This window comes from Ureibacillus manganicus DSM 26584, assembly GCF_000772945.1.
GTDB lineage: Bacteria > Bacillota > Bacilli > Bacillales_A > Planococcaceae > Ureibacillus > Ureibacillus manganicus.
Genome location: NZ_JPVN01000008.1, coordinates 57,672 through 115,342, shown reverse-complemented (window position 1 = coordinate 115,342; position 57,671 = coordinate 57,672). Strand labels below are relative to the sequence as shown.

Annotated in this window: 71 protein-coding genes (1 of these 71 only partly in view); 15 read left to right on the top strand and 56 right to left on the bottom strand. The window is 34.8% G+C overall.

Annotated elements, in window-relative coordinates:
* The 9 genes from CD29_RS08250 to CD29_RS08205 form a co-directional block, all read right to left on the bottom strand.
* Positions 1–811: the 5' portion of a serine hydrolase domain-containing protein gene (locus CD29_RS08250; protein ID WP_036185237.1), read on the bottom strand. 680 nt of this gene lie to the left of the window's left edge; only the first 811 of its 1,491 coding nucleotides appear in the window; its start codon is at positions 809–811; the stop codon falls past the left edge of the window.
* 172 nt (positions 812–983) lie between these two features.
* The gene (locus CD29_RS08245) at positions 984–1,601 is read right to left on the bottom strand and encodes an FMN-binding negative transcriptional regulator (RefSeq protein WP_036185236.1); all 618 of its coding nucleotides are present in this window, start codon (positions 1,599–1,601) and stop codon (positions 984–986) included.
* A gap of 28 nt (positions 1,602–1,629) precedes the next feature.
* A complete protein-coding gene (locus tag CD29_RS08240) occupies positions 1,630–2,094 on the bottom strand; it encodes a GNAT family N-acetyltransferase (protein WP_036185235.1) in 465 nt (154 codons plus the stop codon).
* A 67-nt stretch (positions 2,095–2,161) separates the two neighbouring features.
* Positions 2,162–2,476, bottom strand: a complete 315-nt coding sequence (locus CD29_RS08235) for a YrdB family protein (protein WP_036185233.1) — start codon at positions 2,474–2,476, stop codon at positions 2,162–2,164.
* Between the two features lie 183 nt (positions 2,477–2,659).
* On the bottom strand, positions 2,660–3,058 hold the full coding sequence (locus tag CD29_RS08230; protein WP_036185230.1) for a VOC family protein: 399 nt from the start codon (positions 3,056–3,058) through the stop codon (positions 2,660–2,662).
* A 50-nt stretch (positions 3,059–3,108) separates the two neighbouring features.
* Positions 3,109–3,606 carry an SRPBCC family protein gene (locus CD29_RS08225; protein WP_036185228.1) on the bottom strand — a complete coding sequence of 166 codons (498 nt, stop codon included), beginning with the start codon at positions 3,604–3,606 and terminating at the stop codon, positions 3,109–3,111.
* Between the two features lie 19 nt (positions 3,607–3,625).
* On the bottom strand, positions 3,626–4,003 hold the full coding sequence (locus tag CD29_RS08220) for an ArsR/SmtB family transcription factor (protein WP_235801798.1): 378 nt from the start codon (positions 4,001–4,003) through the stop codon (positions 3,626–3,628).
* 122 nt (positions 4,004–4,125) lie between these two features.
* Entirely contained in the window at positions 4,126–4,992 is an 867-nt protein-coding gene (locus CD29_RS08215) for an NAD(P)-dependent alcohol dehydrogenase (protein ID WP_268870979.1), read from the bottom strand.
* A gap of 1,062 nt (positions 4,993–6,054) precedes the next feature.
* Positions 6,055–7,011 (bottom strand): DNA/RNA non-specific endonuclease, encoded by a 957-nt coding sequence (locus CD29_RS08205; protein ID WP_036185217.1) that lies wholly within the window; start codon positions 7,009–7,011, stop codon positions 6,055–6,057.
* 186 nt (positions 7,012–7,197) lie between these two features.
* Here CD29_RS08205 and CD29_RS08200 point away from each other — a divergent pair, with 186 nt between their 5' ends.
* Both CD29_RS08200 and CD29_RS19960 read left to right on the top strand, forming a co-directional pair.
* Positions 7,198–7,626, top strand: coding sequence for a hypothetical protein (locus CD29_RS08200; RefSeq protein ID WP_036185214.1), 429 nt, complete (start codon positions 7,198–7,200; stop codon positions 7,624–7,626).
* Positions 7,627–8,124: 498 nt separating this feature from the next.
* On the top strand, positions 8,125–8,259 hold the full coding sequence (locus tag CD29_RS19960) for a YrzI family small protein (protein WP_081976194.1): 135 nt from the start codon (positions 8,125–8,127) through the stop codon (positions 8,257–8,259).
* A 400-nt stretch (positions 8,260–8,659) separates the two neighbouring features.
* Here the strand turns inward: CD29_RS19960 and CD29_RS08195 are convergent, their stop codons facing one another.
* The 8 genes from CD29_RS08195 to CD29_RS08165 form a co-directional block, all read right to left on the bottom strand.
* Positions 8,660–9,121 (bottom strand): hypothetical protein, encoded by a 462-nt coding sequence (locus CD29_RS08195; RefSeq protein WP_036185212.1) that lies wholly within the window; start codon positions 9,119–9,121, stop codon positions 8,660–8,662.
* A 509-nt stretch (positions 9,122–9,630) separates the two neighbouring features.
* The gene (locus CD29_RS08190; RefSeq protein ID WP_036185211.1) at positions 9,631–10,281 is read right to left on the bottom strand and encodes a hypothetical protein; all 651 of its coding nucleotides are present in this window, start codon (positions 10,279–10,281) and stop codon (positions 9,631–9,633) included.
* A 141-nt stretch (positions 10,282–10,422) separates the two neighbouring features.
* Positions 10,423–11,160 carry a metallophosphoesterase family protein gene (locus CD29_RS08185; protein WP_036185390.1) on the bottom strand — a complete coding sequence of 246 codons (738 nt, stop codon included), beginning with the start codon at positions 11,158–11,160 and terminating at the stop codon, positions 10,423–10,425.
* A gap of 217 nt (positions 11,161–11,377) precedes the next feature.
* Positions 11,378–12,058: an HAD family hydrolase gene (locus CD29_RS08180; RefSeq protein WP_036185210.1), complete on the bottom strand. Its 681-nt coding sequence runs from the start codon at positions 12,056–12,058 to the stop codon at positions 11,378–11,380.
* 52 nt (positions 12,059–12,110) lie between these two features.
* On the bottom strand, positions 12,111–12,302 hold the full coding sequence (locus CD29_RS08175) for a hypothetical protein (protein WP_036185207.1): 192 nt from the start codon (positions 12,300–12,302) through the stop codon (positions 12,111–12,113).
* A 158-nt stretch (positions 12,303–12,460) separates the two neighbouring features.
* Complete coding sequence (locus CD29_RS08170; protein WP_036185204.1) at positions 12,461–12,850, bottom strand: hypothetical protein; 390 nt, start codon at positions 12,848–12,850, stop codon at positions 12,461–12,463.
* A 215-nt stretch (positions 12,851–13,065) separates the two neighbouring features.
* Entirely contained in the window at positions 13,066–13,215 is a 150-nt protein-coding gene (locus CD29_RS20215) for a hypothetical protein (RefSeq protein ID WP_156111880.1), read from the bottom strand.
* Between the two features lie 19 nt (positions 13,216–13,234).
* Positions 13,235–13,762 carry a GrpB family protein gene (locus CD29_RS08165; protein WP_036185201.1) on the bottom strand — a complete coding sequence of 176 codons (528 nt, stop codon included), beginning with the start codon at positions 13,760–13,762 and terminating at the stop codon, positions 13,235–13,237.
* A gap of 185 nt (positions 13,763–13,947) precedes the next feature.
* On the opposite strand from CD29_RS08165, the gene CD29_RS08160 reads away from it, so the two are divergent.
* Together CD29_RS08160 and CD29_RS08155 are read left to right on the top strand one after the other, a co-directional pair.
* Complete coding sequence (locus CD29_RS08160; RefSeq protein WP_036185199.1) at positions 13,948–14,370, top strand: lipoprotein; 423 nt, start codon at positions 13,948–13,950, stop codon at positions 14,368–14,370.
* Positions 14,371–14,653: 283 nt separating this feature from the next.
* A complete protein-coding gene (locus CD29_RS08155) occupies positions 14,654–14,956 on the top strand; it encodes an EthD family reductase (RefSeq protein WP_036185197.1) in 303 nt (100 codons plus the stop codon).
* A gap of 338 nt (positions 14,957–15,294) precedes the next feature.
* Here CD29_RS08155 and CD29_RS08150 read toward each other — a convergent pair whose 3' ends face one another.
* The 19 genes from CD29_RS08150 to CD29_RS08050 form a co-directional block, all read right to left on the bottom strand.
* Positions 15,295–15,771, bottom strand: coding sequence for a DinB family protein (locus CD29_RS08150; RefSeq protein WP_036185195.1), 477 nt, complete (start codon positions 15,769–15,771; stop codon positions 15,295–15,297).
* A 152-nt stretch (positions 15,772–15,923) separates the two neighbouring features.
* A complete protein-coding gene (locus CD29_RS08145) occupies positions 15,924–16,397 on the bottom strand; it encodes a GNAT family N-acetyltransferase (RefSeq protein WP_036185194.1) in 474 nt (157 codons plus the stop codon).
* Between the two features lie 76 nt (positions 16,398–16,473).
* Positions 16,474–16,992 (bottom strand): hypothetical protein, encoded by a 519-nt coding sequence (locus CD29_RS08140; RefSeq protein ID WP_036185192.1) that lies wholly within the window; start codon positions 16,990–16,992, stop codon positions 16,474–16,476.
* Between the two features lie 200 nt (positions 16,993–17,192).
* A complete protein-coding gene (locus CD29_RS08135) occupies positions 17,193–17,393 on the bottom strand; it encodes a hypothetical protein (RefSeq protein WP_036185190.1) in 201 nt (66 codons plus the stop codon).
* A gap of 711 nt (positions 17,394–18,104) precedes the next feature.
* On the bottom strand, positions 18,105–18,296 hold the full coding sequence (locus tag CD29_RS08120; RefSeq protein ID WP_036185183.1) for a hypothetical protein: 192 nt from the start codon (positions 18,294–18,296) through the stop codon (positions 18,105–18,107).
* Between the two features lie 168 nt (positions 18,297–18,464).
* Positions 18,465–18,875 carry a hypothetical protein gene (locus CD29_RS08115; protein ID WP_036185181.1) on the bottom strand — a complete coding sequence of 137 codons (411 nt, stop codon included), beginning with the start codon at positions 18,873–18,875 and terminating at the stop codon, positions 18,465–18,467.
* Between the two features lie 141 nt (positions 18,876–19,016).
* A complete protein-coding gene (locus CD29_RS08110) occupies positions 19,017–19,421 on the bottom strand; it encodes a hypothetical protein (RefSeq protein ID WP_169716167.1) in 405 nt (134 codons plus the stop codon).
* 72 nt (positions 19,422–19,493) lie between these two features.
* The gene (locus CD29_RS20210) at positions 19,494–19,649 is read right to left on the bottom strand and encodes a hypothetical protein (RefSeq protein WP_156111879.1); all 156 of its coding nucleotides are present in this window, start codon (positions 19,647–19,649) and stop codon (positions 19,494–19,496) included.
* Between the two features lie 1,112 nt (positions 19,650–20,761).
* Positions 20,762–21,676 carry an aminopeptidase gene (locus CD29_RS08100; protein ID WP_036185168.1) on the bottom strand — a complete coding sequence of 305 codons (915 nt, stop codon included), beginning with the start codon at positions 21,674–21,676 and terminating at the stop codon, positions 20,762–20,764.
* Between the two features lie 16 nt (positions 21,677–21,692).
* Positions 21,693–22,352: an AroM family protein gene (locus tag CD29_RS08095; RefSeq protein WP_036185166.1), complete on the bottom strand. Its 660-nt coding sequence runs from the start codon at positions 22,350–22,352 to the stop codon at positions 21,693–21,695.
* Positions 22,339–23,286 (bottom strand): DUF1177 domain-containing protein, encoded by a 948-nt coding sequence (locus CD29_RS08090; protein WP_036185164.1) that lies wholly within the window; start codon positions 23,284–23,286, stop codon positions 22,339–22,341. Before CD29_RS08090 ends, CD29_RS08095 begins: the two co-directional genes overlap by 14 nt.
* Positions 23,287–23,300: 14 nt before the next feature.
* The gene (locus CD29_RS08085) at positions 23,301–24,392 is read right to left on the bottom strand and encodes an S-methyl thiohydantoin desulfurase domain-containing protein (RefSeq protein WP_036185162.1); all 1,092 of its coding nucleotides are present in this window, start codon (positions 24,390–24,392) and stop codon (positions 23,301–23,303) included.
* A complete protein-coding gene (locus CD29_RS08080) occupies positions 24,389–25,399 on the bottom strand; it encodes an ABC transporter ATP-binding protein (protein WP_036185160.1) in 1,011 nt (336 codons plus the stop codon). The genes CD29_RS08085 and CD29_RS08080 overlap by 4 nt, the downstream gene beginning before the upstream one ends.
* 1 nt (position 25,400) lies before the next feature.
* A complete protein-coding gene (locus tag CD29_RS08075) occupies positions 25,401–26,408 on the bottom strand; it encodes an ABC transporter ATP-binding protein (protein WP_052124073.1) in 1,008 nt (335 codons plus the stop codon).
* Positions 26,409–26,411: 3 nt separating this feature from the next.
* Positions 26,412–27,314 carry an ABC transporter permease gene (locus CD29_RS08070; RefSeq protein ID WP_036185157.1) on the bottom strand — a complete coding sequence of 301 codons (903 nt, stop codon included), beginning with the start codon at positions 27,312–27,314 and terminating at the stop codon, positions 26,412–26,414.
* Positions 27,315–27,325: 11 nt separating this feature from the next.
* Positions 27,326–28,327 (bottom strand): ABC transporter permease, encoded by a 1,002-nt coding sequence (locus CD29_RS08065; RefSeq protein WP_036185155.1) that lies wholly within the window; start codon positions 28,325–28,327, stop codon positions 27,326–27,328.
* A 64-nt stretch (positions 28,328–28,391) separates the two neighbouring features.
* Positions 28,392–30,008 (bottom strand): ABC transporter substrate-binding protein, encoded by a 1,617-nt coding sequence (locus CD29_RS08060; protein WP_036185154.1) that lies wholly within the window; start codon positions 30,006–30,008, stop codon positions 28,392–28,394.
* A gap of 1 nt (position 30,009) precedes the next feature.
* On the bottom strand, positions 30,010–30,798 hold the full coding sequence (locus CD29_RS08055) for an IclR family transcriptional regulator (RefSeq protein ID WP_052124072.1): 789 nt from the start codon (positions 30,796–30,798) through the stop codon (positions 30,010–30,012).
* 1,026 nt (positions 30,799–31,824) lie between these two features.
* Positions 31,825–32,019, bottom strand: a complete 195-nt coding sequence (locus CD29_RS08050; RefSeq protein WP_036185153.1) for a cysteine-rich CWC family protein — start codon at positions 32,017–32,019, stop codon at positions 31,825–31,827.
* Between the two features lie 238 nt (positions 32,020–32,257).
* On the opposite strand from CD29_RS08050, the gene CD29_RS08045 reads away from it, so the two are divergent.
* Positions 32,258–33,475: an MFS transporter gene (locus CD29_RS08045; RefSeq protein ID WP_235801797.1), complete on the top strand. Its 1,218-nt coding sequence runs from the start codon at positions 32,258–32,260 to the stop codon at positions 33,473–33,475.
* Positions 33,476–33,617: 142 nt separating this feature from the next.
* Here CD29_RS08045 and CD29_RS08040 read toward each other — a convergent pair whose 3' ends face one another.
* The 4 genes from CD29_RS08040 to CD29_RS08025 form a co-directional block, all read right to left on the bottom strand.
* Entirely contained in the window at positions 33,618–34,115 is a 498-nt protein-coding gene (locus CD29_RS08040) for a DinB family protein (protein WP_036185150.1), read from the bottom strand.
* Between the two features lie 171 nt (positions 34,116–34,286).
* Complete coding sequence (locus tag CD29_RS20930) at positions 34,287–34,589, bottom strand: TIGR04104 family putative zinc finger protein (RefSeq protein ID WP_036185147.1); 303 nt, start codon at positions 34,587–34,589, stop codon at positions 34,287–34,289.
* 224 nt (positions 34,590–34,813) lie between these two features.
* On the bottom strand, positions 34,814–35,299 hold the full coding sequence (locus tag CD29_RS08030; RefSeq protein ID WP_036185145.1) for a GyrI-like domain-containing protein: 486 nt from the start codon (positions 35,297–35,299) through the stop codon (positions 34,814–34,816).
* Positions 35,300–35,517: 218 nt separating this feature from the next.
* Complete coding sequence (locus CD29_RS08025) at positions 35,518–35,928, bottom strand: Lrp/AsnC family transcriptional regulator (protein ID WP_036185143.1); 411 nt, start codon at positions 35,926–35,928, stop codon at positions 35,518–35,520.
* Positions 35,929–36,060: 132 nt separating this feature from the next.
* On the opposite strand from CD29_RS08025, the gene CD29_RS08020 reads away from it, so the two are divergent.
* On the top strand, positions 36,061–36,840 hold the full coding sequence (locus CD29_RS08020; protein WP_036185141.1) for an MBL fold metallo-hydrolase: 780 nt from the start codon (positions 36,061–36,063) through the stop codon (positions 36,838–36,840).
* 196 nt (positions 36,841–37,036) lie between these two features.
* Here the strand turns inward: CD29_RS08020 and CD29_RS08015 are convergent, their stop codons facing one another.
* The 8 genes from CD29_RS08015 to CD29_RS07980 all read right to left on the bottom strand — a co-directional run bounded on the left by CD29_RS08015 (position 37,037) and on the right by CD29_RS07980 (position 43,343).
* Complete coding sequence (locus CD29_RS08015; protein WP_036185139.1) at positions 37,037–37,297, bottom strand: hypothetical protein; 261 nt, start codon at positions 37,295–37,297, stop codon at positions 37,037–37,039.
* Positions 37,298–37,464: 167 nt separating this feature from the next.
* Complete coding sequence (locus CD29_RS08010; protein ID WP_036185137.1) at positions 37,465–38,457, bottom strand: S66 family peptidase; 993 nt, start codon at positions 38,455–38,457, stop codon at positions 37,465–37,467.
* 229 nt (positions 38,458–38,686) lie between these two features.
* On the bottom strand, positions 38,687–39,427 hold the full coding sequence (locus CD29_RS08005) for a hypothetical protein (protein WP_036185135.1): 741 nt from the start codon (positions 39,425–39,427) through the stop codon (positions 38,687–38,689).
* Complete coding sequence (locus CD29_RS08000; RefSeq protein WP_036185131.1) at positions 39,417–39,917, bottom strand: RNA polymerase sigma factor; 501 nt, start codon at positions 39,915–39,917, stop codon at positions 39,417–39,419. The genes CD29_RS08005 and CD29_RS08000 overlap by 11 nt, the downstream gene beginning before the upstream one ends.
* A 289-nt stretch (positions 39,918–40,206) precedes the next feature.
* Entirely contained in the window at positions 40,207–40,632 is a 426-nt protein-coding gene (locus tag CD29_RS07995) for a MaoC family dehydratase (RefSeq protein WP_036185128.1), read from the bottom strand.
* A gap of 176 nt (positions 40,633–40,808) precedes the next feature.
* Positions 40,809–41,624 carry an undecaprenyl-diphosphate phosphatase gene (locus tag CD29_RS07990; protein ID WP_036185126.1) on the bottom strand — a complete coding sequence of 272 codons (816 nt, stop codon included), beginning with the start codon at positions 41,622–41,624 and terminating at the stop codon, positions 40,809–40,811.
* 88 nt (positions 41,625–41,712) lie between these two features.
* Positions 41,713–42,153: a DMT family transporter gene (locus tag CD29_RS07985; RefSeq protein WP_036185124.1), complete on the bottom strand. Its 441-nt coding sequence runs from the start codon at positions 42,151–42,153 to the stop codon at positions 41,713–41,715.
* A gap of 212 nt (positions 42,154–42,365) precedes the next feature.
* A complete protein-coding gene (locus CD29_RS07980; RefSeq protein ID WP_036185122.1) occupies positions 42,366–43,343 on the bottom strand; it encodes a hypothetical protein in 978 nt (325 codons plus the stop codon).
* A 179-nt stretch (positions 43,344–43,522) separates the two neighbouring features.
* On the opposite strand from CD29_RS07980, the gene CD29_RS07975 reads away from it, so the two are divergent.
* On the top strand, positions 43,523–44,209 hold the full coding sequence (locus CD29_RS07975) for a YjjG family noncanonical pyrimidine nucleotidase (protein WP_036185120.1): 687 nt from the start codon (positions 43,523–43,525) through the stop codon (positions 44,207–44,209).
* A gap of 70 nt (positions 44,210–44,279) precedes the next feature.
* Here CD29_RS07975 and CD29_RS07970 read toward each other — a convergent pair whose 3' ends face one another.
* Positions 44,280–45,563 (bottom strand): MFS transporter, encoded by a 1,284-nt coding sequence (locus tag CD29_RS07970; protein WP_036185117.1) that lies wholly within the window; start codon positions 45,561–45,563, stop codon positions 44,280–44,282.
* Between the two features lie 181 nt (positions 45,564–45,744).
* On the opposite strand from CD29_RS07970, the gene CD29_RS07965 reads away from it, so the two are divergent.
* Positions 45,745–45,933 carry a hypothetical protein gene (locus CD29_RS07965; protein ID WP_036185116.1) on the top strand — a complete coding sequence of 63 codons (189 nt, stop codon included), beginning with the start codon at positions 45,745–45,747 and terminating at the stop codon, positions 45,931–45,933.
* A gap of 325 nt (positions 45,934–46,258) precedes the next feature.
* A complete protein-coding gene (locus CD29_RS07960; RefSeq protein WP_036185114.1) occupies positions 46,259–47,101 on the top strand; it encodes an ATP-grasp domain-containing protein in 843 nt (280 codons plus the stop codon).
* A 1,029-nt stretch (positions 47,102–48,130) separates the two neighbouring features.
* Here CD29_RS07960 and CD29_RS07955 read toward each other — a convergent pair.
* From CD29_RS07955 to CD29_RS07940, 4 genes are all read right to left on the bottom strand, one after another.
* Entirely contained in the window at positions 48,131–48,580 is a 450-nt protein-coding gene (locus CD29_RS07955; protein ID WP_036185111.1) for a nucleoside deaminase, read from the bottom strand.
* Between the two features lie 41 nt (positions 48,581–48,621).
* Positions 48,622–49,137: a zinc ribbon domain-containing protein gene (locus CD29_RS07950; protein ID WP_036185109.1), complete on the bottom strand. Its 516-nt coding sequence runs from the start codon at positions 49,135–49,137 to the stop codon at positions 48,622–48,624.
* Positions 49,138–49,238: 101 nt separating this feature from the next.
* Positions 49,239–49,421, bottom strand: a complete 183-nt coding sequence (locus CD29_RS07945) for a DUF6366 family protein (protein WP_036185107.1) — start codon at positions 49,419–49,421, stop codon at positions 49,239–49,241.
* 82 nt (positions 49,422–49,503) lie between these two features.
* Entirely contained in the window at positions 49,504–50,382 is an 879-nt protein-coding gene (locus CD29_RS07940; RefSeq protein WP_036185105.1) for a LysR family transcriptional regulator, read from the bottom strand.
* 120 nt (positions 50,383–50,502) lie between these two features.
* On the opposite strand from CD29_RS07940, the gene hutG reads away from it, so the two are divergent.
* Together hutG and gltS are read left to right on the top strand one after the other, a co-directional pair.
* Positions 50,503–51,429 (top strand): formimidoylglutamase, encoded by a 927-nt coding sequence (gene hutG, locus CD29_RS07935; protein ID WP_036185103.1) that lies wholly within the window; start codon positions 50,503–50,505, stop codon positions 51,427–51,429.
* Between the two features lie 13 nt (positions 51,430–51,442).
* A complete protein-coding gene (gene gltS / locus CD29_RS07930) occupies positions 51,443–52,627 on the top strand; it encodes a sodium/glutamate symporter (RefSeq protein ID WP_036185101.1) in 1,185 nt (394 codons plus the stop codon).
* A 73-nt stretch (positions 52,628–52,700) separates the two neighbouring features.
* Here the strand turns inward: gltS and CD29_RS07925 are convergent, their stop codons facing one another.
* The gene (locus CD29_RS07925; protein ID WP_081976190.1) at positions 52,701–53,753 is read right to left on the bottom strand and encodes a YkvI family membrane protein; all 1,053 of its coding nucleotides are present in this window, start codon (positions 53,751–53,753) and stop codon (positions 52,701–52,703) included.
* A 288-nt stretch (positions 53,754–54,041) separates the two neighbouring features.
* Here CD29_RS07925 and CD29_RS07920 point away from each other — a divergent pair, with 288 nt between their 5' ends.
* The 4 genes from CD29_RS07920 to CD29_RS07900 all read left to right on the top strand — a co-directional run bounded on the left by CD29_RS07920 (position 54,042) and on the right by CD29_RS07900 (position 56,557).
* Positions 54,042–55,064: a serine hydrolase domain-containing protein gene (locus tag CD29_RS07920; protein WP_036185095.1), complete on the top strand. Its 1,023-nt coding sequence runs from the start codon at positions 54,042–54,044 to the stop codon at positions 55,062–55,064.
* A 431-nt stretch (positions 55,065–55,495) separates the two neighbouring features.
* A complete protein-coding gene (locus tag CD29_RS07910) occupies positions 55,496–55,861 on the top strand; it encodes a DUF2089 domain-containing protein (protein ID WP_036185089.1) in 366 nt (121 codons plus the stop codon).
* 11 nt (positions 55,862–55,872) lie between these two features.
* Positions 55,873–56,259, top strand: a complete 387-nt coding sequence (locus tag CD29_RS07905; protein ID WP_036185086.1) for an SHOCT-like domain-containing protein — start codon at positions 55,873–55,875, stop codon at positions 56,257–56,259.
* Positions 56,260–56,269: 10 nt separating this feature from the next.
* Positions 56,270–56,557, top strand: a complete 288-nt coding sequence (locus CD29_RS07900) for a hypothetical protein (protein WP_036185084.1) — start codon at positions 56,270–56,272, stop codon at positions 56,555–56,557.
* Between the two features lie 81 nt (positions 56,558–56,638).
* On the opposite strand, the gene CD29_RS07895 is transcribed toward CD29_RS07900, so the two are convergent.
* Both CD29_RS07895 and CD29_RS07890 read right to left on the bottom strand, forming a co-directional pair.
* Positions 56,639–57,154 carry a GNAT family N-acetyltransferase gene (locus CD29_RS07895; protein WP_408056612.1) on the bottom strand — a complete coding sequence of 172 codons (516 nt, stop codon included), beginning with the start codon at positions 57,152–57,154 and terminating at the stop codon, positions 56,639–56,641.
* 36 nt (positions 57,155–57,190) lie between these two features.
* Positions 57,191–57,634: a GyrI-like domain-containing protein gene (locus CD29_RS07890; RefSeq protein ID WP_088322128.1), complete on the bottom strand. Its 444-nt coding sequence runs from the start codon at positions 57,632–57,634 to the stop codon at positions 57,191–57,193.
* Between the last annotated feature and the right edge of the window lie 37 nt (positions 57,635–57,671).

Below are 57,671 nucleotides of genomic sequence, written 5' to 3'. Positions count from 1 at the left end.
GATTCAGCCATTTTGCAATATCATTTGAATTACTGATAATATAACCAGCTGGTGTATTTCCACGATACAACGGTGGCGTAAATTCTTGTTCTTTCTTAAATCCTATTTTATAACCAGTTGCCAACTCATTGGATCCCACTTGATGTAACCCAACATATGAATCTTTCATACCGATTTGGTCTAATAATTGTTTAATATAAACATCGTAAGGCTGATTAGACACCGTTTCAATGACAAGACCTAAAACATTGTAATTTAATGTTGCATATTCAAAAGAGCTCCCTGGTTTTCGATTTAATGGCTGATCAACTAAGGTTTTTACTGTTAATTCTAGTGCGTTCTCTGCATTACTTTTAGGAATTTGTACAATCGTATTCGAAGCGATTCCACTCGTATGAAAAAGCAATTGATCAATTGTAATTGTTTGCGGTTCGTTATTATATTCCAGCTCCAACCATGGGATATATTTTCTTACATCATCTGTGCGTTTTAATAACCCCTCTTTTTCTAATTGTAAAATGGCTAGACCTGTGAAGGCTTTGGATGTTGAAGCTAGTTCAAATAGAGTATTACTAGTAACAGGTTTTTTCTCCTTTACATCCGCGTACCCAAAACCTTTTTGATAAACGGTTTTCCCTTTCTCTACTACAACTAACGATATCCCTGGAATTTTGCTAATCTCCATTTGTTCCTCAACAAATCGTTCAATTTTAAGAATTTTATCATTTGAAATTGCATGAGCTTGCGGAATTAAAGCATTCATCCAAAAAAAGATTACTATCACTGACATTACTTTTCTCAACTTACTCATCCCCCTTTCTATAGGAAAAATATAGCAAGTTAGAGGGCCAAGCAACCATCGATTCATCTAACATTTGAGGATCTAACGTTACATTTTTGTCACTTAAAATTACTTCTATTGTTAAAATGTACTCACCGCAACTATTTACCAGACATTATTGGTGCTTTTTAGGTCCGGTATGTTATCGAATTATGTTCTTTTTCATCACTTCAGCCATTTGCACTGAATTTGGATGATCTTCTTCTTGTAATTTTTCAATGATATTGTGATAATCTTCTTCATTTCGATTTTGACTTAGTTTATATGCAGCTTGAATTTCTTCCACCTTTATTTTAAATCCTACAATTCCTTTTAGCTCTCGTTCTAATAATTCGGGAGATACTTTATCCCACAAGATTGGATTTTCACGATTGCTTTCGTACTTTTCCAACAACTTCGTTAGATCTCGTTTTAACTCTTCTTCACTTAAAATAGTTGCCTGTCCATATACATGTACTGCCTGATAATTCCATGTTGGTACATTTTCATGGCCATACCATGAAGAAGATATATACGCATGTGGTCCTTGATAAATAACAAGAACACTTTCATTCGCTTCAAATGTTCTCCATTGGGGATTCCCATAGGCTACATGTCCAGTAATGAAATAATCCTCTCCCTCTTTTTGAAGCTGTAATGGGAGATGTGTCGCAATCGGCTTCCCTTTTCTTGTTGTAACGATCGTTGCAAAGGAATTGTCTTTCATAAATTCTATGACTTCATCCATATTTTTCACTTGAAAATATTTTGGTATAAACATAATGGCATTCCCTCCACGTGTTGAATACTTAAAGCTTCAGTTTCATCCCTTCATGTGTTGCTTGAAATCCTAATCGCTCATAAAACCTTAAAGCATCTTGTCGTTGTTTATCCGTTGTTAGTTGAACCAAATGACAACCACGTTCTTTTGCACGCTGAATGGCAAATTTTATGAGTTCCGATCCTACACCTTTTCCTCTCACCGAATTGGATGTTCTCACTCCTTCGATTGTGGCTCTCCATCCACCTTGATGTGTGAGATAAGGTGTAAACGTAATTTGAAGGACACCAATTACTTCTTCATTGCCGTTATCAGCGACTACTAACTCATTATTAGGGTCGGCGGTAATCGCCTCAAATGCTTTTATGTAACTTGTAGGAAGTGGAATCTCATAACGCTCACGTTGACTTCCCAACAGATCATCTGCAAGCAATGAGACAATCTGCTCTAAATCTTTTTCAGTCGCTAGTCTAAACCTTAATTTTTCTTCCAATGAAATCCCTCCTGCTATTAATTAACAGTAAAAATTAAAGTTCCTTCATCAACGATTCACTTTTAAACTATATATCCATAAAATGAATAAGTATCGATATTCCAAAAGCTATAATGCAATAGATTAAGCTTAAGTACGTATGTCCCAGACTATATAGGATATAGCTTGCTACTAAAAATATGAATAACTCTAAAATTGAACCATAAAAACCTTGAAGTTTATAAGGTGCGTTTGGGGAACCAAACATGGCCCAAATAACAGCTACCACTAATGGCGCTCCAATGGCTCCAACAATTTTCCCTTGCAAAAAGCCCCACATTCCGAAAATGATTAGAGCTAATATTTCGCAAATAAATCTACTTGCCATTATGAATAGTATCATTACCAACCTCCTAATCTTGTTTTTTCTACAATAGACTCATCTCAATTTATACAAGTTTTAGTCTGCTAATCTTCCTCGTTCGTAAAATAAGTTCAATAAAAAAGGCCATTAATCCTTCTTCTGGATTAATGGTCTTGTTCTAAAAGAGATGTCTTAATTTAAACTGCTAATGGTATTTATTTATCACTTAGGTAAATCAAGTTGCCAAGATACGCCGAAACGGTCAACAAGCCAGCCAAACTTTTGACTAAAACCATAATCGCCAATTGGCATTAGTGCGCCTCCACCTTCGCTTAACTTTTCATAAAGATGGTCTATTTCCTTTTCTGTATCGCAAGTGATAAAGATTGAAAACGATGGTGTGAACGTAAATTCATGTTTTATATTACTATCGATACACATAAATTCCTGCCCTTTTAATGAAAAGACTGCTTTCATCACAGTCCCTTCTTCGCCACCCTGATTTGCTCCATAGCGAATGATACTTTTAATTTCTGAATCCTCTATTAATGAAGTATAAAAATTCATCGCTTCTTCTGCATTTCCTTCTTGGAACATTAAAAATGGTGTTACTTTTGACATTGTATGTCCACCTTTCATTAATTGATTTTAATAATGTCTTATTCAGGCAATTAACCTTTGTAGCTAATAGATCCAGTTTCGGCTAATTCCTTCAGTCCCATGAACATTAAGTTCCAACCATGTTCAGAACCATCGCGATATTCTCCGAGAGCTTTTTCAAGATCCGCTTCTGTCCAATTATCTTCTTCTGCAACGTGAATGAGCTGGGTAAAAGTCATTTCACAACCTGTAGAAGTTTCTTTTAATTCAACCGTGATGATATCTTGTAATTCACTAAATTGAGGCATTTTAAAAGTGAAAACTAATTTGTTTGGAGGGGCGATTTCAAGATACTCACCTACTGCTTGATAATCTGTTCCCCCTCGGTGGTCTACAATCTCCCAAGTGCCACCAACTCTAGGATCATTCTGTGCGACCTTGTTCGTACCTTCTAATGTGAAAAACCACTTTTTCATCATTAATGGGTTCAACCATGCATCAAAAACACGTTCAGGTTGTACACCAAATTCTCTTTTCATTGTTAAAGTTGTCGTTGAAATGTTAGTCATAAAATTCTCCTTGGGATATTTAATTTTCATTCTTCTTAGCTTTCATTAGCTCGCTTTCCAAAAGATCAAAACGATTGTTCCAAAATCGCTCATAAAATTGAAGCCACTTAGTAGCTTGAGATAACGATTCAGTATTTAGTCGACAGATGTGAGTTCTTCCATTGATACTCCTTTCCACTAAATTTGCTCTCTCAAGAACCTTAAGATGCTTTGAAATCCCAGCAAGGGACATATCAAAAGGCTCTGCTAATTCAGAAACCGTCCTTTCTCTTTCCGCCATCATCTGAACCATTTCTCTTCTTGTCGAATCAGCTAAAGCATGAAAAATATCATTTAAATTATCTTCATAATGGTTAACCATGTGGTTAAATATATCAGAATTAGTTTTTATATTCAACCATTTAGTTAAATATAAAAGATCAGCTTAATTTATAACTATTACTGCAACGAAAAAAGGCATTAATCCCTTTTTGGATCAATGCCCGCGCTAATTCAATATGCCATATGGAGGAGGTGCAATCACTCCATATTAATTTTCAAGACAATTTTCCCCTTTGTGCGTCCGCTTTCAATATGTCTGTGAGCCTGAATAATCTGATCAAATGGATAGCACTTCTCAATAACGGGTTTTATTTTTTCTTCCTCTATAAGCACTCGTAGGAAATCCAAATCCTTTTCATTAGGTATTGCAAGATGGTTCTTTGCTCTTTTGCTACCAAATAAAGGACTTATCATTAACTGCAATGGGTGGTATATGGGGGTAATTGGATTTTCTGTAATATACACACCTTTTTCAGTTAGTGAACGCCTACAATTAAAAAAGGTCCTCTTAGCTACTGCATCGAAAATGATATCATATTTATTTCCGTTATCCGTGAAATCTTCCTTTGTATAATCGATCACGTAGTGTGCTCCGAGGTCTTTAACCCACTGAAGATTCGATGTACTACAAACTGCTGTTACTTCAGCCCCAAAGTATTTTGCAAGCTGAACAGCAAAGTGACCAACACCACCTGAAGCACCATAGATTAACACTTTTTGGCCTTGTTTAATCTGTGCTACATTCCGTAGAGCTTGTAGCGCTGTTTGAGCAGCACATGGTATCGCAGCTGCTTCTTCAAAAGTTGCGTTCCTAGGCATTATACTTAAAACACTCTGCCGAGGACAGACAAATTCGGCATGTGACCCAACACAACTCCCAAAAACACGATCTCCAACCTTGAATTTGTTTACATTTTTGCCTACCGCTTCAACGGTACCTGCAACATCAATTCCCAGAATTAGCGATTTTGGTTTTGTAAGACCATTCCCTAACCTTGTAGGGAAATATCCCTTTCGATACAGATTGTCATATTGATTGACCGAAGCATTATGCACTCGAATCAATACTCTATCGTCATCTTTGATGGTTGGCCTTTCGACATCTGTTATCTCTAGGACTTCTGGGGGTCCATAGGATTTATAAATGGCTGCTTTTATCTTTCATACCTCCTCGGTTCAAAGTAAGAATGAAGAACCTTGTGTTACCACGACAGTTCTACTATAGCTAGAACAATGCAGAGTAGAGCTAAGAAAGAAAATATTCTAAGGTGTTTTCTGCTTCTTCTAAACTTATATCCATATGCACAAAAGAAAACGGCAGCAGCTAACTTTGCCAAGCTTTGTAAATATGGTTGGGTTTCGAAGATGAAGCTACTAAAGAAAATTGAAATTAATAAAGTGGTGGTGATTAATAACTTAAACCACCATGGTTCACTTAAAAAATGAATAAAAAAAGCTTTAATCGATTGCACGAGTTTCCTCAATTCTATTCCTTACTTTATTTACTCTATGTTTCGTATTACTAAAGTTTCTTTCGAACAGAAAATAAATTGCATACACTCCTATTATCCACAATTCTCCTAATCCTCTGAGCGTTTTTCTGTCAATAGCCCGAATCTGTACGGGTCAATAATGCATAATGCCATATTTGATTATAGGTATCTTTATTAATTCCATAAGAAAAGACTATTCTCCTTTTGAAGAATAGCCCTCGTTACTTTAGTACAATATTTCGCTAAATTTATTGGAGGTTTCATCGGTATGACGACCTTTTCTAGAAGGTTCTTTTGCTCAAAAAGTCTTCATCGGTTTTATGAGGACCTTTTCCAATCGATTTCCTTGCACAAATGGTCTTCATCTGCCTTATGAAGACCTTTTCTACTGGATTTCCTTGCACAAATGGTCTTCATCCGCCTTATGAAGACCTTTTCTACTGGATTTCTCCGCGCAAAAGGTCTTCATCCGCCTTATGAAGACCTTTTCTACTGGATTTCTCCGCGCAAAAGGTCTTCATCGGTCTTATGAGGACCTTTTGCAATTGATTTCTCCGCGCAAAAGGTCTTCATTAATTCACAACATCGCCAAAGCGGAAATCGTTCATTTATTATGCATCAAAATTCTAAAGCATTACTCTCCTACCATACCGTCCCCATCACGATCATCCATATAAGGGTATAACCAATGATCACTCGTTATTGGCATACTGTAACCAGCTTCTTTAGCTTCTTTAATCGTCACTTGACCATTTCCGTTTGTATCAACAGTAGAAATATCATGGTTTGTATTTGTATTTGTATTTTTGTTTGTATTAGTTGAATTGGATGGCTTACTGCCTGTTAAGCCGAGTGATTCGTTAACTTTATCAGGGTTCACATTGTCAAATGTATCAACGATTTTGTTACCTTTTATAGTATAGGTATATTTATAACTTGAAGGAATCTGTGTTTTCGTATTCGGATATGTGATAATTGCTTCAAAATTTGTGGCTCCACCAGCTTTACGAATCGCATCTTCCATATAAGCTTGATCACCATGGCGGTTTAGTGTACTTTCTTGTGGAGTAATATTATAAGCATTTGATACTCCCCCAAGAGAATCAGCTATGACGTGTCCTTCATCTAAATCGGGACTTTCAACACCAGGAACCTTTGCCTCATCAGAGTAGTATCTGCCAGTCGATAATACAGGTTCGTTACGGTCATCTTGTAGAATGATTTTGTCTGCAACAACACGCACTAGTTGCCCGTATTCATTCGTAAATGCCCAATATTCACGGTCCCCAAAACCAATATTAACAACAACGTTAGCTTCACGATATCCTGACAAATCACCACCATCAACTTCAATAAGCTTGTATCCTGCGAACAGTTCATTATTTGGTTGAGCTGGTGTTTCCTCTACTACTGGTTCATCATCAACTGTAGGAATCGTTTCTTCTACATCGCTAGTTTCATTTGTTTCAACTGCGTTTACTTCTTGTGGTTCAGTTTCTACATCTGTATTGGATACATCTTCTACGTCGGTGCAACCAACCATAAAGATGATCGTTAAAAGTAACATTAAATAATTTATTTTCTTTTTCATCTTAGGACTCTCCTATAATAGTTTCATGATGTTCAAATTGAAAATCTCGCATGTTATAATAGATTAACACTATTAACATATTGATAATAGTACATTTCAAGTTTAACTTCAAATTAGTAGGGAAAAAGATCTTTTCTTTGTAATTTCGAGAAGTTGTGCTAAATTCAAAATGTCAGGAGTGAGTCGATGAAAAAGTTCTTAACAATTACCGCAATAATTCTTGTTTTAGTTGGAGCAGCTGGCTATGCTGTGTGGCATTTCGGGACAAATATTGCTTCCGAAAAAATAATCGAAACAATGAAAACTTCTTTAGATAACGAAACTCTAGAAGAAATAAAATCCTATATAGAGAACGATCCGAAGGTTCAAGAAATAGTAAAAGAGGCAGCAACGACAAACCCAGATACGCTTCCCTTCCAAACGAAGGAAGATGCGACACGGGTGATAATATCAAAAGTGGGCGTTAATCGTATACTTGAAATTCAGGAACAAGCGCAAAACGGTTCAATTAGTGAGGAAGAAATACTATCCGAAATTGAAGGTAAACTTTCTGAAGATGAAATTTCTGCTTTGAAATATGTTTTATATAAAGAATTGAATGAAATGAGTAAATAAAGCTATCCATTAAAAGTTAATAGACTCGAGTCCTGTTAAGTGGATTCAAGGGCTTGTTTTCTTATGACAATAAAAAATATCTGGTTTCACAAATTTTGTTATCATAAAAGGCTCTTAGTAATAATATAATCAGGTATCTAATATTGTAAAACAGCAAAGAATTTTCCTAGCCATTAGCATAATTCAGAAAAGTTGGTAAAAAATGTTTACAAACAGCTTGAAAATGGATATAATTACAAAGTAAATAAAAAATTCTTAAGGAGGTCGAATGAAATGATCGTTATCGTTAAATTAGTAGATACAACTTCATCAAAAATGAAAATCACACATTCGACTAGATCGGAATGGATCGCTTAAGATTTTTTTGTAATTAATTAAGCATACCCATACCGCAGGGAGATGTGTGCCCCTGCGGTATTTTTGTGTCTTTTTTTACCGCAGGGGAGTCCCCCTGCGGTTTTTTCCATTTCTCAGGGTAATTTAAGGAGGTGATAAGACATGGTATTAAACATTTTTTCTCTCACGATTACTATTAAAAAACGTGAGGTTTCTCTTGAGAAAGCACTTCAAAATGAAAATGCGCAAAAAATCTTTGAAGATAGCCGAAGAAAAGTAGAAAATTATATGCGTTAAAATTAATTTTGTTAAAAAAATTTGAAAGGTGGGAATTGAGATGATTTATATGATTAGACGTTATGCAATTTTATTGGTGGAGAAAGACTCAACCTAGCTAGTCAAAAAATCCACCACAGCAGTTATCGGAAAAAATTAACAGATGGTCAAATGGCATATAAATATCTTTTTAGTCACTAAAATTTCTAAAAAGTAAATTATCCTCTATTATTTGAGAAGTTGACCATATTAAAGGACAGCCGAAACTATCTAATTCGCTCTCTTTTGAATCACAAAACACAAATAACTTTATCATTTCAACAAAAAAAGCATAACTATTCACTTATGGAATAGTTCATGCTTTTTTCTTTTTTCCCTACCTTGTTGCCTTTAATGTACACAACATATAAGCATTTGTGTGTTAATTCGTAAACTGCTCTTTAATACTTACTACAAAACCGTCTTTTACTTCAACCCAGAATACAACCTTATCCGAATACACGTTGTTCAGGAATTCCATGAATTCTTCCTTTTTTGTTGTACTGTAATTTCTATCTTCTCCTTCTTTATAAAATGAAAGAGATTGTAATACCACAAAATTGTATTCAGTATCTTCAGCTATTTTAAAAGATACTGTGTCTGTACTTGGATTATTTATATAATATCCATTAGGCATGTCAGATTGAGACAATCCTAACTCTGTTATTCGATCTTGGTTTTCATCTGTTATCCATTCAACCTCATCCAAAATAAGTGTATCTTCCACAATGTTTATGTGACCGATATACAAATCCTTATTGGGGTTAGCCACATCAGTCTGATTACAAGAGAACAATACGAAACTTACTAAACCTAAAATTAATAGAGTTAATAATTTTTTCATTTCTTATCCCCCATAATTTTTAATTTTGAAATCAATTGCCCCAGTTAGTTCAGTAAGAAACCCTTTATGGAAACTTGGAAAAGCAAAAAAGAGACAACAATGGTTATATACCCTAAGCCTTTTCTGCCTTTCTGAAATTCGGTGAATCTTGTAATCAATACAAATTCCCAGAAGAACAAAATAAAATACGACATTAACTTGTAATTTTGAGTAATCAGTTGATAGAGATATAAAGCAAAAATAATAATCACTATGATAATTCTAATGATTCCCAAGAATACATAGCACCTCTTATTAAGAAGGTATGTCTTTATTTTCACATTATTCTTTTACCAAAGGTTTTTGAACTAATGTGCCCCTTTAGTGCAATAACTTCTACAAAAAAGGACATTAATCCCTCTTGGATCAACGCCCTGTTAGTTAAGGAAAACATCTTTGATTGGAAAACCTACATTAATTGAATAAACAAACGAAGACTTGCCTGTTACAAGCACGTCTTTTCTATCACTCTAATCTTGCCTCAATTCTTCATAAAGTTCATCAAACCACGTCAAATCAATGGGTCCATTAAGTACATGATAATAATTTCCACGATTTACGGATAGTATACGATTTTCATAAATAGAAGCAATGATTGGTTTTCCTTTTGAATAAATCGTAATATAATACCCTTTTTCCTTTGAAACATCAGGATCCCATTCAGAATCCTTCATTTTTTTCACTCTGTATTGATTTAATAATTCCTTCAACTCTACTGCGTGCTTTTCTTGAACCGTCCTGTTTTCAAATTCATTACCAATAATGATGTAATCGACATTCTTGGTTTGGAACTGAATGACCTCATCCAGATCCTTCTCTCTATTTTCATTGAAAATCATCATAATAGGAATCATGACAATTATCGCTAAGAAGATTATGAAATTCCTTCGTTTTTCGAGTCCAAGTCTTAAGGAGATTTTGGTGACTTTTTCTGCTAAAAATCCGGTTAATGGAATAATTGCGACTATAAAAATGACTAAAGCAATGATTGTTTTTCCAGTCTTATTCAATGGTATCAAATGGTCAATAATATAAATGATAAGAACTGTGTTCATACCGCCGAGAATGATGAAGAAAATCCAGAATAATGTTTTTGCTTTTGCTTGGCTAACGCCTATCACACTTTCCCCCCTTTCCACCCAATAAAAAGTAAATGTATTTATTCCTCAAACCTAACCTTTTCCACCAACCTGACCCCTTACTTCAATAAGAAAAGGCATTTTTCCTTCTTGAAGAAACGCCTTCGTTCGTTTAATAAGGATTTAGATATATTGTAAATGCTGTTCACCATGAAATACCTTCAATATAAAATCCCTAGCTGGAACACTTTGTTTTTCATATGATAGTAAAAAATCCTTATTATCATAAGGTACTTCAAAAAAAGTAACTTCTATTTGACGAGCCATTCCAATACGCAGTTTTAAATATGGTGCAAATGGTTTAGTGTTACATCCTAACGAACTTGGATTGAGATAAAGTCTCTTACTAGATTTAAAGTGATGAATAATATGATGGTGTCCAAAACAGATAACGTCTGCATTAGAGTTTTTATAAATCTCGTCGAGTTTGTTGGTATTAGGTTCATAATCAATTGATAAAAATTTATCTTTTTCCCTTAAATGATAATGAACAAATAAAAAGTTTACTCCGTTTAATACTTTTTCTAGTTTATTTGGAACACTAGATAATCTAGGAATAAATTTCTCATCTAATCTAGATGCAATCCATTGATGGTGTTCCCTTTCCTCACCAACACTGCTTGGTTCTTTCCCTTGGATTATTCTTAATATTGCTTCATCATGATTTCCCTTTACAAATGATATATTTTCACGTGAAAACAAAATTTCAAGAACTTCATTAGTTTCATGACCAATTCCTATTAAATCACCAAGACAATAAATATGCTCTATTTGCTTATCTTTATCAATGTTTTCTAGAACAGCTTTTAATGCAGCGCTATTCCCATGAATATCAGTGATAATTGCAATATTAGTTTCCATTCTCATCACACCATCTCCATAAAAATTTGCCTGTCAACTTCAATTCTTTTGCCCTGTTAGTTTAATAAATTCAACAAAAAAAGCATCAATCCTTGAATCAATGCTTCCGTTAGTTGAAGAAGAAAAGGAGATGCTTATTAAACAATACTTCCCCATTAGCTTTATTCCCTCGAAAAAAAGTGCCAATACTTTTTAGATCAACGCTCCCATTAGTTTACTAAGAGTTAGTCAATTCTTTATTTACCTTTTCAATAATTGAAGGCAATTCCATTAAATCATCCACAATATAATCAGCATCAACATGATCACATTGAAAGTCTTTCTTCCAAATCCCTTTCATTCCTACATTCTTAGCAGCTTTCACGTCGTTTTCTGGATGATCCCCTATAAATATACTTTCATTTGCAGAAACATTAAGTTTCTCTAATGCTTTATTAAATAATTTTGGGTCCGGCTTTTTCATACCTTCCCATTCAGATACTAAGATCACATCAAAGTATTTATCTATATCTAAAGCCAAAATATTATCCATCTGAAATTGACCATATCCATTTGTAATCATTCCTAAAAGAAGATTGTTACTCTTTAATTCCTCCAGCATTCTAATAAGATTGGGAAAAGGAATACAGTTATTCTTAAATTCACAAATATAATCTTGAAGTAAATCTTCCCAAGTTATATCAACAATATTAAACTCATTGGCTAATTGTTGATATACTTTATCTTTCCAAACATAACCACGGTTATCCAATTCTATAAATCTTGTTACATACGTTTCTTTTGGTATATGCCCTATTAGTTTATGCAATCTATCGTATTGTCTATCTATAAACATTTTTACAGACTCATCTCTATTTAATAAAGTTCCATCCAAATCAAATATGGCTGCTTTAATCATTTTTAATTTTGCACTCCCCTTTAGTACAATAACTTACCGTTTATTCAAATAACTATTTCCCCTGGTCCTCTTCATTCTTTTTTATAGTTATCAGTTTCGACATAACAAAGTGAACGACTGCAATAGTTAATAGCAAATCCCTATATGGTTCCATTGTTCCTGCAAACCATGATGTAATAACATAAAAAAATCCAAATGAAATTAAGAGTAGGATTGTAACATAATGTTCAATGTATAACTTCATTTATTTCTCTCCCCCTCTGTATTAGTATGCTGTTCTCCATTTCTACAAGAAATATTCAATCCTCGACAATCCTTTGTCTCTTTAGTTCAATAAGAAAATAGCATTTACTTTTTGAAGAAGAGTGGATGTGTTTTATTTATCGGTAATTACTATCTTTTTCATCTTAATTTAGAGGAGAATTGATACATTAATGAAATAACAAATGCGATAATGCATGGATAACCTACTAACACAACTGGATTCATATGTTCTACTAAACTAAACTCTCCCCATTCAAGCCATAAACGCCATTCCATCCCTAAAGTACTAAATACCAAACTGACTATAAAAACCAATAACAGCCGATCTTTAAATAACCCTACAAATATATTCGCAATTACAAAATAAAATATAAGTGCAATAAATAAGAAGAACCATCCAAAACCTTTTAAACCTGGTATTACAAAAGTGAATGTGATACCAGTTATAAAAACAATTGCAATAATACTTATAATCAAAGAAAATAATCGTTTCATTTGTACCTGTTCATAAAAATTTCCACCTAACATTACTTAAGCCTCCTTCGGCTCACACAATTCCAAACCTGCCAAGGACTGTCTTAAACTAACCATCCCCCGTTAGGTGACATCAATTGAGTAAAAAATCCATTTTAAGTGTAACATTTAATCTTTATTAATTGGGATACATTTACCAATTTCCATCAAACGTCCTTGTCCTGTTAATGAAAAAAGGCATTAATCCCTCCATTGGATTAACGCCCTTGTTAGCTGAATTTCTTTTTTTTAATTAATATTCGACTGATTCCATAGCCAATAAATATAATTGAAATTAGTAGCGTCATCGAATTACTAACAGGAGTAAATAAACCGAGAATAAGTACGATAATACCTATGATAATTAACCCAAACCCCATGCAAATCCCCCTGAATACTTTAATAAAAATTCTTGTTTCCCGCCCATTCTCTTGCCCTTAATACTAATTTATCAGCATATTTTTGCTTTTCATCTTGATACTCATAATGATTTTCTGGATACTTTTTTGCCAATTTCATTTTAAGTTCTCCATACTTTTTAGCATCTTCTGGATGGTTAAATAAATAGTCTTTAAAGTCCAAATGTATTTTTATATTTTCATTACCAACTTGATAGATATGTAGGTGATGAGTTCTATTTTCATTCCCTTTCTGAAAGTATCTTCTTCCTGTAATCCCATTCTCCCCTCTTGGTTCATATCTAACTCTCGATAATTCTTTATTAAATAAATCAATTCTTTCAATATCTTTCACAACAGCTAAAATATCAATGATCGGTTTTGCGTAACCGATTGTTGGTACAGAGGTGCTTCCAATATGAAAAATATGAACTAATTCATCTTTCAAAATTTCTTTTAATAATTTTTCTTCCTGACTATATGCCTTACCCCAATCTTCAGTCCAAGGGCAAATTTTAGTTTTTCTCAAAGATCTCCCCTCCTATTCTATTTTATTTTATTTATCTTCTTATTATATATTTAATACATATTACAAATATAAAAAGCTATTCAACTTTGTCTTATATTAATAGAACATCAACTTTGAATCCAATCAAGGAGGTCATTCGTATATAGGGTGATTGAAAATTCGAAATACTTAGCAGAGGGGATTAAATGAAAAAAATAATCTTGTTTATTTTAACAACTTTGCTCTTGACAGCTTGTATAAAAAATGACGTTGCACTAGAGGCAAAAGTATCAGACTTTGAGGGTTCAGGATTTAAAAATAAATATGGACAACTTATCATTTTAGTTGAAGATGGAATATTGGTTGCTAGCAGTAGAATGATACTATCACATGAAAAGACTAAAAAGAGCAGTATAGATGAAGTTGTTGAGAAAGAAAATGCTGAATCTGGAACTAGTAATCTTTTTAAAATTTATAACAAAGGAAAGATTGAAACAAAGGGTTCAAAATACTATGTAACTCTTGATGATAATATTTCTTTAGAGTTTGAAAAAACAGGACAACGAATAATTAAAGATTCAAACGGTGTAGTATACTTCACTCAAGAATTTCCAAATAGCAATAATTGAATTATTGACCCCCTGAAAATAGATTATTCGAATTCGAATACGCTATTTTTTGCGAGCGAATGGCCTAGCTAAGTTGCATGTTTATTTCCTCTTTATTAGATGTTCTCTATCAAGTAAGCTGCCTCGATCGTTCAATAATTTCAAAAAAGGACATTAATTTTTCTTAGATTAACTTTTGATGCTTAAAATTTTTGATTTATAACGGTTAACCTTTTTCACATAATAAATTTGCATTTTAAATATAATGATTGTGTAACTCTAAACTTTTAAGGGAGATGGCAATTTGGCAAAGTTAATGGTGATGTATGAAAGACCTACGAACATTGATGATTTCGAAAAATATTATCAAGAAGTACATTTACCTATGGTACAGGAAGTGCCGAATCTTAAAAACGCGTGTATTAATAGAGTCATACAAACTCAAAATTCCTCTGAACCTATCTATTTAATCGCAGAATTAGAATTTGAAAACATGGAAGTTCTGCAAAACGCATTATCTTCAACTGGAGGACAAAAACTCCAAAATGATGTTGTTAATTTAGTCAAACTTTTACCAAAACCACCGATTGTTTGTATCACTGAGTGAGTTAAACTGAATAGTAGAAACAAAGGTTTGTTGAAAATGATGGGTGTTGCACAAAAATTTTTATAAAACTTTACCTGAATACTACCTTTGCCACTTCCTATTGTAAATATAACATCTTCGCCAACTGTCGAGATATTTCCAATAAGTTCCTTCCGTGTTTCAATGAAAGCATCTATTATAGATTCTACTGAATAGTCTACTAAATATGATATTTCTTCCTCATTTGTTGTCGTTGTTTGGAAACTGTGGAAAGTTTGCTCCATTAGCCATAGCTGGAACCTTCTTCAAAGGGGTTTTAATCCCTTGTTGGATTAAAGCCCCCGTTAGTTTAATAAAAATTAGTCCCATATTTTTGGACGTTCAATCCCCATTGTCCTCATATAGTCTAATAACTGACCTGTGTGAACAGATTCGTGATAAGCAATACGGAGTAACATATCCCCAAGTTTTCTAACATAACCCACATCAGAACGGTCTATTTCAACACTCTCTAAATCACTTACACTTAACTTTTTGATATAGTCAAAGAAATCTTCACGATAAGGTTTGGCAAATATAATCTCATTATCCACTGTTGTAAATCCCTTACCATCAAATGGATTAGTTATATTGGATAATGCTTTGCTTCCGCCTCCTATTAGAACTTGATGGTAAAGAAATTCACCTTGTAATATATGTCTAATCATTTCGGCACAAGTCATTGCATCTTCATCAGGTTTCCAATCTAACATATTATTGGGTATTGCTTTCCATACCTTTATACTTCTACGTCTAATTTCTTCAAAGTTTAAAATTATTAAATCATTCACATTCACTTTGTTTCTCCTCCTTTTATCTTATATTTATCTAATTCAACAATTTAGGACCATCTTCCTTGTTCAACTAAACTGCCCCGTTAGCACAATAACTTCAACAAAATAGGCATTAACCCTTCTTGAATCAACGCCCTCGTTCAATATGATAAATACTAAATGTTATTTATAGTTTTCAACATATTTAATCCCGCTATTTCAAATCCCAGTTCCTTATATAGCCTTCTAGCCCCTTCATTGCTGCCGAAAACATGTAGCTTAAAGTAAGAAATTCCTTCATGTTCTAACCACTCCTCAACATATTTCATCACTCTAGTTCCAAAACCTTTTCCTCTATATTTTTCAAAAATAAAAATTTCATAAAGAAAAGCACTTTTCTTTTCTTTTTCAACTTTTATCCAAACAAATCCAATTAACTGGTCGGCTTCGTGTATATTAAATAGATGATGATTAGTTGTATCTAAACCTTTAGGAAGTAAATTATTTAGCTGAACACGTGCTTTAGATAATGGTTCTTCGCTGCTTACTTCATGCACATTCTCCGATAGAATACCGCTATATCTCTCAACCTTAGCTTCGAAATAAATCGAGAATTCCTCTTTTGACATTTTCTTTAAAACAATATTCATTTTAATCTCCCCAATAATAAATGACATATCCTGCCCCGTTAGTTCAAGAAAAATACACTAGTCATGGTGGTTTTTACTAATCCCTTGTTTTCGGTTCAGAACTAAACTCTACAAAATCAGAAACTATGTATTCTCTTTCGATTTGTTCATTTTTGGTATTAATCCATGAAACCGTAACTTTGACACCACTTAATGCACGTTTAAGGTCATCTTCACTTAAAGCTTTTGTATAAATTACTGCTTCTTGATGATACATGGCAAAGTTTTCACTTTGATTGTCTTGAGTAAAACCTCCGCCACCGATATATCGACTAATACCATCTATCTCATTTAATACTCGAAACAAATTGAAAAAGTCAGATTCAGATATTATTATTTTCCTATCTTTAACAGAATCATCATGTTCCATATAAAAATCAAACTCAAGCATCTTGAAGTCATTAATTGAACCTTTCGTCTGGTCTATTTTCCTGTATTCATGTTCACTTATTGGGGAGATTATTACTTCGATTTCGATATTGGGTTCTGGTTCGTTACATGCAACTAGTATTACTACACAAAATAATACTGTGATGATTAAAATGAATTTTTTCATTCTCACACCCCCTAACTTTTTATAATGGAATCCAAAGGCTTATTAAAGTATTCTGCCCCTTTACTTCAATAAGAAAATGGCATTGTCCTTCTTGAAGAATAGCCTTCCGTTTAATATAAGTAGAATTACTCACAAAAGGGAATCCAAATTAGGAGGAAAAAAGTTAAAGAACAGGAATCTAATAAAAGTTATGTAAATATTTAATTTTTGTTTTTCTTTTCTTTATTTGATATTGACTTCAATACAACCCCTATAAAGAAACAAGCCATATACGATATTTCAACATAAGTACCATATTCTACTCGAAGCTCATTCAAGTAACCCATTGAAAATACTATTTTTAATAAAAGCAAAATACTGCCTATAAACAAAAAAATATTTGATATAGAATTTTTATTCATACTAAAACCCTCGTTAATTGAACAAACACGTTACAAATCGCCACTGTCATCCGCATTGTTCTTCTTTCTATCGCCAAAATACCTCCACATATGGTATATCGACCAAAATAAAGCTATAAAAATAATTATTAAAATTAGTGTAATATAAGGTCTTTCAAGAATAAAATCAGAGGCAAAAACAGAGAATAAGACCAAAAAAATTATGGCTGGGATTAAAAGAATCCAATAACGTTTGTCTTTAAAAGTGCTAAAACTCCACATACAATCCCCCCTAGAACCAATATTTTCCTTTTTAAGTAGAGATACCCATTTATTATACGACATTGTTCAACTAACCTGCCCCGTTAGTTAAAGTATTCAACAAAAAAGGACGGTAATCCTTTAATGGTTCAACGTCCTGATAAGTAAAGAGGAAATCACATCGTTATCAATATCATAACCCCAATAAAGATTACTCCTATACTGATAAGAATTAGTATTGTCTTTGTAAACCACCAGGGTAACAAAGATAAAATCAAGCTAAAGACAAATCCACTAAAAGTGCTACCACTATCAAAATTATCTCCATGTTCAGTTTTTGTATATTTAAATATCGTTATAAACAAAGCTAAAAAACCAAATAATATCAATCCAACTGCAATCAAATAATCCATATAATCACCAAGACAATTTTATCAAATATTCAACTAACCTGCCCTTTTAGTTCAATAACTATTTCTCTTGTTTATCTTCATTCTTTTTTATAGTTATCAGTTTTGACATAACAAAGTGAACGACTGCAATAGTTAATAGCAAATCTCTATAAGGTTCAATTGTTCCTGCAAACCATGATGTAATTACAATAAAAAAGCCAAATGAAATTAAGAGTAGGATCGTAACATAATGTTCAATGTATAACTCCATTCAAATCTCCCCTCTGAATTTTTATACCGTTCTATATTTCTACAACAAAAATCCTATCTTCTTACTCTACTATCCCTTTAGTTAAACAAGTTTAGTTCAATAAAAAGGGCGTTGAATCCTTCTTGGATCAACGCCTCCGTTAGTTCAATAATATTCCCTCAAAATGACTTAATTACTTTCACTTTTTATATTATTAAAAATGCTTAGCATAAATGTTAAACCTGCTACAATTTCAATCACACCAGAAGGAATAACATTTAAAAACCATACACCGAATGGGAAGTGCATTGATGTAATAGCGGATATTGGTAAAATGAGCGAAAAGAGAACACAAGGCAAGAATACGCAAATAAGTAAAGGTAGGTTAATTTGAAAAGTCCATTTCTTTATAAGAATTAAAGATAAGTAGATACCCCAAATAAAATGAATTATAAAAAAACCCCATATATTAGGTGCTATATTAAAAGTGGATGCTGAGTACGATTGTATTTGTTTTTCAATATCAAAACCGATGATTATTAATAAAAATAAACCTACAACCCAGGCTAACTTCCATAAATATGGTAACAATTTCTTCACGAACAGTCGCCCCTTTATATTCCTATTTATATATAACTATTCTTTTTACTTTATTCCATTCCTACTTCCTTACTTTAATAAGAAGAGGCAGTTCACCTTCTTATTAAATGCCCCCTATAATTGAATAATTATCAAGGTATTTCACTTATTATAAATCGGTAACTTTGATGTCCTTATGACATCTCCATTCTCAAGCGTGATTTCTGTATAAATGATGAAATAAGGTTCAAACGTAGAATTTCCAGATAATATCTTGTGTTTATTTATAACCATGTTAATATTTTCATTTGTATAGAACCAACCATCCGAAAAGTCAGTATCAGAAAATACTAAATTGATGCCTTCGTCTGACTCTGTTCTTAAAATATAAAAGTCTACCTTCTTAGCATTTTCAAATTCTAATAATTCGATTTGAAAATAATCATCATTAATCACATACCAATCATCATTAATTTCGTGGTCGGAATGGATCTTATAAATATCTTTTAATTCATAAAATGAGTGATCATAATCACCCAGTCTCGCAATGGCTGACCATCTCACCATCTCTATAGTTTTAGTCGCTACAGCCAACTCATTGATTTTCTTTGAATAAACTTCTTCTAAATAACTGATTTCCTAATCTTTATCAGTGATAAGCTCTTTCAAATAAGAAATCTCATTTGTTAAGTGTTCTTTTTCTGCATGAATCGTATCTAATTCTTTATTAGAGCACCCTAAAATTAATAGTAACGTGAATAAAAGCATTCCGATAATTAATTTTTTTTCATTCATCTACCACTCCTAAAAAGCGTCTATAAAAGAATCATTCATCAATACCAAAAGAAAATCCTTCTTAACCTGCTCCTTTAATTCTTCGAAAAATGAATCCAGCGTTACTTCAGTTTTACCGTAACAATCTCAGCTTCGGGCTTTTGCATTTTATAAATATCCGTTATTTTAGAATACATCAAGCCACCACCAAACAACATACAGTTTTGTTATATTATAACATTTTGGAATATTAAGGATATATAGCACATGCTCAACCCTTCGGTACCAATCCGTTAATCCTTTGATTCTATCTGATACCACTTTTCGGCATACGCTTATAACAAACAAGAACAAAGGAGTGTATAAAAAGATGTTTAAGTACAAAATTCTGCTAAAAATTACGTCGCCTACGAATCAAGTGCCTTCAGATTTTAGCGAAAGAAAAAGTGAAATTGAGGATGCAATTGATAAATTTAATCGCAAAAACTTGGGCCGGAAGCAACTCTCTGTCATTGAATTGTCGGACATAATAATCATAGGCTTAGAAACTAACGAATTAGTGAAAAACCCTACACGAGAATTAATACATTTTCCTCTGACCTGAAAAAAGAACATCTCTGGAATCAATTCACTAAGGAAAAATACACGCTATTTATGCAACATTACTAGAAGAACCAAAAGTGATACCAAAAGAAAGGGAACAAACTACCCACGAAAGGATCTTCTCAATCAAATCTATAAAGAACTAAAAACGTTAAAAAGGGATCACCAAAATATTTTGAAAGTAATAGACATTCAAATTGAGGACATTGAAAGAGGCAGGTTTATAGATTAATTTTATGAAAAGGTTAACTATCTTAACTAGGTTAACCATTGGTCATAGAACAGCTTCTGGTTAACTATAGTCCAGATAAAATTAAAAAGGAGTTCATGCTATTTATTAGCTAGAACTCCTTTTTCCATTAATTAAGCCTCACATGCCCATCGATCCTTGTCTCGATCAGTTTGATTCCTATATTTTATATTTCTATAGATTTTTAAATTCCTTCTATCTTACAATCAATAATAAAAAAGAACTAACATGGTAGGGTTTCCCACCTTTGTTAGTTCTACTATATTAAAAGTAATTAGTACTAATACCAGATAAGTTTTGGTTCTCTTGTTACGCAATCGATATGGACATTTGTAGAGATTGTACCACCAAATGTATGGTTTGAACCAAATGCAACATGGATGCTATCATAAGCTTTTTCATCTTCTAAAATTAGACCTGTGATACGCGCAGCGTGGTTTGTTCCTATACCTAGCTCACATAGAATTCTCCCGTCACCATCACCTAATATTGATAATAATTTATCGCCTTGTTCTCCACTAGCTTCTACTAACCGTCCATCAACAATAGTTAATAAGACAGGATTTCTTACAAGACCAATGCCAGCAATAGAGCCAGTAATTAATATCTTTCCTTGAGCTTGATATTCTATAGGTGCTATATATGCTTCACCTGAAGGCAAGTTACCAGAAGCACTACTTGATTTAAAAATACCTGTACTCGGAACACCCACTCTATCTTGTAATGGCACATCCAAACTATATTTTCCATCACCTGTTAAAATAGTTACACGTGTAGCTTTTGTTAATTTGTCTGCCATTTCTAACGTTTCTACCTCTACACGGATATAATCGGCCTTCATTGCTCCATTCAAAAACATATCTTCAGTAATTCCAGGCATAGTTATCACTTGAATACCCGCTTTATTAGCTGCTTTTCTAGCATTGGTGTGCGTTAATGAATGTTTTGTAATGCAAAATATAATTGAATGCTTCATCCAAAGTTCAACAATCTCCGGTGGCGGTTCTTCACCAGAACGTTCACGGTCAGCCATTTCAACATAAAATGCTTGTTTATTTAGCTCCAGTAACGCCTCATAAAAATCTTTTGCTAATTCACTTTTAGATGTATCTCCAAGCACTAACATTTTTGCATCTGGTGCAAGGTCGAAATTATTTTTTAATATCATTCGGACAATCTCAGTTAATTTACTCATATGTTTCTCCAATTTCTTAACAGATTTCCATTGCCACACGAGCAACTAGCGTACGTGGTAAAAAGACAGGAACGCCCAAGGCAGAAATTGCTTGTTGTTTATGTTGTTCGTTATATCCCATGCAGTCTAATACAATACATTGAATATTTTCGCTTTTCAAAGTGGCTACCGTATCCTCGATATCATTTTCTGTATAGGGATTCGCTGCAATTGCACAAACATTACACCCATCCCACTTTTCTAGTATTGAATGTTTCTGATCTTCTATTGGAATAACAATTCCTATTTTTTCATTTTTAAAGAGGCTTCGCACAACACCATCCAAAATTTTGTCTGGGTAAATGATTGGTTTTTCAGAAACCAACGTTTCAAAGGTTCCTGTACATAGAACTATAATTACTTCTACCTTAGAAGATAGTTGATTTATTTTTTCTTGTAATAAAGGCACTACTTTTGATTTCCCCATTGTTGCATAACTACCGTTTCGCAATCTGGAAACATAGGTTGTTTCACCTTCGTCTGGAAATAATTTAAGTATTTCACTAGACGTTAAATCATCTAAAGCTCCAGCTTCTATAAGAGAATAGTGAGTACCAAGAACCTTCTCCATTTCTGGCACTAAATCAATTCGAGGAGATTGACCTATTGTAATAACACCAATATTACTTTTCTTCATACTTGTTACCTAGAGTTTGTAGATGCTTCATAGAACCGTACAAATTAACTAAGTGTTCAAATTCTGGAGCATCGTAAAACTCAGCTGTTCCACCTGTAAATTCTTTAGCCACTTCAATCACATATCTTGCAGCCTGGGCAATGTCTACTTCATGACTTGCTCCAGTACCACATCCAGGTACCGCTGACTCAGTAGTAATTGCCACTCCTACCACTGGAACATCTGTTGCTACAGCTGGTTGCAGAATACTATTTACGTGGTATACATCATTACCATATGGTGTGATATCTTGAGTTGTAATTGCAAATGTTACTGGATTTATACCTGTAGTCATACTTAAAATACGAACTAAATCTGGGCTAAACTTTAGTATATAACCTTCTTTTACTGTTGGAGATATAGCAATGCCCTTATGATTGAAAATAACATTTCCTTTTGTTGTATCGATTGATAGAATAGCGTCTACATCACTAGTAATCTCATGTCTATTCATTGTTAAAATATCTACAGGTGAACCCATAAAATCCACTGGGTAATGTGGTTCTGTAGGGGCATCTGGACAAATATGCGTTGTAATGACTACATCACCTTTTAAACGATCTCCTTTGGTAGACATCTCTGCTAATTTTAAAGCAGCACTAACTGCTGCCACAGCGCCATCTGCATCCGAAACCATACCAATACGCGATGGTCTAGCACCAATTCCTCCAAGACGTCCAACGATACCCATTGTGCGGGAATTACCACCTACTAACTTACCTTCTGTCCCTCTAATTATAATTTTAATAAAATCCGTAGAACCTTTTTCTCCGTTTACCGTTTGTACATTAGTTTCAACAAATTCAAAACCTTCAAAAATCTTTGCCACATCTGCCCCTGTTACAAAGCCATTATCAATAATATCTATTACCTCTAAAGTTTGTTTAAGTGTCATAGTAATCTCCTTTTCTACTCAAAAATTTCTGTGATATATTTTTTCACTTCAATACCAAGTACTTCTTCAACAATTGTATAATTATCTTCCACAAACATTCCTCGGCCAAGTTTAAGGTTTTGATATGGTGCAGAGATAATATAAACAGGATGATTTTCTTCTAATTCTGCAGTAGTAATAGGTAATCCTGTTTCTTTTGAAAAAGTCATAATCAAATTTGGGAAAGTAGAAATTCGTTTGCCATTATGGTCAATCGACATATATTCATTCCAAAATGTTAAATCATACGCATCATCAGATGCTTTAACAGTGAAAGATCCTAAATCAAAGCCATCTTTTGTAATAAGTTCAAAGCTTTCTACATTACCTTCAACAATGATTTCTCCACCTAAAACTGTTGCAACATTCTGAACCTTCTCTTGTGGATTCGCTCCTTTAAGTAGCTCTTGACCTACCTCGTATGCATGAGAGATAGCTCCGACAGCTCCGAACCTTTCAATATAGCTAGCTGTAACTGGATTACGCGCAACGGTTACTAATCCTCCAGCCTGTACAGCTCCTTGGCGAATCATTTTAGAACAAGTTTCTAAACTGCCTTTCACAAACAATTCAACACGTGCTGGTGTTCCTTTTTTCCCACCAATACCTACTTGTATTGATGTATAATCGTTCAGTTCATTTAAACCCATAGAACCCATAATACCTGTAGGATGTGCACGTCCATTACAAGCTGCATCTAAAAGGGGTATATTTAATACAGCTGACTGAATAAGACCATTTACAGTTGCAAATCCTCCATTTTCATTTGTCATAATAGCAACTGGTGGTTTTTCTAAACTATCTATTAACATATCAATAGCTTGTAGGTAATCTGATGGTTTTACATACTGATCTTTTGCTGCTGGGGCACCTACACCTGAAACAGTTAAAATCACATCATCACTATTCAAGCTATCAAGTTGAATAAATTTCGGTTCGCCCATCTGAAACGCAAGTTTACCAAATTCCTCACCTTCTATTCTTGAGCCACCACCACCACCGCCTAAGATACAACCACCTAAAACTATAGCTTCTACTATTTCTACTGTTAACTCATCTATTTTCATCTAATTCCCGCCTTTACTTTTCCTTCTGAAATATCTTCTGCAAAATGACAACTCACTCTTGAACCATACTTTGTAATCTCTAATTCAGGCCTTTGTTTACATTTTTCTGTAGCATAAGGACAGCGTGTGTGGAATTTACATCCTTCTGGCATCTTTGTTGGACTTGGAATCTCACCTTCTAATGGGATCTTATTAGGCAGCATTTTGGATTCATTTTCATTTACCACAGGAATTGATGATAATAGCGACTGTGTATACGGATTTAATGGGTGATTATAAAGCGTTTCAACGTCACTGTACTCAACCACACTCCCCAAATACATAACCGCTACTTGATCTGCAAAATTTCGTACTAAACTTAAATCATGTGTGATGAATATGTACGTTAAATTTAACTTTTTTTGTAGATCCCGTAATAGTGTAATAATTTTTGCCTGTACAGATACATCCAGTGCAGATGTAGGTTCATCAAGCACAACTAATTTAGGATTTAGCGCAAGTGCACGAGCAATTCCAATCCTTTGCTTCTGTCCACCACTCAAAGAGTGTGGATTTCGATTTAAGAACTCTTCCGGTAATTCTACTAAGTTAATTAACTCACGAATTCGAGCTTCTCGTTGTTGTTTATTTCCAACCTTATGAATTAATAGTGGCGCTTCTAGGATATCGCGAATTTTTTTCCTTGGATTTAATGATGTTGAAGGATCCTGATGCACCATTTGCATCTGTTGTCTTAAAAGTTTTAATTCTTTTTGATCAATGTTCGTTATATCCCTATCATCAAAATTAATTGTTCCCTCAGTTGGATCATAAAAACGCATTATCGTTTTAGCTAATGTTGTTTTACCGGAACCAGATTCACCAACAATCGCTAACGTTGTACCTCGTTCTAACGTAAATGAAATATCATCAACTGCCTTTACATCACCTACTTTTTTCTTAAAAAAGCCTTTATTAATAGGGAAATATTTTTTCAATCCATTAATTTCTAACATATTATTGGACATTCTAATTTCTCCCTTCCGAATATAGATGACAAGCTACTTTACGTTTATTCAATAAGTTTATTAAATCTGGTCTTGTGTCTTTACATACGCTCTTTCTTTCTGTACAACGGTCATAGAATCGACAACCAACTGGAGGATTCAAGAAATTAGGAATCCTACCATCAATACCATCGCCCATACTACCATCTAATTTTGGTATCGATGCTAATAAACCATTTGTATAAGGATGATAAGATTCTTCAAAAATTGTCTTAGCATCGCCTTCTTCTACAACTTCTCCAGCGTACATAACATAAACTCGATCGCTAATAATTCTTGCTACACCTAAGTTATGCGTGATGAAAATCATCGAGATTCCTTCTTCTTTAACTAGGCGTTTTAACTCTATTAATATTTGATCTTGTACAGATACATCAAGTGCTGTTCCTGGTTCATCTGCTATTAATAACTTCGGAGTATGCATTAAAGCCATTGCAATGACAATACGTTGACGCATACCCCCACTTAACTCAACTGGATAACGTTTCATAATAGCAGTAGGATCAGGAATACGCATTTTTTCTAATACTTCTATCGCTCTGCTATACGCTTCTTGCTTTAGTTTTTTATTTACTCTAGACAGGATATTTCGCTTTTTACCTTTCCACATATATACATCCATTAATTGCTCACCTATTGTAAAAACAGGGTTTAAAGCAGTCATTGGATCTTGGAAAATCATCGAGATATCTTGTCCTCGCATTTTTTGCATTTCATCTTTAGTAAACTTTAGTATATTGCGATTTTCAAAGAGAATTTCGCCACCTACATATTTAGCTGGTGGTGTCGGTACGAGTCCTAATATTGAACGCACTGTAACAGATTTACCACAACCCGATTCACCAACGATAGAAATTACTTCCCCTTCGTTTAGATGAATATTTACACCATTAATAATTTTTGCCGTTCCCTCGTAGGAAGTGAAGTGAACTTTCAAATCTTCAATACTAAGTAAAACTTTACTCATCATTCATCACTCTCCATCTAGACGTACGTCGAATACATCTCGTAGCCCGTCCCCTAATAAATTAAAACCTAATACTGTAACTAAAATTGCAAATCCAGGGAATGTTGCTTGCCACCACATTTCAGGTAAATATACCCGTCCTTCTGCAATCATAGTTCCCCATTCTGGTGTTGGTGGTTGTGCTCCTAAGCCAAGGAAACCTAAACTTGCTCCAGTTAAGATAACAAATCCCATATCCAACGTAGCTTTTACTATAATAGTAGAAGTACAGTTAGGTAATACTTCTATAAATGCAATACGCCACTTGCTTGCACCTAGACCCTCTGACGCTAGTACAAATTGCTCATCCTTTAAGCTTAACACTTCACCATAGACTAATCGGGTAAACCATGGCCACCAGCCGAATGAAATAGCGATCATAATATTAATCAATGTAGGTTCTAAAATTGCTGCAACAGCTAAAGCTAATACAAGAGAAGGAATTGCTAAGAAAATATCAGTAATACGCATTATTAAAGCACCAATTTTGCCCCCCCAAATACCTGCTATCAATCCAAGTGGGACACCAATGCCAATTGCAATAGCCAATACCAATATACCTAACATTAAAGAAATTCTTGCACCGTACACAACGCGACTAAAAATATCGCGACCTATTTCATCTGTACCAAAAAAGTGTTCTAAACTCGGCGGTTGATTCATTTTATCAAAGGCAATTGTTGCACCTGTAGCATCTGCAGGATAAGGTACAATCCATGGTGCAAAAATCGCCATAAATATTACGCCAACTACAATAAACAAACCAACTAAACTTAACTTACTTTTCTTTAACTTATACCATGCACGTTTATAGTCAAATCTTGAATTGCTTCCTTTAGCAACTTCATTTGTTACCGTTTCTGCACTCATCAGAACCCCCCCTATTTATCATACTTAATACGCGGATCTATAAATCCATATAATATGTCTACAATTAGATTCGTTACAGCAAAAACAATACCGATAACCAATGTGACACCAACTATAGCGTTATAATCTTTATAAATAACAGCTTGTACTCCATATTGAGCCATTCCTGGCCAACCAAATACAGCTTCTACTAAAAATGCATTACCAAGTAGCGCACCAAATGAAAGACCAATAATTGTTAATGTAGATGCAAAAGCGTTTTTCAACATGTACTTATACACAATCATAAATTTAGGTAATCCATATGATGTAGATGCAACAATATAATCTTTATGTAACTCATCCAACATATTTGAACGTGTTAAACGCATAATTTGAGCCATTGTAGCTATAGACAACGCGATAGAAGGTAGAATTATATGTTTTAAATTGTTTATAAAAGCCTCAAAATTTAACGTTAGTAGGCTATCCAGTAAACGTAATCCCGTAATTTCAGTAGGCACTATATTCCCACGACCTACAACTGGTAATAATGAGAACCAATATGCAAAAATAATTTGTAGGATAATAGCAATCCAGAATTTTGGGAGAGCAATACCAGAAAGTGAAACTACACGAGTTAAATGGTCTTGCCATTTATCTTTTTTAACTCCACTAATAACCCCTAATGGGACACCAATAAGAATTGCTAAAAACATTGCAACAAGCATTAATTCAAAAGTTGCCGGAAATGTTTCTACAATATCAGTCGCAACATTACGATCTGTTTGCAATGACAATCCCATATCCCCTGTAAATACACCTTTGATATAATTTACATATTGGATTACAATTGGGTCATTTAATCCCATAGAATCTTCAAACGCTTCAATTTGCTCTGCCGTTGCTTCTGGACCGAGTTTTAACCGGATAGAGTCACCAGGCATAATTCGAGATAAGCCAAAGATTAAAATCGAAAGACCAAGTAAAACTGGTATCATTTGCAAAGTCCTTTTAATTAAAAACTCTTTCATTCCTTCACATCCTTTTACATTATTAAGAAAATAGAGGCAGTAACGCCTCTATTTCTTAACCAAATTATTTGATTGATAAATAATAGAAACCTAAATCATAACCAAGAATACCAACATACGTATAACCTTCCACATAATCTCGGTAAGCAATTCGATGATTTGGATTCGCTACATAAATTGAAGGTGCATTTTCGTTAATTAATGCTTGTGCTTGAATATAATTTGCTAATTGTTCTTCAGGATCTACTGCACTACGAGCACTTTCTAAAAGTTTAGTAGTTTCTGCATCTTCATACCAACTTGAAGAACGGTAGCTACCATGAGCACTTGGATGATAAATGCCATATGTATGGCTATCTAAGTGTGGGTATTTTAATGTGTCTGAAATAACAACCATATGCGGAGTTGTTTCAGGTTTAGTAGTAGTCTCTGTAACAGTAGTCCATGGAACCCCATTTAGTTTTACTTTAAATCCTACTTCTTCTAAATTATTTTGAACTAATTGTGCTAATTGACGTTGTGACGGTGTGTCTGCCAAATACATAAATTCTACAGTCAATTCATCACCAGAGTATTTTGATTTAGCTAAGTATTCTTTCGCCTTTTCAACATCACGCTTATACGGTTGAAGATCGCTGTTATGACCTGTTACATTAATTGGAACTGGACCAATCGCTTGTGTTGCACCATTTAAAATTTGAGCATTCGCAACATCATAGTCAAATGCGTATAGAATCGCTTTACGCACATTAATATCATCAGTTGGAGCCTTAGCCATATTAATCGGAATATGTTGTAACTGTACGCTAGATTCTTCTTCTACAACAATTCCACTAGCTTTTTTAAACTCTTCATATGCTTCTACAGTTAACCATTGGTGAACCATATCTGCATCTCCTGAATTTAACATTGTTTTAACTGTAGCTTGTTCTGTTACAATTTTCATTTGTACTTCCTCTAACTGGCCCTCTTTCCAACCCTTCCAGTAAGAGTCATTTTTTGAGAAGTTTAAGTGAGAACCTCGGTTCCATTCTGTAAGTTTATATGGACCTGACCCAGCTACATTGTTTTCTAAATATGCTTGACCATAATCACCGAACTCACCGAAACTACCATCTACTGAATTTTCCTTTAATAACTCACTGTCTACGATAAATAATTGTGTCAAAGTTGATACGAATGGCGCGTAGGCATTATTTAATGTAAATTCAACCTGAGTGTCTGAAATAGCCTTTACATTTTCTGGATTTAAAACACCTTTCCATAACCAAGAAAATCCTTGTTGGATTCCAATTATACGTTGGATAGAATAAACAACATCATTTGCTGTGAATTTATTACCACTTTGGAAAGTTACATCATCACGAAGATTAAAAGTATATGTTTTTCCGTCTTCAGAAACAGTCCAATCTGTTGCTAAATGCGGACCTGGATCCATAACCCCCTCTTCAATTTTCGGATAAACTAGTGGATCATATGTGTTAAGAATAGAGATTAACTCTGTTTCATCCGTATGTTTTGCCGGATCAATTGAGCCAACTACTTGTTGCGCTACATAAACAAATGGTCCATCCTTTTTAGTAGTACTTGATGATGTTTCAGTGGATCCATCATTTGAACAAGCAGCTACTAAAAGTGCAGCCATAATTACTGATAAAAATAATATCCAAGACTTTTTCATATTACTCCTCCTCTATTAGTTCTCTTATTTGTGCTTTTTTTATGTTGTATTTATGGATATACAATTGTATGTTTTTTACCGCGTCTAGCAAGTAAGTAAAATATAATTGCTCTTGTTCAGATGAAATACGAAAAGATGGTCCTGCAATAGCTAAGGATCCAACAACTTCGACATTTGCATCAAATATAGGAACAGCTATTCCTGTCACATTGTCAGTTGCTTCTCCATGTGTTATTAGCCCGCCTTGTTCTTTCACTATCTTTCTCCTATTTTTAAGTGCTTCGCAGGAAATTATAGTTTTATCTGTACGCATTGGTAGTTTTCTAGAAATATACTTTTCAAATTCATCATCTGAAAGATTAGCTAAAATCACTTGATTCGAGGCTCCTGCATGTAATGGACGGCTTTCTCCTACATCGAAAACTAAACGTATACTATTAGAACTTTCCTCTATCAAAACGGATTCCCCTACATCACCCTCTCGCATTGTGAAAAATATTGTTTCGTTACTAATAGACACCAACTTTTTCATATGGGATTTTATAACCTTAGAAAAAGATTCTTTATGCCTAATTTCCGAGCTGAACTTTTCTAATTGTGGCCCAATCTCATATAATTTGGTTACTTCATTAAAGATTAAATATTCCTTCTTTTCAAAAGTACTCATAATGCGATGGGTTACTGTAACACTCATACCTAGTTGACGAGCAACTTCTCGAACTCCCCAATTTTTTTTCACTGTAAACAATTCAAGAACCGCCAAAGAATTCAATAAAGTTTTGAGTTCCATATCGCCCTCACTTAACCTGTTCCGTTTTTAGGAACATTTTTTATAATTGTTCCTATATTCGGATTATATTTTGTTTTCTGAATATTTTCAACACTTTTTTTTTATTTTGTAACCAAAATTGAACCATTTTTATTATTTTTTCGCTAAAACGCAAAGTGTATTAAGTATCACTTAATTTCTCTCTAATAACTGAAAAAAGTTGATCACGATGAAATCAACATCGAATCAACTCCTCCAAATCCTTATGTTTTATTAATATTAGGGCATCATGAAATTTCCTTTCAACTCTGCCACAAAGTCTACTAAATGCTTTCAGTGAATTTGGCCGAATTGCGAGAAAACACAACTCGTTATAGATGCTATGCTTGATTTAACTACTATAAAAAATTGTTATTTCATCATGCCCCTTCTTAAATGCTCTGAACATAGATATAAAAAGAGAAATAGGGCTAGCCCATCATGCGTAATACTCCCTTCAAACAAATAAAAAGCCATCCTGCTATAGATCCTCATCGGACAATGGCAAGTGCTAGCCTTTCGCTATGATTGTGCATGTCTTGATTGAAATGAAGGAAGACATGCACAACTTTTCCCCGCCCCCACCAGAAAAGGAAACGGATTGAACATGGGGGATGCTCTTAGGGAGGAATGGGGAAAATTTCAGCCAAAAACATTTTAATCACTGGTTTTCCTTTAGTATTTAAAGGTTCATTTCTAACAATGGCCCCTGTTTTTATCTGAAATTCATAGCAAAAGGCTAGCACTTGTTTCTATTAAAGAATTGCATTGGGTTAACCATCTAGATATGTACAATTTCTAATAAGAAGCGTGAGCATCACAGAATTTCCTCACAACTCGGTCATATTCATTTTAAAACTAAAAACAGACAGAACTATTCATTCTGTCTGTTTTTTTATTATTTCAATTAATTACTCTCCCCTTCTTAAACTAACCGACCCTATTAGTTCATTAACTACAACATAAGTTTGCTAATCCCCCTTGGTTCAACTCCCCGAATCGTTGGATCTATATTTTTTGCTCTTCCCTATATTTATTTAAGCATTTTTTACATATACAACGTTTTCTTCTACTTTCTTCAGGAACTAATTCAAAGATTTCATTAGGAAATTGTTCTGTGAAGCACCAGCAGATTCCCTGCTCACGAGCACCCGTCATACATTCGTTTTCCCATTCACATATAGGGCAATATTTTTTATCCAATAAAAGTCACTCCTCCACCCTCAAACGCTGATATCCATCTAATGTAATCTTCCCTTTTAAGCAGTCAAATTACTAGTCTTTCTTTTTCCTTTTAGTAGTTGGAATTATTCAAGAAACACCTTCAGTCTATTTTACGAGGAAATGTTCGGCCTTCTGACTGAGCTCTTTCTATATTGAGGTGGGATACAATTTGAGTTAGTAGTTGGATTGTTGCTTTTAACTTGTGGAGAGGGTTGAGATGATGAAAGGAATTATTACTGATGCGCGTTTCCGATTAATCCTTATGGCAAATATTGCATCATCGATCGGTACCGGAATTACGATGATTGCTGTTCCTTGGCTTTTAGTAACAAGTGAGGACGGAAATGTTTTATTTGGTTTTATCACCTTAGGTATGACCTTAATAAATTTTATGATTACACCTTATGTAGGAACGTTAGTTGATCGAATTTCTCGAAAAAATCTTTTGTTAATTAGTGAAATTTTATGTCTATTAGCAATCTTAATGTTTGCTATATTAGGATTTGCTGGGCAAACATATTCTATTTGGCACTACACCGCGATTTTTATGATTGGGAGTCTTTATTACACAATTTTTTATCCAACAATGTTTGCTATGAACCAGGAAATCTTTGATAAGAGTCAATACAAGGCATTGAATGGGACGATTGAAGTACAAGGGCAGCTTTCAAGTATGATTGCCGGTGCGGTTGCTAGCTACTTGCTCATCCATTGGGAGTTGCAGTTTATTTTATTGCTAAATGTGGCGTCTTACGCAGCTGCAGTCTATTTTTATGTACGTTTGCCTTATGAAAGAACGAAAAATATGAAGAAAGTGAATAGCCGTAAAGGTGATTGGGATGGCTTACTATACTTAAAGGAAAGACCCGCATTGTTCATTTTCCTTTTCTTCTCTACAATGCCCTTCCTAGGGGTAATGATTACAAACTACTTGTTTCCCGTGTACTTATCAGATGTATTGAAAGTGTCAGGCGACATTTATGCGTTAGAGAATATGATCTATGCAATAGGAGCAATCACTGCTGGAATGGCAATACCGATCATAGCCAAAAAATTTGGTAATGAATCTACTATATTAGTAGGCGTCGCTTTATATTCTGTTGCTATTTCGCTAATTGTATTTGTTTCACTACCCATCTATTTATCACTCATGTTCTTTCTTGCACTTGGGAATAGTGGGACGCGTGTTGCCAGGAATTCTTTCATGATGGACCAGATTCCTAACGAGATCATCGGAAGAGTAGATAGTCTATTCAGAACTGCCGGGTTATTATTTCGATTACTTGCCATTGCCCTTTTTACGAAAATGATTTCTTCAGATTTGATAATTATCTGTTTTCTTATTCTGAGTGGGATGATGATTATAGCAGCGTTTGCAGTATTTGTATCTTCGCGAAACGGTATGAACAAGGGAACGGAAGAAAAATTAGTATAATCTAGTGCACCCAAAAGTTAATGTGAAATCTAATCTTTTGGGTGCCTGTTTTCTATTTTTGAAGATGATGTTCATTAATTTTGCACTTCTAAAAATTCTTCTAAATTTGGAGATTGATAATATTTCGTAACCACTTGCTAAATCACAACATCTTCTTTTCCAACTCAGCTTTTTGACGCAGGTGATGACGAAAATGCATTCCTACCAAACTATACCACTCCCTTGCGTTTAGCCAACCAAACCCTCCATGCTCGACTTTGTTTTTTGGGTTAATAAAATCCACTTTCGATTCCCATTGGCTGTATCTTTGAATTAACAGATCCATCCTGCTAATTAGGTCTTCTTTGCTGTCCGAATTATTAGGTGGGGAATTTAGTTCATCTGGTAATCTTATTTTAATAGGCGGAAATCCTCCATTCCTAAATAAATCCTCACCAAACTGGGTTTTCTGAAGGGATTGTCCCTCATTTAATGCAGCACACGTTTCCATATTATCAAGATACTCATGGGCAACAATAATTAAATGGTCATACATCTGCCCAATAGACCAAACCCCTTCTTCAGAGATATATTTTAATTGTTCCAATGAATAATCATTAAGCGAATGTTTAAAATTAATAAGCAGTTTACTATCACTCATATAAATGCTCCTTTGAAAGGGTAAAATGAAATCTGAAATTTTCACCATTTAATATATTCTTCCATATATTCATATGATCACTTCGCCCCGCATGCCTTATTGCACTAACCTGCCTTTTTTACTTCAATAAGAAAAGGCATTTCTCCTTCTTGAAGAAATGCCCTCGTTACTTTAAGTATATTTCCTCACAATTTCTCTTTGTAACGAACAATATGGCGAGAGTAAAAAACCGACTATTGCTATAAGAAGTCCTACACCAAGGGTTATAAAGATGTTATCGAAAGGAGAAAGAAAAGAGTAAAATAACTGCATTGGTAAAATCGTCAGGGCTACAACCGTACATCTACCAAAAAAGGTTATCTCATGTTTAGTATCACATTTGTCACATTCAATTGGTTTGTATGCCCACCACTTATACGATTTAAAGATTTTACTCCAGCTAAATGATGAGTTACATTCTCCGCATTTTTGCAAGTTACCCCTCCTTAAAATGTATTTCGCTAATCAATAAGAACCTTAATATATAGTTTCATTTTATCATTTATACTTCATTTAATATTTTACTATTTTATTATTAACCTGCCTCGTTAGTAGTAAAAAAGCGTTCCTGTTTTGTACCAGAAACGCCCTCGTTCGTACTATAAGGTCAGCCACAGAAATCTGGTTGACTCGGGATAATTACGCCAATCTGCTTACCTTTACTTTTTTACAATCGGTATATAAATATCAAAATGTGGATCATTCGGATCTTGATTAGTTGGATAATATTCGTGTTTAATCGGCATATAAGGATCAAAGTAATCTACACCAGCTTCTCTAAATGCTGTATATTCACTATCAAATAACCATTGATGTAAATCCGTATAGGTCTTTTGTACATCTTCTCCTTTGTTATGTGTCGTCATCACATAAGTCCATTCTGGAACCCTTATTTCAATCATCCCTTCAGGTATTCCCTGCTCCTCACTCACTTCATATACCGCGTAATGTGCAAATCCATTCTCAATTACATGATATGATAAACCCAATTGAACATTGGGATTCACCTTATTCTCTAATTCATCTGCACGGTTTTTAGCTTGTTGAATTACGTTTTTTAAATTTGGTACAATTTCAGAGAAAGTTCCCTCCCATTTCAATCCTACTGCCCGATAGGCTGGTAAAGTTATAATTTTGTAGCTCAATTTATTTCCTCCCCTTTTTTCAATGTGTAAAAAGCTAATTATTTTCTTTTAGCTCCTCAATCTGGACAGATTGTTGAACAAAAAATACAACACTCTTAAACTAACCTGCCCCGTTATTCAATAAGATTCAACAAAAAAGACGGTAATCCCTCCCTCCTTGGATCAACGCCCCCTTTAGTTGAAGTACATTTATTCACAAACTTTGTATGCATCAATTACTATTTATCAATAACAATGGATAATTTATAATTTGCATACTCGTTTAATTCTTCCAGAAACTTATTCATTATCTCCGTGGATGGAAATTGACATTCGAGAATGTAACAACCATCTCCACTGATTTTATAGTTATTTATTATATATTTATCTTTCGTTTTGATGAATGACAAATAGGGTTGGTGAAAAATACTTTCAGTAATAATCGTAATAAAAGCATGTATATTGTAACCTAATTTTCCTCGGTTCACTTTAATGGTATAACCTTCAATAACCCCATTTTCCTCCAATTTAACCACTCTAGCCGATGTGGCTGGACCTGTTAAATGAACTAGCTCTCCCAATTCTTTCATTTTTATTCGACTGTTCTTGGAGAGTTCTTCAATAATTTTCATATCTGTATGGTCTAACATTTATTGAACTCCTTTCATTAATAAAGTCAAAGGGACAAAAGACTTTATTGAATCTATGTATTCGCCAATGGCTCATATTATAGACTATACATTGTTCAATAAAATTCTCAAAAAAAAAGGAGTTAATATAGGATGAATATAAACCACATTCGTAATGCAACAATCGTTGTTGAATACGCAGGGAAAAAGTTTTTGATTGACCCAATGTTAGCAGAAAAAGGAACTATGCCGCCATTTGGAACTGGTGTTGGTTTACCCCCTGCACCAAGAGAAGACCAAAATAATCCTTTAGTGAGTTTACCAACTAGCATTGACAATATTATATCTAATATTGATGCTGTTATTGTTACTCATTTGCATCCTGACCACTGGGATGAAGCAGCAATTAAAGCATTGTCAAAAGACCTCAAACTATTTTCACAAAATGAAGAAGATGCAACAGTAATCAGAAACACTGGTTTTCGAAATGTAGAAGTATTACAAGAGGATACAATTTTTGAAGGGATCCAATTAATTAAAACAAAAGCTGAGCATGGAAGAGGTGAAATCTTAGAGCATGCTGGTCATACATGCGGTGTTGTCTTTAAGAATGCTGATGAAAAAACATTATACGTTGCTGGCGATACAGTTTGGTATGATGCGGTACAAGAAGTTATCGATACACATAAACCAGAAATCATTGTTGTTAATGCTGGTGATAATCAATTCTTAGTTGGTGGTTCTCTTGTAATGGGGAAAGATGATGTCTTTGAGGTAGTTAAGGCTGCACCAGAGGCAAAAGTTATTACTGTACACATGGAAGCAGTAAATCATTGGACATTATCGAGAGAAGAATTAAAGAACTTTATCAATGAAAAAGAAATTGCCTATAATGTGTTAGTTCCAAATGATGGCGAATCATATACATTTTAACACTAAGAACAGACAGAACTAGTACTATTTCATTCTGTCTGTTTTTTTTATTTATTATTTCAAGTAATTACTCTATCCTTCTTAACTTACCTGCCCCTATAGTTGAATAAGAAAAAAGAGCTGCATCAGCAACCCTATGTTCTTGAACTAAAGCTCCCGTTAGTTTAACAAACTGGCAAAAAATAACAGATTGAGGTTATTCTATTGAACTTGAAAAAGATTCTTGTTTTTTCCACTCAGAATCAGAACCCCATTTCAACCAATACTCCCCTTTTTGTTTATCAAAGATGACATAGACATCACTTGTTAATGCGATAAAATCATATCTAATTTGTTCATTTTCAGTCTCTTTATTGTCTTCCTGATTGATTGTAAAAGATTGGGAGATGAACCATGAACCTAAAAGGATGCATATTCCCAAAAATACAATCGATAACGGTAATAAACTTTTACTCATTGACTTTCCACCCCTTAAAATTGAGTTCTACAATCCTATGGTCATTTCCTTCTTAAGCTAACCTGCCCCGTTAGTACAATAAGTTCAACAGAAAGGGCTTTAATCCTTCTTGGATTAAAGCCTCCGTTAGTTGAATAAGAGCTATTACTTTATTTGGTAATCCAACCTTATATCCAGTTTTCTATACATACTACCTTTTTAGCATCTGCATCTAACTTCACTTTTTTACCAATAGCTAATGGATGCATCGGATGGGTATGACATGTATCGAATTCAGCTAAAATTGGAATGTCTATTCCATCTAATTGTTCAATCAATAAATCTAATGGTCTTTTTCCTGTTCCTAAATCGTCGTATTGTTCATGTTTTCCTAAAATAATGCCTGCAACTTTTTCAAATACACCATGTAACTTGAGCATAGCAAAGTTTTTCTCAACAACAGAGGCATTTTTTGTACAGTCCTCAATTAGTAATATGTCGCCATCCTCAATTATTGGAAAATAAGGCGAACCAATAAATCCGTACATTGCATTTACATTACCACCTATTAATCTACCTTCTGCTACTCCGCCTTGCCCAGTTATCCACTCATTACTATAAATTTTTTTCTCAGTCGTTTTTTCAAGCCAATTGACTGCCTCGTCAGACCAAAATGGTGGCATTGGTACTTCGTATGGAAGCCTATTATCTTCCAGGAAATATTGTTCAAAATAACGATATGTATCTGCTACAAGAGGTTCAAATTCACCAAAAGAGGGGATAAGAGCAGGACCATAATATGTTGTAATACCTGTTTTTGCAAAAAGTGCAAGTAAAACAGCGGTTGCATCCGAATATCCAATGATTAACTTGGGATTTTCCTTAAATGCTTCATAATCAATATATGGCAACAAACTATTTGAATTTGTACCACCTATAGTAGACATAATCATCTTAATCTCTGGGTTTCGTAATAATTTATTTAGTTCCTCTGCACGTGCTTTGGGTGTGCCTGATCGATACACATCTGATTGCCCAGTCAATTCTCCTTCTACAATAGCAAAACCTTTTTCTTCTATAAAAGCTTTAGCACGTTGATAACGTTGATATGCCGTAACTGTTCCAGGAGTAGATGGGCTAAATATCCCAATCTTATCTCCTTTTTTTAAGCGTAAAACCATATTAATAACCTACCTTCTAAACCTTATTGGATATAGATATTTTATTACAAATATCAATGCAAGTGTATATGGGCTAATTGGATTAACCTGCCCCTTTAGTTGAATAACTTCAACAAAAAAGGACATTAATCCTTCTTGGATCAACGCCCCCGTTATTTGAATATTGGTTTCTTGATTCATCATGTAGCTTTTTCTACTAAGAACTTGTGGTACCATCATGTTAATTACGTTAATTAAGCTTTAGTGAAATAGAATTTGATTCTTGAGTTACAACAATATTTTGTTGTTCAGAGTGTCCATCTATATATTTTACATTTACGTTGATGATGATATCCTCAACGATTACATAATTCCCATCATGAGGAATAGCAAGTGTATATTTATGTTGATCCTGTTCATTGTAATTAACTGTGTAGGAATTTCCAATTTCCTTTATACCCTTATATACAGCCGATCCAGGCTCATTAGAAATGAAATTTATCTTTTCCGATCTTACCCATTCACTGTCTTTATACTCTTTTAATGAAAATGTAACATCCTCAATAAACTTTCCTTCGCTTATGGTATACGTGATTAAGTCGATCTGTTCTCCTATTATATTGAATCTAACATCTGTAAAAATTAAATTAGCTCCATCCCCACTCATACTTACAACACCTAGTCTATCTTCTGTTGATAATTCAATAGTAGCTTTTTCTGATGTAATCGTTGTATCAATCTGTTTCCCATCATCACTCAATGCATAAGCTGTGATCGCAAAATTTGCAACTTGGAACTCTCCATTGTTATTAATATATGGCATGCCTATCGTAATAGATAAAAGGATTCCAAATGCACATGCTACCGAAATCCATCTTTTATAATTTACTTGAACCGATTTTTTCTTTCCTATATTCTCTTTCACACGATCTTCCATAGCTTTAGACATTTCAATAGAAGTAACAGCATCTTTGATCTTCTCAAAGTCCATATTCATTCTCCTTTCGATATCTTTCTCGAAGAAGCTCTCTTCCCCGTTGTAACCGCTTTTTCACCGCTGACGTAGTAATGGTAAGGATTTTCGCTATTTCATCGACTTTATAGCCCTCCACATAATGAAGTAACAATACAACTTTAGGTTTAGTTGGCAATCTCATTAGATGGTCGAGTAAACCATGATTTTTATCATTCTTAGAATATAGCTGTAAATCATTGATATCTATATGTTTACGGATAATATTGTATCTTCTCATATTCTTGCAGCGATTCGTTGCAATCGTGATTAACCATGCTTTTTCATGTTCTGAATCGTTAAAGGTTGGAGATTTCGTTAGATAAGTAATAAAAGTGTCTTGTACGACATCCTCTGCATCTTTCTCATTGCATAAAATAACAAGACAAATTCTAAATAGCATATTGCCATATGTATCAACAATTCGCTCTACATCTAGTTCTGCCGACCAAACTACTTGTTGCAACATTCCTCCACTCCTTTCACTACTAACACACTTGAAGATACCGAATGGTGACTTTTTGTTTTAGAAAAAACACAACCTAATCAATATGTACCTCGTTCAGTACATTGATTGAACAACAAATATTCGAAAACGTACTCTAATTAGGAAAACACTAACACAACAACTGACATCATTAACAATAATTACCACCCAAAGAAGTGCTTAGTTCATTGAAAAACTAAGCACTTCTTTATTATTTTGGTATTCAAATATTTAACTAAAGACCCCGTTAAGAATGATATTTACATAACGATCATTGCTTTACCAATGCAGATAATTCACCTTCAAAAACTTTTTCTTCATTATCATTGAAAGTAGATAATAACACTGTGAGGATACCCGTTTCATTTTTTATAACTTTCTTATCAATAACCTCAACAATGACATGTAATTCATTATTTGGATACACTGGCTTTATAAATCTGATATTATTCAGTTTTGTTCCTGCAATAACATCCTCGCCATATTTACCTTCTTCGACCCAAAGCTTAAATGAAATTGCTAGTGTATGTATGCCCGAAGCGATGATTCCGTTAAATCTTCCCTGATTTGCTTTTTCCTCATCTAAATGCATATATTGGGGGTCAAATTCACCAGCAAACCTCATAATATCCTCTTTTGTTAATTTGTATGGTTTAGTTTTGAATACATCTCCAATTGTAAATTCCTCTAACCTCATATAAACACCTCTTATTATTAGTAACAAAACTACTAAACAATTTTAACACCTACTAATAATAGTTAGTAACAATTCCACTTTAAACTAACCTGCTCCCTTTAGTTAAAGAGCATCAATAGAAAAGGCATTAATCCTTCTTGGATCAACGCCCTCGTAGCACAACACTATTAGATTAATTAAAAGAAAATTAAAAGCAATGCACCGACTATGAAACAATAATATGTGAAATAAACTAGCTTTCCAGTTTTCATAATTCCCATAAACCACTTCATGGCAATATAGGACATTAATAGAGTTGCTAGAAACGCTGCTAAATATGGTATTGCTAAGTCTGCTTTATTGGACTCATTTAAGAAGTCAGATAAACCTAGAATTACTCCTCCAAGGCTTACTGGAATGTACAACATAAATGAAAAACGGAGCGCTGTATCTTGTTTCATACCAACAGCAATCGCTGAAATAATTGTTGCACCTGAGCGACTAATCCCAGGTGTTAAGGCAACTGCCTGCCCTAAACCAACAAGGAACGCATCCTTTATAGTAATATCACGTTCACCTTTAGTTCCTTTCATATTTCGAATTAACCATAAGGCAATACCTGTAACTAATAACATTATAGCGATTGTTGTCATACTAACATTTTCCGCAATATAGTCGCTTAATAATATCCCTAGAACACCTGCTGGGATCGTACCAATAACTATAAAGCAAACAAAGCGAAAGTCACTCAGATAACGTCGATTTTTCGTTCTTACATATTGAATGGAATTGCTCGCTAGTCTTACAATATCCTTTCTATAAATATAAAGAATTGCAAGGAGCGAAGCTGTATTCGTTAATATCGCAAAAGTAAATCCCTGTTCACCTAGTCCCAGAATTTCACTGGCGATCATTACGTGTCCACTAGAAGATACCGGAATCGGTTCAGTAAAGCCCTGAACTAACCCTATAATAATCATTTTAATTATGTATATTATATCTAATTCTCCCATGTCTCCTCCTACAACTACACCAATAATACAAAAACGAAATACATACAGAAAATGTTTCCAGATTAGGTCATAAAACTAAAGATACAGATCATTTTTTATTGTACAAATATAAAGCTATGAACATTAGTGCAACGGCAGCGATTTTGTTCGTGTCTACTGGACGACGCTCTGCACCAAACAGACCAAAGTGATCAATTAAGACACTTAAGATAATTTGCCCAACGATGATGGCTAGTAAAGTAGTTGATACGCCAATTTTTGGGACAACAAGTACCTGAACGATGACGAAAAAAGCACCTAATATCCCACCAACTAATTGCCATTTAGGAACGGTAGCCATAGACGAAATTTGACCATTCCCAGCAAATATTAATATGAACAATAAAACCAATGTTCCTAATGCAAAATTAAAAAATGCACTTTCAATAACACCGATTTTCTTCCCTAACCCACCGTTAATTTGAACTTGGATAGCCATTACCATTCCACCAATTAGCGCAAGCAATGGAAAAATTATTTTTAATAACATCAATATTCTCCTTACAATATAGCGATTGCACTTAAAAAAAAGTGCCCATTTATTGCATACCTTCTGAATGATTTTACCACTCATATTTAAGATCTGGAAATTCAGTTTTATGTTAGATCAAGTTTTATCCTAACTCTCTATTTCAACAAAAAAAGACATTACCCTTCTGCTGGATTAATGTCTTCTTTATATTTTTGGGATAACTGCCAAACCTAGAACAATTTCTTTTTTATAGATCGCTCGAGAATCTCTAGAATTTGACCGAGTTCTTTTGCTGTCTCCATTTTTTGCGGATCATCGTTTTCGTAGGATGCAACTGCTTCCTTGTAACGTTCTAAGGTGTTACGGGTTAAATCTTCATTTACAACATTAAATTTCAATTCAGAGTAAAGATCTCCATGCTGTTCGCTCATAAACATTCGAATATGGCGTGCAGTTACGAAAATATATTCTCCTTCATCATTTGTAGTCACACTAAGATACGAATCTTTTAAAAATGGTAAGTCAGGCTGTGGATCCATTGGTTCTAGACGTTCTGGCATCCTCTCCGAAAGTTTCATTAACTGTAATTGTGAAATACCTGCAAGTTTTTTATATTCCATTTCCGCATCCATAAACGCGTAACCACCGTCTTCATCCAAACCAATATTTTTATTAAACATTTCCCAATGTAGCATCTCGTACTCTTTATTTACTAATAAATAATGTTCAATATATTCTTCCTCGGTAATACGAAGCACATGAAACATCTTCTTAAGATACGCGTTTAAAACTGGATCCTTTTTGTCATATTCATAGCCACTTCGAATCCGTTCGCGAATCTGATCGCGGCGGGCGTCATCCCACTTATGACCATGTTGCTCTAAATGGTGGAAAAGCGAATACATTTTAATCGTTTCACTTAAGCTATAATACTCAACTTCTTCATTCGAATAAAAAGCTGGATCTCTATGAAACATCTCATATCTTAAAATTTTGACTGTTCGATCATCAAATTTACGAAAGCTTTCAGGTTCCACTGACTGCTGGGAGTCTGCAGAATCCTGTGTATCGGCTAACTGATCTAATTCTCCGGATTGATTTTCTGATTTATTGAGTAGATTCATTGACATTAGCACTGCACCTACCGCCAAAATAATTATTCCAATTACAGAATAAAATATGTATCGTCTCTTTGGAGTTTTTTCCATTCCCCTCACCTCTTGTTTAAGATTCGATTGCCTCTGCCCTATCTACTATACGAATAAGATGGATAAAAGTTCCAGTAATAGGAATTTACCCTAATTCACACGCATCCACCCTTTCTTGAATATCGATAGTTTGTGTGAGAAGATTTACAAAAGTAGAATTCTTAGTAGAGGTAGGACAAATGAAACATTACGATATTATCTTTTTTGATGTAGACGACACACTTTTCGATTTTGCAAAATCAGAGCAAGCAGCTTTTTATAATGTCTTTGATCAATACAATTTAGTAGATAACTTAGCGCTTTACAAAATGAGATACAAAGAAATTAGTAAAGTGTTATGGAGAGATTTAGAGAATGGAAAGATAAACCTTGCTGAACTAGGTTCTGAGAGGTTCCGGAGATTATTTGTGGAACACGAACTAAATTTTGATGCAAGTTCATTCAATCAAGAGTATTTAAAGTTTCTTGGAGAACAATCACACCTCATCCAAGGTGCTGAAAAAGTTATTAAGGGGCTCTCACATAAACGCCTAGCTATTATTACGAATGGATTCGCACATGTACAAACAGCAAGAATTAATAATTCCCCTTTAAAGGATGCATTTGAACATATTATTATCTCTGAATCTACAGGATTCCAAAAACCGCAAAGAGAAATATTTGATTACGCGTTTGATAAGCTTCAGATTACGGATAAGGCAGGCGTACTAATGGTAGGTGACTCGTTGACTTCCGATATGCAAGGTGGCATTAACTATGGGATTGATACTTGTTATTTCAATCCAGCCCACAAGGAAAATCATACTTCTGTCAAACCAACTTATGAAATCGATCACTTAGAGAAATTGTTAGAGTTGATTAAATAACAATTCAATCATAAAAAAACACTACTAACCTCAAATAGTTTAGTAGTGTTTTCCTTTATTTAATGCATCATTAATTTACTGTTTTATTCTTACTGCCAATAGACCAAATCATGACCGGGATAAGTAACAGGGCTAAAATCCCTCCACCAACCGATAACGTTGCGTAACTTGAACCAGCAACGACCATTCCTGACATGACTCCCCCAGTGGCGCCAGAAAGAGCAACTAAAACATCCACTGTCCCTTGGGTTTTAGCTCGTGTTGAAGTTTCAGTTGAATCTACAATAAGTGCTGTCCCACTAATCAAACCAAAGTTCCACCCTAATCCAAGTAAAGAAAGAGCTATTACTAGAAGAAGAATAGAATCTCCTGGTGCAAGTGCAGCTATTATACCTGCTAGAAGCAAAGTAATTCCTGCAGCAACAGCCATTACAGTACGTCCTAACTTATCAACAAGGATCCCTGTTACTAGAGAAGGGAGATACATTGAACCTACATGAAACCCAATTACTAGACCTACCTCACCTAAGCCGTGTCCATGATGCATCATATGAACAGGTGTCATTGTCATAACTGCAACCATTACAATTTGAGTAAGTATCATAATTGTAGCACCTGCAATTATGCCTTTTTTATTTCCTACTTGTTCAGTAGCGGCTGTATGTAGTTTTTCATTCTGTACTTTTTTGGATTCTTCTATTGTCCTTGCAATTAATAATGGATCTGGACGAAGCATTATGAATAGAACTAAACCTGCTAGAATATATGCTACTGCTGATAAAATAAAGGGCCCAGCAAGTGATGGAACACCGATAGAAACAGCTACATTACCCATTACATTAACTAAGTTCGGACCGGCAACTGCACCAAAGGTTGTAAAAACCATTGTAAGACTAATTGCTGTCGCCCTTTGTTTACTACTTGCTAAGTCTGTACCTGCATAACGGGCTTGTAAATTCGTTGCTGTCCCCGCTCCATATACAAGTAAAGAAATAAATAACAGAAAAATATTACTTACTATTGCTGCAATTATGACTCCTATCGCTCCCAGCCCACCTAGCATAAATCCCGTGGTTAGACCTGTACGTCGACCAAACATTTGCGAAAGTCTCCCGACTAATAGAGCAGCACCTGCTGACCCTAATGTAAATAGAGCTGTAGGAAGTCCAGCATATGTATTAGTACCGAGCATTTGTTGTGCAAGAAGTGCACCTACTGTAATTCCAGCTGCTAACCCTGCACCTCCAAAAATTTGTGAAATACTAACAACCATTAATGTCCGTTTATATAATGATTGTTGTTTTTCTTCGGAATCTATATAACTTTGATTCACTTGAAAAGTTTTACTAGACATTAGCTAAACCCCGATTCATTTTTATTCTAAATTTTGATTACCTCTTAATGAAAACACACCTATTTTTGCTTTAAGCGGAATGGTTCTCTACAATCAGCATACAAGTTTTAATTCTTTCATATATTTCTAAATATAGGAAGTATAAATTTAAGAGAAATATAAACTAATAGGAGGGCTAGCATTGGATAATAAAGAAATAAACTCAAAAGATACTGATAAAAACAGACAAGAAGTGACTGTTAATAATCACTTTAGTTTTTCTATCAATTTCGGTGATGCGCTAAGTTTACTTGCTTTAATTGCGGGTTTCTTTCTTATTAAAAGAGTTTCAAAACAAAGAAGGAAGTGGTTCAATATTCATCTCACCTAGGCAAAGAGTATATAACTCTATGCAAGGATTCACACAGTTATTCGTTTGTAGCATCATACTCCGTGGACAAACTTTTACAATTCCCCTACTTACAATATGGCGAGCTACCCAATCTCATTAATTCTTTAACGCCTTGAAAAATCCTTTAAATATAGGTGCATACTATGGTGAAAATACTATTTTCCACCTCTTATTTTTGTTACAAAATATTATTATTTATGTAGAAAAATTTGTGTTGTATTTGCTTTAGGACATGTTAGAATCAAAGAGAAAAAGCAGTTTTTCGAATTTTAAAAATCTACATGAGGGTAGAGGGACAATATTAATGCCACATCAGTTAACGCTGCCAGATTTTAATCTTTTATCAGATGAGGAATTGTTTAAAAATGTAATGCAAGATACGGCCAAGGAATTAGGTCTAGAGATGGAATTCCTATATGAAGGTTGGATTGTACGATTCACAAACCCAATCAACCCGTCGGAACGATACGAGTTACTAGGTTATGATTTGGGGTTAAATAGTAGTCAATCTTCATTTATCGCAAAAGACAAAGCAATGTGTTACAACTATTTACTTGAGGCTGGTGTGCCTGCTATTGAGCATTTCCTGTTGAAACCGAATGATTACAAGTTTTCAACGGAAGATGCGAAAGTTACATTATTGAAGGTGAAATCGAATTACAACTTCCCTTTAGTAGTGAAACAAAATAACGGTGGCGGTGGGAAAAATATATGTTTCGCACTAGATGATTCCGACCTAACCTTTGCTATTTTAGACTTATCAAAGGATCATTTGGAGATTGCATTAAGTCCTTACTACGATTTTCCGATTGAATACAGATGTACGTATTTAGACGGAGAAGTGTTAATGTCTTATGGAAAAACAAAAGGTGCAAATCAACAAAACAACCTTTCCAAAGGCGCACGTGTAGTAGATGTGCCTGAGCATCTTAAAGAACAATTACATGACTTAACCATCCGCGCTGCAAAAGCAGTGGGTCTACGTTTTGGCAATATTGATATTGTTGAAACAACTAAGGGGTTATTAGTATTAGAGGTCAACGCATCCGTTGCTCAAAAACGCGTTGCTCGTTACTCTGCAGAGCTTTATCAACAATCTGTGAATGTGTATGTTACGGCACTTAGAAGGTTGATGGGGCAAGGCTGAGGGAAATTGAAATGAATATTGGTGTGAGTGTGCTAGCAGCTGTGGTACAGTTGCTGGCTTTTTTGGTGTTGGGGGATTGCTTGAGAGTGAGTGGGTTTGAGTAGGGATCGCGAGTTCACGGAAGTGGAGCGTATGCTGAGTTTTCGTGACAACTTGGAGTGATTTTCGGGGTGAGTTGTCATGTAACTTCGGGTTTCGGGACAACTTGGGGGGATTTTTCACGTAACTTCGACTTTCGGGACAACTCGGGGTGATTTTATGCATGAGTTGTCACGTTACTTCGGTTTTCGGGACAACTCACAGTGATTTTCAGGGTGAGTTGTCACATAACCCAGATTTATAGGACATCTCACATAGAATTTCTGAATGAGATGTCTAATATCTTTGGCTTTTTGGACATCTCACTGAGTTTTTCTGATTGAGATGTCTAATATCTCTGGCTTTTTGGACATCTCACTGTGTTTTTCTGATTGAGATGTCTAATATCTCTGGCTTTTTGGACATCTCACTGTGTTTTTCTGATTGAGATGTCTAATATCTCTGGCTTTTTGGACATCTCACTGTGTTTTTCTGATTGAGATGTCTAATATCTCTGGCTTTTTGGACATCTCACTGTGTTTTTCTGATTGAGATGTCTAATATCTCTGGCTTTTTGGACATCTCACTGTGTTTTTCTGATTGAGATGTCTAATATCTCTGGCTTTTTGGACATCTCACTGTGTTTTTCTGATTGAGATGTCTAATATCTCTGGCTTTTTGGACATCTCACTGTGTTTTTCTGATTGAGATGTCTAATATCTTTGGTTTTTTGGACATCTCACTGTGTTTTTCTGATTGAGATGTCTAATATCTCTGGCTTTTTGGACATCTCATTTAGTTTCTCTGATTGAGATGTCTAATATCTCTGACTTTTTGGACATCTCACAAACGGTTTTGGATTGAGATGTCTCATAAGTACAGTTTTCGTTACATCTCACTATGATTCATTGATGAGATTTCTTGTATCTAGCCAAATCATTAATAACGCTATTACTTCTCACTCCACAACTTCATCGGATTGACTTGCCCTTCTTTTAACGGCATTCGCTTCATCGAAACTGTTCGATCGGCTTTATCCCTTTTAAATTCTTCATAAATGAATTTTGATTTCCCTAATCCCACTTCCACCGCTTCCTCAACAGATCCACAGTAATAAACTTCATCTATTCCAGCGAAATACATTGCAGTTAGACACATCGGGCAAGGTTCACCACTTGCATACATCGTAAACCCGCTGAGATCATCTGTTTGGAACTGCTCTTGTGCCCGACGAATGGCAAGCAATTCTGCATGTCCACTAACATCAAATTTTCTATGGAGCTCGTTCACTCCTTCAGCTACAACGCTGTTATCCTTCACAAGTACCGCACCAAAGGGCTGACCCCCTTCTCGGACATTTTCAATTGCAAGTTCTACAGCACGTTCCATAAATTGATCCATAATAAATCCTCCCTTAGACTTTTATCGTCTTCCTTATTAGTTCACCCTAGCGATTTTCCACAGTAATTACAATATCGAGCATCACTCGAATTTTCCTTTTCGCAATGGTGGCAGACTTGCACTAACTTGTCTCCACATTGTTTACAAAACTTTGAGTCACTTGAGTTTTTCGCGTTACATTTAACACATGTTATGGAATGGGTTGAATTTGTTCCTTCATGAATAGCTTTAGAGATTTCTTTTACCCCGGAAGCCGTTTCAGATGCTAAATAATTAAAGGTATCCTTTGCAACCGGCGCAATTTCCCGACTTCCATACTGTGCAATAGCTCCAGCAAATCCAGCTTGCGTTAGTACAATCCCAACGAATAGCAGAGGCATACCTACGAAAAATAACCAAAAGTATTTCGGTCCTTCAAATTCATTAAAAGCTGAAAAAAAGTCTATAAATGCGATAAGCATACAAATTGCCCCTACTACAAGAAATATAGGACCAAGTACGCGAAAGGTCGTACGTGTTTTTTCATGTTGTTCCGTTACAAACTTTTTCTTTTCCAAAGTTCAATCCCCCATTATTCCCCTTATGTTAATAAATACGGATAACCCTATAATAAGTTCCACTTTTCAACTAGGCTGCCACGCAGCTTTTGAGAACTCTATTAACCTGTACAAGATTTAACAATGAGAATAAACACAATAATCATTACAATCGAACCAACATTTATTAAACATCCACTACTTGGTGAACCTGTATGCGCCTGAGCCCAAGCATCGTTCAAAGCACCACCAGGGTTTTTACGTTGTTCTTTGAGTTTAAGTCTTTCGCGTTCTTGTTCGGACATTGGAAAGCCCTCCTCAGGAGTTATCTACTCTCGACCATACAGTGTCTACTTTTACTTGCTAATATCCAAATTCAGTCCTCTTTCACCCCATTTTCTTTATGAGCTCAAATAGCGTTAAAATACTCTTAGGGAATGTGCGATCTTTCATTGTACATAAATATACATTACGATTTAGGTTTTCATTGTGCACTGTGCATGTTAGTAAGTTGTCCGATAGATTTTGTGACACATAGTTTTTAGGTAAGATGGCAATTCCTAAACCCTTTTCTACTAAAACCTTAATCATTTCAAATCTTTCTATTTTATATTGTATATTTGGTGTAATATTTTCCTGCTCAAATACTCTTAATATTTGTGCACTCGTTTGGAACTCTGGCATACCGATTATTAATGATTCTTTTGCAAAATCGGCTAACGTTATTTTTTCCTTTTTAGCAAATGGATGATCTTTTTTTATTAACACAACATACGGTTCGTTATACAAAAGTTCACTCTTTATCTCATTATCAATAATATGTTGGTTCGTAATAACACCATGCACATTTAAGCCTAATAGCGCTTGGCGAACGGTCTGGTTATACAATGTATCAATAAGTGTAATTTGATTATGTGGGTGTAGTTTTTGATAGGCAATGATGACTTGTGAAAATAAATAATTCGCTGATTCAATCATTCCTAATCGAATTTCTAAATTCTCCCCTTTTGCTAACTCCTTTAGCTCCGTTTCCATTACTTCAAATTGGGCAATTAACCCTTTCGATCGTTCATAAAACTGCTGTCCTAATTCTGTTAATCGAAATTGTTTTGTCGTTCGTTCAATGAGTGGTCCATCAATTTCTTCTTCCAGTGATTTGATCGCATTGCTTAGTGAAGGCTGTGAAATATGTAAAGCTTTTGCGGCCCTAGAAAAACTTTGATATTTTACCGTTGCGTCGAAATAATACATCTTTCGTAAATCCATAAAGCCACCCCATTTATAGTTTTAAACTATTATATTATAAAAAATAAGTATTTGTTATTATAAATGCAATTTCTATATAATAAAAATATAAAATTTTCAGACTTTAGGTAGGCGAGTAAATTGTATAGAAAAGCAGATTCAGAAATTTGGCAAGGCCGTGTTGACCACGCTACAGATAGCACTTATTTTCGTTATCATCAGATAATTAACTTAGACAAAACGGCTAGCAAACAATCAATTGGATTGATAGGTTTTGCTTGTGATGAAGGGGTTCGCCGTAACAATGGTCGAATTGGGGCAAAAGAAGCTCCTAGTGCTTTGCGCCAGCAGTTAGCATCCATGCCGTGGCGTATTGATGATGATCAACATTCACTTATAGATTTCGGGGATATCATTTGTGAAGGCCAAGAATTAGAACGTGCGCAACAAGAACTGGGAGATAAAGTTGCCGAAATCCTTACAAATGGTAAAGCCATTGTACTTGGAGGTGGTCATGAAACTGCATACGGACAATATTTAGGAGTACGTAAAGCTGTTGGCCCAGACGCTTTTATTGGCATACTGAATATTGATGCACACTTTGATATGCGAGCCTATGACGAACAACCTTCGTCAGGAACGATGTTTAAACAAATTTTAGACATAGATCCAAATGCCGACTATTTCGTATGTGGAATACAACAATACGGAAATACAACTGCATTATTCAATACCGCCGATCAATATCATGTGGACTACCATTTAGATGAAGATTTGGATTCTGATCAGTTCAAAGTAAGGTTAGAAAGTTTTATGGATACACATGATGTTCTACTCGTGACACTTTGCATGGATGTTTTAAATGCTGCGGAAGCGCCTGGGGTAAGCGCACCCTCACCATTTGGACTATCCGCTATAAAGGTTCGTGAGATTTTACGACAAATGGTTACTCACAAAAACACTGTTAGCTTCAGTATTTGCGAGGTCAACCCATCACTTGATGTAGACAATCGCACAGCTAAACTAGGAGCTTACTTTATCAATGAAGTAATTATGAATAGTTTCTAATAAACAAAGGGGGATTTATATGGCATTAAACCAAATTACAACGTTATGTCTAGCAGTCACATTATTTTTAATAGGTTCATTTTTAGTTAAACGAATCGGTTTTTTAAATCGGTATTGTATTCCAGCACCTGTAGTTGGAGGATTATTATTCGCTATTTTAGCAACCACTTTAAAAAGTATGGGTATTGTTGAAATATCTTTAGATACTTCACTACAGTCCATCTTCATGATTACTTTCTTTACCACTGTTGGTCTTGGTGCAAGTTTCAAACTGATTAAATTGGGTGGAAAATTATTAGTCATCTATTGGTTAGCGTGTGGATTCTTAGCCCTAATGCAAAATGTGATCGGTGTTTCTTTAGCACAGGTACTAGGTTTACATCCATTACTTGGTGTGATGGCAGGAGCGGTTTCTATGGAAGGTGGGCACGGGGCTGCTGCTGCTTACGGACAAACGATTGAAGGCTTTGGCGTTTCCTCTGCCCTATCAGTTGGGATGGCTGCAGCTACATGTGGATTAGTTGCTGGAGGACTTGTTGGTGGACCCGTTGTACAACACTTAATTCGTAAATTTAACTTAAAACCAGCAATGGAAGAAACAGAAGAATACGTTGAAAAAGATGAACGTCCCGTTACAGAAAAATCATTTATGGTACAAGTATTCTTAATCACATTCTGTATGGCATTGGGTACGTTTATCGGAGAATGGTTTTCAAACTTAACAAATTTCGCATTACCAGGGTATGTAGGAGCTATGTTTACAGCTGTTATCGTACGTAACATCGTTGACCGTATCAACCCGCATGCAATCAACATGAAAGAAATCGGCTTAATTGGTGATATTTCACTTGGTATTTTCTTATCCATGGCATTAATGAGCATTAAGTTATGGGAAGTTGCGAACTTAGCTTTACCATTGTTTGTTATCATTTTGGCACAAGTTATTTTTATCGTATTATTTGCGGTGTTTATCTTATTCCGCGCACTTGGGAAAAACTACGATGCCGCAATCATGGTATCTGGATTCCTTGGTCACGGTCTTGGTGCAACACCTAATGCGATGGCCAATATGTCAGCAGCTGTTGGCAAATTCGGTCCATCACAGAAAGCATACCTAATCGTTCCAATCGTTGGTGCCTTCCTAATCGACGTGTTTGGTATGCCAATTATTATTACAACGATTAATCTGTTTAAATAAGTGTTGCTTGAACTTGCACATTTATAAAAAAAAGCGCAAACCATTGTTATTCAAGGTTTGCGCTTTTTATATTTCATACATCCTGCTTTTTAATAATAATCGGTGCAACAATGAGCGCAAACATTAAAAAGAGGCCCATATACCCAATTAGTGGATAGAAATAGCTGATTAGGTCAGTGAATCCGACATAGCTTGCCAGATAACCAACTATCATCGTAACAACTATGATCGTTTTAAATTTCTTTGTTCCTGATTCTGCAAAACGAGATGTAAATGCGAAAAACATTCCAATCGCCGTGTTGTAGATCATGCCAAAGATAACGAGTGCCATCACAGTTCCCAGTATCGGTGAGACATTACTCACAATCCCAAGCATCGGCATATCTAAAGTGCCCACTTCTTCGATTTTAGAAAAGATCGCTAGATGAATTAACATGATCATAATCCCTAAAACAAGACCACCTACTAATCCGCCTAATGCTGCTGTTCTAGGATTCTTTTCCGCCCCACCCATGACAATCGCCATTGAAGCTCCAACCGCCACATTGAAGGAAACATAATTCACACTAGAAATAAACCAGTTTGGCAGCGTTGTCGGGACAGACTGTGCGACGTGATTAAGGGAAGCAAATGTCCCATCCATCGTTACAAGACTATAAATCGCGATAAAAACTACAAAGATAATGAGAACCGGCGTAATACTACCGATAATAGAAACGACCTTGTTCACTTTCAAAAAGCCTGTTAAAATCACGAGAATCGTCATCAAGGTTGTCCCAACAAAGTATGGCAGACCGAATTGTTGACTAAGGTTAGAACCTGCGCCTGCAATCATTACAACCCCTACCCCAAACAACGTAAAGAGTAATATGTAATCAATTACTGTTCCTAGATATCGTCCACTAATTCGAAAAATGACATCTTTATGAGATGTTGTTTTCGTATGACTCCCTAGCCACACTAGGATCATTCCTAGATAAGAAAAAAGAACCGTTGCTAAAATGGCGCCAAAAATTCCGGCTATTCCGAAACTAGTAAAGTACTGCAAAATTTCCTGCCCAGAGGCAAATCCAGCACCTACAATCACCCCTATAAAGGCACTCCCAATTCGCAAAATATTTCCCACACGTCTCTCTCCTTTCCTATTCATTTAGGCTTTCTATTAAGTCACGAATATTGCATTGGTTATGTACAAGTTCATCGTAATTCTTTGATAGACTAAATATTCAAAATTATTAATTCGTACATTTTAACATTAAATTAGCGATTCTCATAGTGCGGATTAAAAGACAGGTCTCATGTCCTGATTTTGTGTAACTATAAACCACAAATGGGAAATTACGAAACTTAACGAGCGACCAATCGTATACTCTTAATGAGTGAAATTTCTCAGATTGAAGAGGAGGCTACCCAATTGTTAACAGCCATTAAGCCATCGTTTATTGATGAGTTAGTTGAAGAAGCGGTATCGAAGAAAAACATTTTTGGTACTGTATTCAATGTTGAAAGTGGAGATCATTCGTTATCTTACATATCCGCAGCTGGCAATCTAACGACAGATCAACCCTATTTCATCGCAAGTGTTACAAAATTATACGTCACAACAGTCATACTTAAATTAAGATCAGAAAATCGTCTTAACCTACAAGATAATCTCTCCCACTACTTTTCTGATGACATTCTCCACGGGCTCCACCTATTTAAAGGCAAAGACTACTCCAAAGAAATCACCATCAAACATTTAATGTCCAACACATCCGGTATTCCAGATTACTTTTCTTCCACCGCAACAAAAGAACTTCTAGCAGGAAACGATCAGAGCTGGGGCTTCGAAAGAGAACTAGCGGCAGTGAAACAAATGAAACCTAAATTCGCCCCTGGTCAAAAAGTTCAATATTCAGATACAAACTTTCAGCTATTAGGTAAAATTATTGAAACCATCACGAATAAAGACATCCACACCGTGTTCAAGGAATTCATTTTCGACGAACTCCAATTAGAGAATACGTACTTATATGAAGATGCCAATGATACGCGACCATCCGATTTCTATTACAAAGAGAAGAAAATGCACTTACCAATTTATATGTCATCCATCGGGCCTGAAGGTGGCATTGTCTCGACTGCAAAGGAATCTATGATCTTTTTAAAAGCATTTATTAATGGACGCCTCTTTCCAAAAGAATATTTGGATGAGCTAAAAGAATGGAAATTCATCTTTCTCCCAGGTACATTCTTTTATGGTGTGGGGATAGCCAACCAACCCATTTCTATAAAAGACTTTAAAAACGGAATGATCGGCCATTGGGGGCAAACAGGGTCTTTTGCCTTTTACCATCCAAAGACCGACCTATATTTTACTGGAACGACGAATCAGTTTTGGGGGCAACGAGTTGCGGCACAGATGATGATGAAGGTTATTAAACACGTGAAATAATAGCATTCGTGATGAACGACTATTAAATTATCTCTAAAATCACTGCTAGTAACATGAAGAAAACAAACATAAACCCGATCGTATAATTTTTAAACCGTTTTTGATACAGCGCAGATTTACTTGTTAAAAATTTCAATTTAGATAATCCATATCTATAAATAGCTTCCGCTAAAAATATTGAAATAATAAAAACAAGAATTTCAAATAGCATAAAAACACTCCTACAATATAATCAGTGAAAATTATAACATACTCGGCTACTGGCCGAGGAAATGGTCAATGTCCAAAAGCACACGCAAAAACAATAAATTAATAAAATTAAGTTAGGTATTAATTTTATTAACAATTAAATTAAAATAATTAAGTTCAACTACTTGTTTTTTAAATTTTCTGTTATATAATCAAATTAACTTAAAGAAAGGAATTTGATTATGGCCTATAAAGTAATCACAACATGTCCTGTCTGCAGCGAAACATTAAAAATTACAAAATTACAGTGCACCCATTGTCACACGACGATTGAAAATGAGTTTGAACTTTCAAAGATTGCATCCCTCTCAAAGGAGCAACTTCAGTTTGTGGAAGTATTTTTAGCTTGTAGAGGAAGTATTAAAGAAGTAGAAAAAGAGCTGGGTATTTCCTATCCAACCGTTCGAGGCAAGCTAACAGACATCATTTCAGCCCTTGGTTATGAACAAAAGAAGAAAAATGAAGTAGATGAGAAAAAGATTGTCACAATGTTAGAAAATGGCGAAATCACAGCAGATGAAGCCATTAAGCTTTTAAAAGACGAATAGGAGGATTGTTCATGAAAGATGAGATTACAAGAGTATTATCAATGGTTCAAGAAGGCAAAATTGATGCAAATCAAGGAGCGGAACTAATTCAAGTGTTACAAGAGAAAGAAGATACAGGGAAAACTATTGTAAAACCTACGAAATATTTAGATAAAACTTTAAAGATTCGTGTAGTATCTGCCCAAAATGATAATGTCACGGTCAACTTGCCTATCAAACTTGTTAAAGTAGCATTAATGGCTGGCTACAGTATTGCATCTACCCTTCCTCAATCAGAAAAATACGTAAAAGATCTAGACATTGGGATCATCATGGAAGCAATCGAAAACGAATTAGATGGCCAAATTGTTGATGTGAAATCGGCAAACGGTGATACCGTTGCAATCTTCATCGAATAGTGAGTAGCCTATGATGCATGTAAAAGTGAAATCAGAAAAAGTTCGGTTATCCATCCCAATTCCATATGCATTTTTTAATATTGCGATTTCCATTCTATCTTCAAAACGTTTTCAGCGTAAAATAAATAAAATGATTCATGAAAATGCCGAAAGAAAAGAACAAGACATTCCCTTCATCTTCCCACAACTAGACAAAAAAATATTAAAACCTTTCGCCAAGGAATTGAAAAAACATAAGGGGCTAGTGCTAGTCGATGTCAAAGCGAAGGACGGCTCAGAGGTTAAGATACGACTATAACAATTAATAAAAATCCAAAACCCCGTTCGAAACTAAGAACGGGGTTTAAGTGTAATAGTGCACAATGGTCAACGTCCGATTTTAAGATTTCAACCGTTTTTCGTATTTACTATGACCATCCGTTATTCCAACAAGTTCGAATTCATGATTCTTATAAAAGTTATTTAATTTTACATTGTCAGCCACACAGTCCAATCGAAGATATTCCCGATCAACTGCATGGTTTTCGATCCATGACAAAAGGCTGCTACCTAAATTGTTATTCATCAAAGTGGGAACAACTGCAAGTCTGTGTAAGTAGAGGGATTTTGAGCTTTGATCCTCCCCCCAAATATGACTGTCCCATTCACTTTGTTTCGAAAGAAGTGTAAATGTTGCTACCAACTCGTTGCCTTTTGAAACAATATAGGTCTCCTGGTTGGCTATGGCTTGTTCAATCTCCTCATCATCCCCGCCTTCTAACAGAAACCGCCATTGGTTAATCTCATGGTCTTTCATCCATTGGGCAATCTGTTTTAACATATTAATGACGTTACTACTATCTTCTTTTGTAGCAATCTTTATATCGAACTCTTTAAGGTCTAGATTGGTATCCAAATTCATTTCCTCCTTCTACTACCTCCCCTTTAAAGTCTAATTCAAAATTGGTAAATAGATTTCTACTTCTTCCCCATTTTCTATTGGATGATAGGTTTCAACAATCTGAGCTTCTAAATCTCTTTTAAACCCTTGTTCATCTGCCCATTGCAATAACTGGTTATGAAGATTTGAAAGATGGTTGATATTTCCCCTAGTGGTAACATAGGATTGAGCAGTTTCAATATAATCCATTCCAGCTGGAACACTTTGCCCCGCTTCATTTACGGTGAATCCTACAAAATACTGACCTTCCAGATGACTTTCATCTCTTTTAGGTTCGAAAAGTGCAATCTCAGTCCCTGAATGATATTCAATTTCACCTTTACGCAATTGAAGTTGTTGGGCAAGCTTTGGAACCTCGACGCCAAAATTAGCATACGGTCCATTACCTTTTATACCCACAACTCGAAAGACCTTTTTAACCATTTTACAATCCACTAGTATCCCCCCTGATTTTAGTACCATCACTCTTATA

Excerpts from the sequence above, each read along its gene's own strand:
- CD29_RS07945 (WP_036185107.1), bottom strand. The coding sequence starts at position 49,421 with ATGTCCGAACAAGAACGCGAAAGACTTAAACTCAAAGAACAACGTAAA.
- CD29_RS07955 (WP_036185111.1), bottom strand. The coding sequence starts at position 48,580 with ATGGATCAATTTATGGAACGTGCTGTAGAACTTGCAATTGAAAATGTC.
- CD29_RS07970 (WP_036185117.1), bottom strand. The coding sequence starts at position 45,563 with ATGTCTAGTAAAACTTTTCAAGTGAATCAAAGTTATATAGATTCCGAA.
- CD29_RS08145 (WP_036185194.1), bottom strand. The coding sequence starts at position 16,397 with ATGAATATTGTTTTAAAGAAAATGTCAAAAGAGGAATTCTCGATTTAT.
- CD29_RS08100 (WP_036185168.1), bottom strand. The coding sequence starts at position 21,676 with ATGAGTAAATTAACTGAGATTGTCCGAATGATATTAAAAAATAATTTC.
- CD29_RS08245 (WP_036185236.1), bottom strand. The coding sequence starts at position 1,601 with ATGTTTATACCAAAATATTTTCAAGTGAAAAATATGGATGAAGTCATA.
- CD29_RS08205 (WP_036185217.1), bottom strand. The coding sequence starts at position 7,011 with ATGAAAAAGAAAATAAATTATTTAATGTTACTTTTAACGATCATCTTT.
- CD29_RS08060 (WP_036185154.1), bottom strand. The coding sequence starts at position 30,008 with ATGAAAAAGTCTTGGATATTATTTTTATCAGTAATTATGGCTGCACTT.
- CD29_RS08200 (WP_036185214.1), top strand. The coding sequence starts at position 7,198 with ATGAAAAAGTTCTTAACAATTACCGCAATAATTCTTGTTTTAGTTGGA.
- CD29_RS08170 (WP_036185204.1), bottom strand. The coding sequence starts at position 12,850 with ATGTTAGGTGGAAATTTTTATGAACAGGTACAAATGAAACGATTATTT.
- CD29_RS08140 (WP_036185192.1), bottom strand. The coding sequence starts at position 16,992 with ATGAAAAAATTCATTTTAATCATCACAGTATTATTTTGTGTAGTAATA.
- CD29_RS08000 (WP_036185131.1), bottom strand. The coding sequence starts at position 39,917 with ATGTTGCAACAAGTAGTTTGGTCGGCAGAACTAGATGTAGAGCGAATT.
- CD29_RS07905 (WP_036185086.1), top strand. The coding sequence starts at position 55,873 with ATGAAAGATGAGATTACAAGAGTATTATCAATGGTTCAAGAAGGCAAA.
- CD29_RS08120 (WP_036185183.1), bottom strand. The coding sequence starts at position 18,296 with ATGGAGTTATACATTGAACATTATGTTACGATCCTACTCTTAATTTCA.
- CD29_RS07975 (WP_036185120.1), top strand. The coding sequence starts at position 43,523 with ATGAAACATTACGATATTATCTTTTTTGATGTAGACGACACACTTTTC.
- CD29_RS08055 (WP_052124072.1), bottom strand. The coding sequence starts at position 30,798 with ATGGAACTCAAAACTTTATTGAATTCTTTGGCGGTTCTTGAATTGTTT.
- CD29_RS08175 (WP_036185207.1), bottom strand. The coding sequence starts at position 12,302 with ATGAAGTTATACATTGAACATTATGTTACAATCCTACTCTTAATTTCA.
- CD29_RS07910 (WP_036185089.1), top strand. The coding sequence starts at position 55,496 with ATGGCCTATAAAGTAATCACAACATGTCCTGTCTGCAGCGAAACATTA.
- CD29_RS07900 (WP_036185084.1), top strand. The coding sequence starts at position 56,270 with ATGATGCATGTAAAAGTGAAATCAGAAAAAGTTCGGTTATCCATCCCA.
- CD29_RS08195 (WP_036185212.1), bottom strand. The coding sequence starts at position 9,121 with ATGAAAAAATTATTAACTCTATTAATTTTAGGTTTAGTAAGTTTCGTA.
- CD29_RS08015 (WP_036185139.1), bottom strand. The coding sequence starts at position 37,297 with ATGAGTAAAAGTTTATTACCGTTATCGATTGTATTTTTGGGAATATGC.
- CD29_RS08010 (WP_036185137.1), bottom strand. The coding sequence starts at position 38,457 with ATGGTTTTACGCTTAAAAAAAGGAGATAAGATTGGGATATTTAGCCCA.
- CD29_RS08110 (WP_169716167.1), bottom strand. The coding sequence starts at position 19,421 with ATGGTGAGATGGTCAGCCATTGCGAGACTGGGTGATTATGATCACTCA.
- CD29_RS08135 (WP_036185190.1), bottom strand. The coding sequence starts at position 17,393 with ATGAATAAAAATTCTATATCAAATATTTTTTTGTTTATAGGCAGTATT.
- CD29_RS08230 (WP_036185230.1), bottom strand. The coding sequence starts at position 3,058 with ATGTCAAAAGTAACACCATTTTTAATGTTCCAAGAAGGAAATGCAGAA.
- CD29_RS07995 (WP_036185128.1), bottom strand. The coding sequence starts at position 40,632 with ATGAGGTTAGAGGAATTTACAATTGGAGATGTATTCAAAACTAAACCA.
- CD29_RS07990 (WP_036185126.1), bottom strand. The coding sequence starts at position 41,624 with ATGGGAGAATTAGATATAATATACATAATTAAAATGATTATTATAGGG.
- CD29_RS08090 (WP_036185164.1), bottom strand. The coding sequence starts at position 23,286 with ATGACACTTAAACAAACTTTAGAGGTAATAGATATTATTGATAATGGC.
- CD29_RS08020 (WP_036185141.1), top strand. The coding sequence starts at position 36,061 with ATGAATATAAACCACATTCGTAATGCAACAATCGTTGTTGAATACGCA.
- CD29_RS20215 (WP_156111880.1), bottom strand. The coding sequence starts at position 13,215 with ATGGGGTTTGGGTTAATTATCATAGGTATTATCGTACTTATTCTCGGT.
- CD29_RS08005 (WP_036185135.1), bottom strand. The coding sequence starts at position 39,427 with ATGGACTTTGAGAAGATCAAAGATGCTGTTACTTCTATTGAAATGTCT.
- CD29_RS08040 (WP_036185150.1), bottom strand. The coding sequence starts at position 34,115 with ATGAGTGATAGTAAACTGCTTATTAATTTTAAACATTCGCTTAATGAT.
- CD29_RS08070 (WP_036185157.1), bottom strand. The coding sequence starts at position 27,314 with ATGAGTGCAGAAACGGTAACAAATGAAGTTGCTAAAGGAAGCAATTCA.
- CD29_RS08080 (WP_036185160.1), bottom strand. The coding sequence starts at position 25,399 with ATGTCCAATAATATGTTAGAAATTAATGGATTGAAAAAATATTTCCCT.
- CD29_RS19960 (WP_081976194.1), top strand. The coding sequence starts at position 8,125 with ATGGTATTAAACATTTTTTCTCTCACGATTACTATTAAAAAACGTGAG.
- CD29_RS08160 (WP_036185199.1), top strand. The coding sequence starts at position 13,948 with ATGAAAAAAATAATCTTGTTTATTTTAACAACTTTGCTCTTGACAGCT.
- CD29_RS07985 (WP_036185124.1), bottom strand. The coding sequence starts at position 42,153 with ATGTTATTAAAAATAATTTTTCCATTGCTTGCGCTAATTGGTGGAATG.
- CD29_RS08095 (WP_036185166.1), bottom strand. The coding sequence starts at position 22,352 with ATGAAGAAAAGTAATATTGGTGTTATTACAATAGGTCAATCTCCTCGA.
- CD29_RS08045 (WP_235801797.1), top strand. The coding sequence starts at position 32,258 with ATGATGAAAGGAATTATTACTGATGCGCGTTTCCGATTAATCCTTATG.
- CD29_RS08025 (WP_036185143.1), bottom strand. The coding sequence starts at position 35,928 with ATGTTAGACCATACAGATATGAAAATTATTGAAGAACTCTCCAAGAAC.
- CD29_RS08235 (WP_036185233.1), bottom strand. The coding sequence starts at position 2,476 with ATGATACTATTCATAATGGCAAGTAGATTTATTTGCGAAATATTAGCT.
- CD29_RS08065 (WP_036185155.1), bottom strand. The coding sequence starts at position 28,327 with ATGAAAGAGTTTTTAATTAAAAGGACTTTGCAAATGATACCAGTTTTA.
- CD29_RS07960 (WP_036185114.1), top strand. The coding sequence starts at position 46,259 with ATGCCACATCAGTTAACGCTGCCAGATTTTAATCTTTTATCAGATGAG.
- CD29_RS08085 (WP_036185162.1), bottom strand. The coding sequence starts at position 24,392 with ATGAAAATAGATGAGTTAACAGTAGAAATAGTAGAAGCTATAGTTTTA.
- CD29_RS08225 (WP_036185228.1), bottom strand. The coding sequence starts at position 3,606 with ATGACTAACATTTCAACGACAACTTTAACAATGAAAAGAGAATTTGGT.
- CD29_RS20210 (WP_156111879.1), bottom strand. The coding sequence starts at position 19,649 with ATGAATGAAAAAAAATTAATTATCGGAATGCTTTTATTCACGTTACTA.
- CD29_RS07940 (WP_036185105.1), bottom strand. The coding sequence starts at position 50,382 with ATGGATTTACGAAAGATGTATTATTTCGACGCAACGGTAAAATATCAA.
- CD29_RS08185 (WP_036185390.1), bottom strand. The coding sequence starts at position 11,160 with ATGGAAACTAATATTGCAATTATCACTGATATTCATGGGAATAGCGCT.
- CD29_RS08075 (WP_052124073.1), bottom strand. The coding sequence starts at position 26,408 with ATGATGAGTAAAGTTTTACTTAGTATTGAAGATTTGAAAGTTCACTTC.
- CD29_RS08180 (WP_036185210.1), bottom strand. The coding sequence starts at position 12,058 with ATGATTAAAGCAGCCATATTTGATTTGGATGGAACTTTATTAAATAGA.
- CD29_RS07980 (WP_036185122.1), bottom strand. The coding sequence starts at position 43,343 with ATGGAAAAAACTCCAAAGAGACGATACATATTTTATTCTGTAATTGGA.